Origin of the sequence: Acinetobacter sp. YH12235 (assembly GCF_013417705.1) — a bacterium.
Classification (GTDB): Bacteria; Pseudomonadota; Gammaproteobacteria; order Pseudomonadales; family Moraxellaceae; genus Acinetobacter.
In genome coordinates this window covers 1-57,671 of the sequence record NZ_VPDL01000002.1, presented here as the reverse complement: position 1 = coordinate 57,671, position 57,671 = coordinate 1, and the positions used below count along the sequence as shown (strand labels likewise).

The following is a 57,671-nucleotide window of genomic DNA, read 5'->3' as shown; positions in this document are numbered from 1 at the left end:
TTTAATGATAGCTACACTACTATTTTTCTCAAAAACTGCTTTTTTTAATCCTGTACTTTTAATCTTAGGTTACCGTTTCTATCATATTACCAATACCAAGGGATTGAAAATCTTACTGATTATAAAATATGATATTAAGAATAAAGATGATTTAAGAAACCAAGATAAAACTCATTCGATCAATGTAAAAAAGATCAATGAATATACTTACATTCAATTCTAAAAATGGGGTGTCAATATACCAATGGATATTTTGCTAGCAAAAGTTAGTAGATCTTTAAAAAAAGTTCTTTGTCAAAATGATATCGAAATCTTTCAAGATTTCAGAGAATTCAGTTTTTCTAGCATCATTGAATATTCTCCCACCTCTACTTTAGATGAGGATCAATGGTTCTATATTAATTTACCTTCTACTACAGAAATTAAGAATCCGATTGAAGTTTGTATAAACGCAAACAGCAATGATTGGGTTCAAATAGGGCCAAATGAATATGACAAAATACGGTATTTAGCCTTAATAGATAAAGTTACAGGGAGAACTTTTTATCAAAGAGTTCCTGAATCTTTATTAATAAAAAAACCTATACTTAATTTATGGGGACTAAATGATCAACCTAATATCACATTCAATCCAGTTATTCTTTTAAACACTATTCCTGATGCTGTTTTTGAAGAAAACACCGGAAGACTCTATTTCAAAGATCTTTCTAAGTTAACGAAAATTTTTCTAGGAATTGATCAATTATTTAAAGAAGCCACTGAGGTAGATGTAAGTAATTTTGTTAATTCTAATATTTTCTCAACTAATTCAGGGTTTGAAATAAAAAAAGTAACAGCTCCCGTACGCAAAAAAATTACCAATGTTTTAAACAGATTTGAAAGTTTCACTGCTGAACAAAAAATAGAGTTTATTGCGAATACTCAAAAATATTTAGGTCACATCCCCTTCCAAAATGGAAAATTCATTATTAGTGGAAATGAAGACGTTAGAGATTTAGCTGATGCTCTTGATCAGAGATTTCACGAAACTCCAATTACTAAAGAGCCGAGAAGAACTCAATCTTACCAAGTACTCTCATAAAGAACTGCTTTTGACAGTTCCTTTATGAGAAAAGCTTAAACAACCTCAATCTTTATACTCTCTTACCATCCGATCACTTACATCTTCCAGATAGCAAAGTGGTGCATATCCGCCAGCACGATTATAAGCACTTCGTTTACCGCAACGACTACCATTACGCGCTGTATTGTATGGACAAGGACAATTTCCCGGATAGCTTTCAATCGACTGTTGAATAATCTTCTGTTTAATTGCTTCTACACTTTGACTGCTCTGCTTGGCTTCAGCTCCAAAAGTTGCACACAAGCCAACCAGCAATAATAATTTTTTCATACATCACCCCACCTGCGGAGCATTGTATAAAGCTTCAACTAAATTGAAAGATCACATTTTAATAAATCGGATAATTTTCCACCAATCAAAATTCAGGCAATAAAAAACCCGCCTTACAGCGGGTTTTTCTTAAAATCAGTTCAGTCTTATAGACGAACCAATTCCACAATTTTCTCAGCCAGTTCTTCAACTGCATCGGCTGTGTAAGTCACATCTGTACCTTCTGCAAGGTCAGTAATCACCACCACACCAGTTTCACGTACAAGCGCAACCTGTTCAGCAGTCAGACCCGCTTTCGCAATCGCAACCACACCTTGTTGGATCAACAGGCTTTCAAGCGCTTGAGTATTTTCCAGTGCTTTTGCAGTTACTGTCACCGCAGCAGGTTTTTGTCCTAAACGTGCAGCACGTGCTTCAGCAGTTACAGGCTCGTTGTGGGCAGTCCATTCTACTGCAGCTTCAACCATACCCGCACCAACAGTCACGTTGCTTAGACGGTCGATGAAAATGAATGAACCTGTGTAACGGCTATCTTGATAACGGTCAAATACCACTGGCGCATCAAATTCGATGGTCACATCAGCAATTGCATTCAGATCCAGCTGCTCTACTTGTAGTTTTTCCAATGTATTGACATTGGTACGGTAGTTAATTTTCGCAACTTTTGCAGGAATCGTTTGAGTACCAAACTTCACATTATAAAGTTTACCAACCACCAGCGGCTGGTCGTTCATCCATACCACAGATGCGCGAGCAGAACGTGAAATCAGTGGTTGTTGGCCAGCTTTCACCAACACGTTACCACGTGAAATATCAATTTCATCATTTAGCGTTAAAGTAACAGCTTGACCAGCTACAGCATGATCCAGATTACCGTCAAAAGTGACAATTTCTTTCACTGTTGATTTCTTGCCAGATGGCAGCGCAACAATTTCATCACCAACTTTTACTTCACCCAGTGCGATCGTACCGCAGAAACCACGGAAGTCGAGGTTAGGACGGTTAACGTACTGAACTGGGAAACGGAATTCGTCTTTGCTGGTATTACGTGTAATTTCTACAGTTTCCAAAGTCTCCATTAAGGTCTGACCTTGGTACCACGGCGTATTTGGTGATTTGTTTACAACATTATCACCGTTCAATGCAGAAATTGGCGTGAATACAATATTTTCAGGTTTACGATCGCTCAGCTGATCCACGAACTTGTTGTACTCAGCCTGAATTTCATTGAAGCGTGCTTCAGAGAATTCAACCAAGTCCATTTTGTTCACTGCAACCACGATATTACGAATACCTAAAAGGCTCGCAATAAATGAGTGACGACGTGTTTGAGTCTGAACACCATAACGCGCATCGATCAGGATAATCGCAAGGTCGGCAGTAGAAGCACCAGTTGCCATGTTACGGGTGTACTGTTCGTGTCCCGGAGTATCGGCAATGATGAACTTACGTTTTTCAGTTGAAAAATAACGGTAAGCCACATCAATGGTAATACCCTGCTCACGTTCAGCTTGCAGACCATCAACTAGTAATGCCAAGTCAGGTGCATCGCCAGTGGTACCCACTTTTTTAGAGTCACGGGTAACGGCTTGCAGCTGATCTTCATAAATCAGTTTTGAATCATAAAGCAGACGGCCGATCAGGGTTGATTTACCATCATCCACGTTACCGCAAGTCAGGAAACGCAATAAGTCTTTATTTTCGTGCTGTTTCAAATAAGCCAAAATGTCTTGGCTAATAAGTTCTGATTGGTGAGACATCGCTCATAGCTCCACAAATACGTTGAAATCGGTTTCTTTTAATCCCTCTAAATCTCCCTTTGTTAAGGGAGACTTTTTTCTCCCCTCTTTGAAAAAGAGGGTGAGCAGCACTGCTGCGCAAGGAGATTCTTAGGAGGAGATTTCTTAAGATTCTTAGAAGTAACCTTCCTGCTTTTTCTTTTCCATCGAACCTGCTTCATCATGGTCGATCATACGGCCTTGACGTTCAGATGTGGTTGCTAAAAGCATTTCCTGGATAATTTCCGGTAAAGTTGTTGCAGTTGATTCAACCGCACCCGTTAATGGGTAACAACCTAAAGTACGGAAACGAACCGATTTCATTTGTGGCACTTCGCCTGGATTCAGGCGCATACGCTCATCATCAACCATGATCAGTGTACCATTACGCTCAACGACTGGACGTTCAGCAGCTAAGTACAATGGAACAAGTTTGATATTTTCTAGGTAGATATATTGCCAGATGTCCAGCTCAGTCCAGTTAGACAGCGGGAATACACGAATACTTTCGCCTTTGTTCACTTTACCATTGTAAAGGTTCCAAAGTTCTGGACGCTGGTTTTTAGGGTCCCAACGGTGTTTAGAATCACGGAATGAATAAACACGTTCTTTGGCACGTGATTTTTCTTCGTCACGACGTGCACCACCGAAAGCAGCATCAAACTGATATTTATCCAGAGCCTGTTTCAAGCCTTGGGTTTTCATAATGTCAGTATATTTAGAGCTACCATAGTCGAATGGGTTTACGCCCGCATCACGACCTTCTTTGTTCTGATGCACGATCAGATCAAAGCCATGTTCTTTGGCCATGTTATCACGGAACTTGATCATGTCTTTGAATTTCCAGCCGGTATCTACATGAAGTAGCGGGAATGGAAGTTTTGCAGGATAAAACGCTTTCAGTGCTAAATGCAGCATAACTGCTGAATCTTTACCGATTGAATAAAGCATAACCGGATTTTCAAACTCGGCAGCAACTTCGCGAATGATGTGAATACTCTCAGCTTCAAGCTGTTTAAGATGAGTAAGTCTTTCCTCATTTAATGACATGGACAACCTGCGTATTACACGTGTACTTATTACACTTTATAAAATTTATATTCATTATAGTGATTAACTTTTCATAACGATTGCTTGTTTTGTGATATTCATATATTAAAACGTCATATAAAAATTCACTAATATCAACTATCAGTTTTTATGAATCTGATAGCTTAGCTAAATAAAGACAATTGATTGTTTAGTCAAAGCACTCTGGAAGATTACTTTTAGCAATGAAATGATATATTAATCATCTAAACGGACAGTTCACATCGTGGTGAAAAAAAATTAGAGTAGGATTAGTTCTTCCAATTTATAAACTATGTATGCCTTATAACGAATTTGATTTAGATACTTTAAAATCCCGTCTAGAACAAGCAAAACTTGCCGGTTTTATTTACCAGCACCAGCAACATATTCTTGTTCTTCAGGAACCCTATACTGAAGATGGCAGTCCTTTAAACATTTATATCCAGCATGAATTGACCGCGGATCAGATTGGCATGCAGTTTGGCCTGCGTAAGCTGAACGGTCAATGGGAATACCTGCTCGGTATGACTTATAGCAACCACCAGGCAGGTTACGAAATAGGTGCCGGCAATCTGAGAAGTGATCAAAAAGCTTTCAATCTGCTTTATGCTTTCTATAACTATCCTAAAGCCTTTTTCTTGGTGGCCCTTCCTTTGTCTGCAAATACTCAGGCATTGGAACAGGCTCTCGATGAACAACTATTTAATCAGCCTGAACTTAAATTTCTGGAGACTGCAGTAAAAACCAATCCAATGGGCGAACAGGTGCAATGGATGAAGAACTATATCCTGCAACAAGCCCTAGAAATGAAAGTCCGTATCCAGACCGCCATCCTTTAATGCTTTTATACATCTACATAGGAATAGAAAAGCAGACGTATATCAATTGCTTTTCTATTCTTGAGATAAAACCTCAGATTCGCCCACCTATAAAATAGTCGACATTTATTTGCAGCTAAGAAAAACGCATCACATATTGTTAAATTTTGGATTTTATCAAGCTATCCCGATTGGGATTTTTGTTGTTTTTTGCTTACAATTTTATTAATAACTGTTATCTTTAACAGGGTCATAAAATTTCTATAAAACCATAATTAGAGACAGAAACTCATGTGGGAACTGTTCATTCATCCTTCCAACATTGTATTTAGTATCAGTTTAAGCCTGATGCTGATGTTTGCTGCCTTGGAATGTGTCTTGCTGATGCTGGGAGGTGGTTCCCAGAATATGTTCGAACAATTTCTGCCTGAAGAACCGCTTCATCCGGAAGTAGGTATTGATCAGCAGACCGGCCTGTTCAATAAAGTATTCGACTGGCTTTATCTGGGTCGCCTGCCTCTCTTTATCTGGCTCATTATTTTCCTGACCAGTTATGGTCTGAGCGGTTTATTGATCCAAGGCCTGTTCGAACGATTTACCAGTCAGCTTTTAAATGCATGGATTATTTCCCCTGCCTGTTTATTTTTATGCATGCCGATTGTACGTGGGCTGTCCGTGCTTGCTGCCAAAATTCTGCCTCAGGATGAAACCATCGCGATCTATAGCGATGAACTGATCGGACGAACCGCCACGATTATTCTGGGAGATGCCAAAGCTAACTCCCCTGCTCAGGCCAAAGTTCAGGATCAGCATGGTAAGACCCATTATGTGCTGGTCGAACCTGAACGCAATGAAATATTTAATCAAGGTCAGACAGTGGTTTTGACTCAAAAAACTAAAAATGGCTTTCAGGCTATTGAACTTTAATTAAACCAATTTCCTATAAAAATTAAGCTTGCCCAAAGAGACTTTATAACAATGCTAAATTTTGATTTATATAATGTTTTGATTATTGCGGGGATTATATTCGTTGGCCTAGTCACCTTCGGATTAATCATTGCGCGTTTATACCGTCGTTCCAGTAAAGAGATTTCCTTTGTACGTACCGGTTGGGGTGGTGAAAAAGTGATTTTAGGCGGCGGGGCTTTGGTGCTACCGGTGCTACATGAAATCATTCCAGTCAATATGAATACCTTGCGTCTGGAAGTCCGTCGTGCCGATGATCAGGCGCTGATTACCCGTGATCGCATGCGTGTCGATGTCATGGCTGAATTCTATGTACGTGTGAAACCAACGGCTGATTCGATTGCTACGGCAGCACAAACTCTTGGTCAAAAGACCATGTCGCCAAATGAATTAAAGAATCTGGTTGAAGGGAAATTTGTCGACTCTTTACGCGCCGTTGCCGCTGAAATGGCCATGGAAGAATTACATGAAAAACGGGTCGACTTCGTACAAAAAGTACAGCAAGTGGTATCTGAAGATCTGCACAAAAATGGTCTGGAACTGGAAACTGTTTCTTTAACTGGCTTAGATCAAACTGGCTTTAAATATTTCAATCCACAAAATGCGTTCGATGCTGAAGGTTTGACCAAACTCACTGAAACGATTGAAGATCGTCGCCGTAAGCGTAATCATATTGAACAGGATACAGATCTGGCCATTAAAGCCAAAAATCTGGAAGCCGAGCAAGCACGTCTACAAATTATCCGTGAAGAAGAATATGCCAAGCTGCAACAGGAACGTGAAATTTCGATTCGCCGCGCTGAACAGTTAGCTGAAATTGCAGCTCAGGAAGCTGCAAAAAAACGTGAAGCGGAAGAAGCTCGTATTGCTGCTGAACGTGAAGTAGAACTGAAACGCATTTTGGCGGCTCGTGATGTTGAAAATGAAAACATTCAGAAAGCCCAGCTTATTCAAAAAGCCCAAGTTGAACAGAAGAAAACGATTGAACTGGCTGAACAGGATCGTGCAATTGCGATTGCAGAAAAATCACGTGCTGAATCTGAAGCCAAAGCTTTAGCTGATCAGGCACGTGCTCAAGCGGTTAAAGCGGAAGAAGAAGTCGTTACCGTCCGTCAGATCCAGCAAGCTGAACGTCAAAAAGCAGTTGAACTGGTTGCAGCCAAAGAACAGGCTGAGAAAGATGCAATTGCCATTACCGTTGCAGCTGAAGCTGGCAAACAGGCAGCAGCTGATGATGCAGAAGCGGTTCGTATTGCCGCTGAAGCCGAAGCTGAAAAAGTTCGCCTGAAAGCTAAAGGTGAAGCGGATGCCAAAGTATTACTTGCTCAAGCGATGGAGAAACAGTATCAAGTCGATGCTGAAGGTACTCGCGCAGTGAATGAAGCAAATAATGTACTGTCATCTGAACAGGTGGAAATGCAAATCCGGCTAGCCATGCTGAAATACTTACCTGAAATCATTCGTGAAAGTGTTAAGCCGATGGAAAACATTGATGACATCAAGATTCTGCAAGTGAATGGTTTACATGGCACACATGCGGGCTCTTGTCAGGCAGATGCCCATCATGAAGGTAGCAATGTTGCCCTCTCCGATCAGGTGGTGAATAGTGCTTTGCGTTATCGTAGCCAGGCACCTTTGATTGATAGCCTGATGAATGAATTAGGCATTCAGGGTGGTGACATCAATGGGATGACTCAAAGCCTGAAAGCTAAAGCTGGTATAGATAACTAAATACTCAATTTTCGAATTATCATTTAGTTAGACTTTAATCTCCTTTTGCAGCAATTATAAAAAAGCCCTCAATATTGAGGGCTTTTTATCAGCTTAATAAATTAAGCCAAACCTTTTTCTTTCAAAACCTCAAGCATGGTTGAACCCAACTCTGCAGGACTACGTGTATACGCCATTCCCGCGCGTTCAAAAGCTGCAAACTTCTCTTCAGCAGTTCCTTTACCGCCAGAAATGATGGCACCTGCGTGACCCATACGCTTACCTTTCGGCGCTGTTACACCAGCGATATAACCTACCACCGGCTTGGTCACATGCGACTGGATATACTCAGCTGCTTCTTCTTCCGCAGTACCGCCAATTTCACCAATCATGATAATGGCTTCAGTTTGCGGGTCTTCCTGGAACAGTTTCAAGCAATCAATCTGGTTCATGCCTGGAATCGGATCACCACCGATTCCGATACAGGTTGACTGTCCAAGACCTAATTTAGTGGTTTGTGCAACCGCTTCATAAGTCAAAGTACCTGAACGTGAGATAATGCCGATCTTACCTGGCTGATGAATATGACCCGGCATAATCCCGATCTTACACTCGCCTGGCGTAATGATACCCGGACAGTTTGGACCGATCAGACGCGTACCATTACCATTGGTTTCCAGATAACGTTTAGCTTTTAGCATATCCAGTGTTGGTACGCCTTCAGTAATCACAACAATCAGCTCAATACCTGAGTCAACAGCTTCTACAATAGAATCGAGGACAAAAGGTGCAGGCACATAAATCACAGAAGCATCAGCTTGAGTTTCTTGCACCGCTTCACGCATAGTATTAAATACTGGCAGATCCAGATGTGATTGACCACCTTTACCCGGTGTTACTCCACCAACAACTTTAGTGCCGTAGGCAATAGCCTGTTCAGAGTGGAATGTACCGTTCTTGCCTGTAAAGCCTTGGACTAAAACTTTGGTGTCTTTATTAATTAATACGCTCATTGTGATACTCCTTAAGCTTTTACTGCAGCAACAATTTTTTCTGCAGCATCGGCCAAGCCATTTGCAGAAATCAATTTCAAACCAGATTCATCCAGTAACTTGGCACCAAGCTCTGCATTGTTCCCTTCAAGACGAACGACTACAGGTACAGTGACATTTACCTCCTGAACCGCTGCAATAATTGCCTCAGCAATCATGTCACAACGTACAATTCCACCAAAAATATTAATCAAGACACCTTGTACAGAAGAATCTGCCAAGATAATTTTAAATGCTTCGATGACACGCTCTTTGGTTGCACCACCACCTACATCCAGGAAGTTAGCTGGTTGACCACCATAAAGCTTGATAATGTCCATAGTTGCCATCGCAAGACCGGCACCATTGACCATACAACCAATATTGCCCTCTAAAGCAACGTAGTTCAGGTCAAATTCAGATGCTTTCAGTTCACGCTCATTTTCTTGTGATTTATCACGTAAAGCAGCAACTTCAGGCAGGCGGTACAGTGCATTCGAATCAATACCGACTTTGGCATCGACACAGAGAATGTCACCATTTTCACGTACAGAGAGTGGGTTAATTTCAAATAAAGCAAAATCATTTTCAACAAAAGCTTGATAAGCAGCTGTCATGACTTTAACAAATTGATTGATCTGGCTATCTTTTAACTTAAGTGCAAATGCCACTTCACGTGCTTGGAATGGCAATAAACCCACCAAAGGATCAACTTCTACTTTAATGATTTTTTCAGGATTTTCTTCTGCAACTTTTTCAATTTCGACACCGCCTTCTGTGGATGCCATAAAGGTAATACGACGGCTAGAACGGTCAACCACCGCACCCAAATACAATTCACGCTCAACCGGATACACATCTTCAGACACCAGAATGCTATTGACTGGCTGACCGTTTGCATCGGTTTGATAGGTCACTAAACGTGAACCAATAATCTGATTGGCATATTCAGCTGCTTCTTCAGCCGACTTTACCACTTTTACCCCACCCGCTTTGCCACGACCACCTGCGTGAACCTGCGCTTTTAATACCGCAAACTTCCCACCAAGCTGCTCAAAAGCATGTACTGTTTCCTCAGCATTGGTAGCAAGAATACCTTCTTGTACAGGCATCCCATATTTTTTTAATAACGCTTTTGCTTGATACTCATGTAAATTCATTGATTAACCTTTTACTACTTATTTGACTTTGTTATTACACGTATTCCCAATATTTCTTGGTTCACATCAATCAATATTGGTATTTTTGGATCTTAAATTTTACTTATCTTTATTTTTAGATGATTATTCATTCAAAAACAACCACCAAATGTAAAAAGAGCGGCCGGAGCCGCTCTTCGAAGAATTACTTACGCTTACGTTGGATCGCGTGAATCGCACGACCATCAACTGCAAGAGCAGCTTCATGTACGACTTCAGAGAACGTTGGGTGACCGAAAGTCATCAACTGTAGGTCCTCTACTGAAGAAACAAATTCAAGAGCGATCATACCTTGGTGTACGATATCAGACGCAGCAGGTCCAATCACGTGCATACCCAGTAGACGGTCAGTTTTTGCATCAGCAACAAACTTCACGAAACCAGCATTTTCGCCCGCAGCCATTGCACGACCATTCGCAGCGAAACCGAATTGACCCGTTTTAACTTCGTGGCCTTTTTCTTTCGCCTGCTCTTCTGTTAAACCTACCCACGCCGCTTCTGGGTGTGTGTAAATTACAGAAATGATCGTATCGTAGTTGACTTGTGCAGCATGACCGTGAATACGTTCAACTGCCATTACACCTTCTTCCATTGCTTTATGGGCAAGCATTGGACCACGTACCAAGTCACCAATTGCGTATACGCCTTCAACAGAAGTTGCACACCAATCGTTTACTTCAACCAGACCACGTTCAGTGAGTTTAATGCCTGAATCTTCAGCCAATAGGCCTTCAGCATAAGCACGACGACCAACACAAACGATCAACTTGTCGAAAGTTTGAGTTTTGTCTTCACCACCTTGAGTGTACTGAACAGTAACTTCACGACCGTTCACTTCAGTACCAGATACTTTCGCACCAACGCGGATATCCAGACCTTGTTTAGTCAATACTTTTTGGTAGTCTTTCGCCAATGCCTTATCAGCCATTGGTAAGAATGCGTCCATTGCTTCAAATACAACAACTTCAGCACCAAGACGACGCCATACTGAACCAAGTTCAAGACCGATGACACCTGCACCGATGACACCAAGACGTTTAGGTACTTCCTGGAATTCAAGCGCGCCAGTAGAGTCAACAATGATGTCTTGATCTACAGGAGCAACAGGAATATTTACAGGTACAGAACCAGTCGCAAGAATCACGTATTTAGGTTCTAAAACTTGAGTTTCGCCTTCGTGTGAAACGAACTCAACTTTTTTACCAGCAAGCAATTTACCAGTACCTTTTAACCATTCAACGCCATTACCTTTCAGCAGGCCGTCGATACCCATGGTCAATTGGTTTACGATTTTGTCTTTACGTGCAAGAAGTTTTGCAAGATCAAACTTCACTTCACCAGTCGTAATACCGTGATCATCTAAGTGATGAACAGTATCTTCATAACGGTGAGAAGAATCTAGAAGTGCTTTAGAAGGGATACAACCCACGTTTAGGCAAGTACCGCCTAAAGATGGTTTACCTTTATGAATAAGTTTTTCGATACAAGCAACTTTGAAACCAAGTTGCGCAGCACGAATTGCAGCTTCGTAGCCACCTGGGCCACCACCAATTACAACTAAATCGAATTGAGACATTTTTATCTCCAAAGAATCCCCCTACATCCCCCTTTAACACAGGGGGACAGCCCCTCTTTAGAAAGAGGGGTTTGGGGAGATTTTAAATGTATAAATTATAGGTCAAGGATCAGACGAGCTGGTTCTTCTAACAATTCTTTGATTGTTACCAGGAAGCCAACTGCTTCTTTACCATCGATTAAACGGTGGTCATAAGAAAGCGCTAAGTACATCATTGGTAAGATTTCTACTTGACCATTCACTGCCATAGGACGTTCTTGGATTTTGTGCATACCCAGAATCGCAGTTTGTGGTGTGTTTAGAATTGGCGTTGAAAGTAATGAACCGAAAGTACCACCGTTGGTAATTGTGAAAGTACCACCAGTCATGTCTTCAATCGCAAGTTTACCTTCACGCGCTTTACCAGCGTATGCACGGATACCGTTTTCAACTTCAGCATAGTTCATGCGGTCTGTATCACGAAGAACAGGAACCACCAGACCACGGTCAGAAGAAACCGCTACACCGATGTCATAGTAACCATGGTAAACGATATCGTCGCCATCGATAGACGCATTCACTGCTGGATAGCGTTTCAGCGCTTCAGTCGCCGCTTTAACAAAGAATGACATGAAGCCTAGACGCGCACCATGACGTTTTTCAAACGCCTCTTTGTACTGGTTACGCATTTCCATGATCGGTTTCATGTTTACTTCGTTGAACGTCGTCAACATTGCTGTTTCTTGAGTTGCAGCAAGTAGACGTTCAGCAACACGTTTACGCAGACGAGTCATTGGAACGCGTTTTTCGATACGTTCACCGACTGCAACGCTAAGCGGTGCAGCAGCAGGCGCTGCAGGTTTAGATTGATGGTTCGCAACATCTTCTTTAGTGATGCGACCGCCACGGCCTGTACCGGATACGTCAGCAGCATTAATTCCAGATTCAGTCAATGCTTTACGTACTGCTGGAGCCTGGTCTTGAACCTGGCTACGCTCAACGATTGGTGAATTGCCCGCTTCAGTTTGTGCAGCTGCTTGTTCAACTTTCTCTTCAGATTGAACTGCTTGAGTTTGGCTCGCGCCAGATACTGCACCTTCTTCGAATTGAGCAATCACTTCAGCAGAAAGCACTGTATCGCCTTCATTTTTAACGATTGATGCAATTGTACCGTCTGCAGGAGCAACAACTTCTAAAACAACTTTATCAGTTTCAATATCACAGATCACTTCATCACGTGATACTGCTTCACCTGGTTGTTTGTGCCAAGTTGCGATCGTACCGTCCGCAACTGACTCTGGAAATACCGGTGCTTTAATTTCGGTTGCCATTATTTAGAATCTCCTGGATTATTCAGCATCGATCGCTAGAGCGTCGTTAACGAGCTGAGCTTGTTGTTTTGCATGCAAGTATGGTGAACCACACGCCGGTGCAGCTGAAGCTTCACGGCCTGCGTAACTAATACGGATTTGTTTGCCCGCTTTCATCACATCGTCATATAAACGAGGCGCGATGAACAACCAAGCACCTTGGTTTTTCGGCTCTTCTTGTGCCCAAACTAGTTCTTTCACGTTTGGATACTGAGCAAGAACTTCTGCAAGACGTGCTTCTGGGTACGGATACAATTGTTCAATACGTACAATTGCAGTGTTGTTCAATTCTTTTTCACGACGTTTTTCAACCAGATCGTAGTAAACCTTACCACCACACAGTACCAGACGGGTTACGTCTGCTTTGTTGATGTTATCTACTTCGTCGATCACAGTCTGGAATGTACCGTTAGCCAGTTCTTCCAGATTAGACACCGCTAATTTGTGACGAAGCAATGATTTAGGTGACATAATGATCATTGGCTTACGGATCGGGCGGATTGCCTGACGACGTAACGCGTGGAAGATCTGTGCAGGTGTAGTTGGAGTCATTACTTGCATGTTGTCTTCAGCACATAGTTGCAAGAAACGTTCCAGACGTGCAGATGAGTGCTCAGGACCTTGACCTTCAAAACCGTGTGGCAGAAGCATAGTCAGACCACATACACGTTCCCATTTGGTTTCACCAGATGAGATGAACTGGTCGATCACCACCTGTGCACAGTTTGCAAAGTCACCAAACTGAGCTTCCCAAATGATCAGGCTCTTAGGAAGAGTAGTCGCATAACCGTATTCAAATGCCAGTACTGCCATTTCAGACAATAAAGAGTCATAGATCGCAACACGCGGTTGGTTTTCTTTGATATGGCAAAGTGGAATATAAGTTGAGCCATCTACCTGGTTATGCAGTTTTGCATGACGGTGTGAGAATGTACCACGACCCACGTCTTCACCAGTTAAACGAACCAGATAACCATCATCTAGCAGTGATGCATAGGCTAGAGTTTCAGCAGCACCCCAGTTCAGCGGCATTTCACCAGTTTGCATTTTCAGACGGTCGTCAATCACTTTAGATACCTGACGCTGCATCACGAAGCCTTCTGGAAGCTCACGCATTTTGCGGCCAAGCTCTTTAAGACGTTCTAGATCACAAGTAGTATCCCACTCATCTGTGTATTCATGACCCAGGTACGGTGTCCAGTCTACGAACATTTTTTTGTTCGGCTCTAGAACCAATGCATTGGCAACATGTTTACCTGCTTCAAGATCAGAACGGTATTGTTCAACCATTTGATCTGCAGTTGCACGATCAAGTACACCCTCTTGAACCAATTTGTCAGCATAAAGCGTACGAGTGGTCGCTTTTTTGTTGATCACTTGGTACATCATTGGCTGAGTTGCAGCAGGCTCGTCCGCTTCGTTATGACCACGACGACGGTAACAGAACATATCGATCACGACGTCTTTACGGAAAGTATGACGGAAATCGTGGGCAAGCTGAGCAACAAATAATACAGCTTCCGGATCATCACCATTTACATGAAAGATCGGTGCTTGGATCATTTTTGCGATATCAGTACAGTATTCTGTAGAACGCGCATCACGTGGATCAGATGTGGTGAAACCAACCTGGTTGTTCACTACGATATGAACTGTACCACCTACTGTGTAACCACGAGTCTGTGACATCTGGAAGGTTTCTTGGTTTACGCCCTGACCTGCAAATGCAGCATCACCGTGAACAATTACTGGCAATACATCATCGCCACCAATGTCTTTACGACGTACTTGACGTGCACGTACAGAACCTTCAACTACAGGTCCAACGATTTCAAGGTGAGATGGGTTAAACGCCAATGCCAAGTGAACTTCACCACCTGGAGTCATTACGTTAGAAGAGAAACCTTGGTGATACTTAACGTCACCAGAACCTTTCTTGTGTAGTGATTTGCCTTCGAACTCACCAAACAGGTCAGCCGGGTTTTTACCCATGATGTTAACCAGAAGGTTCAGACGACCACGGTGTGGCATACCGATCACGACTTCTTTACAGCCTACAGAACCGGCACGCTGGATCAATTCATTCACCATAGGAATGAAAGACTCACCGCCTTCAACACCAAAACGTTTTGCACCTACGAATTTATTACCGAGGTATTTTTCCAAACCTTCAGCCGCAGTTAAACGTTCAAGAACATGTTTTTTCTGATCAGCACTCAGACCATATTGACCACTTGCGCTTTCAAGACGTTGCTGGATCCAGCGTTTTTCTTTGGTATCCACGATATGCATGTATTCAGCACCGATCGAGCTACAGTAAGTCGCTTCCATCGCTTGGACCATTTCGCCCAAAGTCGCTGCTTCCTTACCAATCGCAAGGTTACCTGTATTGAATATAGTGTCCAGATCAGACTGAGTTAAACCGTGCGCAGAAAGATCAAGATCTGGCACAACTTCACGTTTAGCCAGACCTAATGGATCCAATTTTGCTTTTTGGTGGCCACGGTTACGGTACGCAGCAATCAGCTGTAAAACGCCAATTTGACGACGTTCATGCTCTGAACTTACTGTCGATTGGATAACAGGCTGAATACGGCTTGAATTGCGACCTAAAAGTAGGAATTGCTCACGTACATTGCTGTGTGGTTGATCACCTTTTGGGAATTTATCGAAGTACGCTCTCCAGTCAGCACCCACTGAGTCTGGAGCAGTGAGGTACTGCTCATAAAGTTCTTCAATATACGCTGCACTATCAGCGGAAAGTTCAGTGTCAAGACGCAGAGCGTCAGCAACTTCTTGCATTTGTGGACCCATTTCCTATTGCAAAAACATTTTCAGGATGCTTTTTAAGCAAAACCCAGGATTAGTAATGTCAAATTGATAATTCAACATTAGTCCCCCATAAGGCATAAGCCATGAGGCGTTATCACCACACCAAGAAAATTCTTGATATGTTTAATGAACAATAACGCCCCTCAGCGGCATCATCACTCATTGAATACCCGATCGTGACCGAGCAATTTTTTTGCAAATCGACTTAGAAAAAACAAAGATTTAAACTACATTTTTTCTAAAGCGACTTTGACTTACATTTATATACCAGTCTCAACTTCTTCCGTGTTTAAAAAATGTACATCGGCCCACACATTTTTTAAATATAGTCTTGTGCTAAATGCTATCACGATCTCGACTAATCAATTGATTTTTTTGACGAGGAACGCATGTTTTTTAGTCAAATACTTCCGTCAGAAATTACTCTAACATAGGGAGCTTTAAATGAAAAACACATTCAGCGTAGACTAAAGTCCTACATTTTTTTGATAAACAAAAAGAGAGTAAATCTTCCAATCCACTCCCTTTGCAACTTTGCGTTATATGATAACATTATTGAAAACCTTTTTCAGTCCAGAATTACATCTAAAAATCATAAATACCTCAAACAACATCATAATAGTGCATAAAGCCGACCAGAATGCTCTGCAATGATTCATCACCCGATTTGATCATATGAGATACAGCACCAATAACAGCAGTTTTCACTACCACTGTTCATTTATGGAGCGCTATAAAGCAAAAAGCACACCAAGTAGTGTGCTTTTTGAAAAACTGTTGATTGCAGTCTAAATTAGCCAGCCATATCTAGAAGCATGTTACGGATGTGACCGATGGCTTTAGTAGGGTTCAAGCCTTTAGGACATACAGATACACAGTTCATGATACCTTTACAACGGAACAGAGAGAACGGATCGTCAAGACGAGCCAGACGCTCTTGAGTACCTGTATCACGCGAATCGATGATGAAACGGTATGCATTCAATAATGCTGAAGGACCCAAGAACTTGTCTGGGTTCCACCAGAATGATGGGCATGAAGTTGAACAACATGCACAAAGAATACATTCATACAGACCATTCAAGTGTTCACGTTCTTCAGGAGACTGCAGACGCTCTTTAGGAGGTGCAGGCTGGTTGTTGATCAAGAACGGATGAATCTTGTTGTACTGGTCGTAGAACTGGTTCATGTCAACTACAAGGTCTTTGATTACTGGAAGACCAGGTAGTGGACGAATCGTGATTTCATTTGGTAAATCGTTCAGGTTCCAAAGACACGCCAAACCGTTTTTACCATTAATGTTAACACCATCAGAACCACAGATCCCTTCACGGCATGAACGACGGAATGTCAAAGATTCGTCCTGTACTTTTAATGCAAGAAGCGCATCAAGCAACATACGGTGCTTATCAGTCAGTTCAAGCTTAAAAGTTTGCATATACGGTGCTTTATCCTTATCAGGATCGTAGCGGTAGATATGAAATGTACGAGTACCTCTACTCATCTTTAATCTCCTGATTAGAATGTACGTGGTTTCGGTGGAATTGCATCAACCGAAAGTGGTTTGTAACGCACTGGCTTGTACTCAAGACGGTTATCAGCAGAGAACCACAAGGTGTGTTTCATCCACTCGTCGTCACGACGGCCATATGGATACTCTGGGTGATCTGGTGGTAATTCGAAATCTACCACAGTGTGAGCACCACGACATTCTTTACGTGCAGCAGCTGAAATCAAGGTCGCTTTAGCAACTTCATACAGGTTTTCAACTTCTAGAGCTTCAATACGTGCAGTATTGAATACTTTAGATTTGTCTTTCAAGTGAATGTTGCGAACACGCGGCTCAATTGCAAGAATTTGTTTTACACCTTCTTCAAGCAGCGCAGTTGTACGGAATACACCCGCGTGGTCTTGAACGATGTCACGGATTGCATCAGCAACTTCTTGAGCATTCTCACCAGTTGTTGATTCATCCAGCTTACGAACACGCTTAATTGTGTTTTCAAGCACAGTTGTAGGAAGCGGTTCATACTCATCACCGTGGTGTTTAGTCACGTAGTCGATGATGTGCTGGCCAGCAGCCTTACCAAATACAACCAAATCAAGCAGTGAGTTTGTACCTAAACGGTTTGCACCGTGTACAGATACACATGAACATTCACCGATCGCATAGAAGCCTTTCACTGGTTTCGTGAAGTTGCGACCTTCTTGGTTAGTAGAATAGGTATCAGTATTCTTGTCGTAGTTCGTTACTAGAGCTTCAGATTCTGGAGACTCAGGAACAACTACCTGACCATGAATATTTGTAGGAATACCACCCATTTGGTAATGGATTGTAGGTACTACAGGAATTGGCTCTTTAGTAATGTCAACGTTCGCGAATTTCTTACCAATCTCGAATACAGATGGCAGACGTTTCATGATGGTGTCAGCACCCAAGTGAGTCATATCAAGAAGGATATAATCACCTTTAGGACCACAACCACGACCTTCTTTGATTTCCTGGTCCATAGAACGTGATACGAAGTCACGAGGAGCCAAGTCTTTCAGAGTCGGTGCATAACGTTCCATGAACGGTTCGCCGTCTTTATTACGAAGGATTGCACCTTCACCACGACAACCTTCAGTCAACAGTACGCCTGCGCCCGCAACACCTGTAGGGTGGAATTGCCAGAATTCCATATCTTGTAATGGAATACCTGCACGAGCTGCCATACCAAGACCGTCACCAGTGTTGATATATGCGTTAGTAGATGCACGATAAACACGACCAGCACCACCTGTAGCGAACAATGTAGCTTTCGCCTGGAATACGGCAATTTTACCAGTTTCCTGATCGATTGCTGTCACACCCAGTACATCACCAGCTTCGTTACGGATCAGGTCAAGCGCGATCCATTCAACGAAGAACTGAGTACCCATTTTCACATTGCTTTGATAAAGCGTATGAAGAAGCGCGTGACCTGTACGGTCGGCTGCAGCACATGCACGTGGAACTGCTTTTTCACCGTAGTTTGCAGAGTGACCACCAAATGGACGTTGGTAAATCGTACCGTCTGCGTTACGGTCAAATGGCATACCTAAATGTTCTAATTCGTATACCACTTGCGGTGCTTCGCGAGTCATGAACTCGATCGCGTCTTGGTCACCTAACCAGTCAGAACCTTTAACTGTGTCGTAGAAGTGGTAATGCCAGTTATCTTCTTGCATGTTACCAAGAGATGCACCGATACCACCCTGCGCTGCTACAGTGTGAGAACGTGTTGGGAATACTTTAGTCAGTACCGCAACTTTCAAACCTGCTTGAGCAAGTTGGTAAGAAGCGCGCATACCAGAACCACCACCACCAACGATAACTGCATCGAAAGTTTCGTGTGGAATATTTGTGTAATCTTCTTTAGGGGTTATAGCGCCCATGATTGTTTCCTATCAATTCGCCCAAAAAATCTGGATTGCCCAGATCGCATATGCAAATACAGCAATAATCACTGCTGAAGTCAGTACAAGGCGTAAACCTGATGCTGATGGACCCATTTGACGAGTAGTCACATAGTCAGTGAATACCTGCCACATACCGATCCATGCATGCGCAACAAGAGATAAGACTGCCAACAAAGACATGATCTTCATTGGAACTGTCATCATAAAGCCGTACCATTGCTCGTAGTTGAAGCCACCATTCAGTAGGATCCAACCAAACACCACAACGGTATAAACAGCTAGAACTACAGCACTGATGCGTTGGACAAACCAATCACGAGAACCTGAACCTGTTAAACCAGTAGCACTTTTCATTAGAGTACGATCCATACAAATGCTGCAACAATACCGATTGCAGACAAGATTAATGAAATAGTAGCTGCAGTACGACCGCTTTGCAGTTCTTCTGCAACGCCGATATCTGCAAGTAAGTGCTTAATACCAGTGAACAAATGATAAATTAAGCCGGCTACAAATACCCATACGATAAAGCGGACAAAGAAACCGTTAAAGATTTCCTGCACTTCAGCAAAACCTTCTGCTGAAGACAATGATTTATCCAACAGCCACAAAAGGACCGGTACGAGTAAAAATACGATGACACCTGAAAGACGGTGTAGAATTGATGCAATAGCCACGGGTGATTTTAAGTTTACTTCTAAAACTTGACCCATGGACAAATTGACAGGTCTGTTGCTTTTCACAGCGGGCATCCTGTAGTTAAAAACTCCATCCGGAGTTTGTTGGAATTAATTCGAAGGAAAGCTGGCATTATCAGGCAAATACATGCCTAAACATAAAACGACACTGAATTATAAAACGTGAACTATTAAAATACAAACAACTGTATTTGGCTTTTTGAACAAAAAACCTTTAAATAAGAATCATTAACAATAACTTTAAGTTCTCCCCCACTTACTTTATCTTCATATTCTCATTCTAGATATTTGTTTTTTAATAATTAACTTGATTAATTTAGTCTGTTATCTAGCCAAGCTTCGACTAAGTAGATTTAGACTAAAGATGAACAGCAAAAATATAATTTCGATCCTAAATCCTTATTAATCCCAAGTAAAATCATAAGGATATATTTCACAAATAAATAATGACTATTTATATAAAGGCATCTCAATTTAGAATTTTTATACTAAAACCTACTTATCTCTTTGTAGATCATAGTTTTTTTGATGTTTTTAGACATTTTATATTCAAAAAAACACTTATTTATTTTTGTTTAAGTTGTATTAAACAAAGTGAAGTAAATTTACGAGCTATTTTTTAGCCGATTAAACAGAGCCAAAAAGAAAATTTATTGCTTTTATTTATAATTCAAGTTTGAAGTAAAAACTTAAGGAAATCGATGTAAGTTACGAGATTTATATAATTTTAAGTTGCAGTCTTAGAATATTTTCTCAATTTCTCCTTTATTTTTTGCTAGGAAAAAACGCTTACAAATACGGCAAAGACTATATTTTTTTCTGCACCTTCTGTTCAATTTGACTTATTATAGAGGTTTGGTACTGTGATTTTATTAAACTTTTTATACCAAGATAAATGACTAAACCACTGTGAGAATGTCATTTTTCATCCATAAGTATAATTGACAAAATTTCAGTAGCCACTAATCTTATAGCAAATTTTTGATCCGTCCGTTTTGTGCATTAAAAGATTGATAGGCAACTCGGATATACATTCACCAGGACAGGAGATCTATTGAATGTCTGAAGCAACTGGCAAGAAAGCCGTTTTACAGCTTGATGGCAAAGAAATTGAATTACCAATTTACAGCGGCACATTGGGCCCAGATGTAATCGACGTTAAAGATGTGTTGGCTGCAGGTCACTTTACTTTTGATCCTGGTTTTATGGCAACAGCTGCATGCGAGTCTAAAATCACTTTCATCGATGGTAATAAAGGTGTTCTTTTACACCGTGGCTACCCAATTGACCAGTTAGCAACTAAAGCTGATTACCTAGAAACTTGCTACTTACTTCTTAATGGCGAGCTTCCAACAGCTGAGCAAAAAGAAGAATTCGACGCTAAAGTTCGTAACCACACTATGGTTCACGATCAAGTAAGCCGCTTCTATAACGGTTTCCGTCGTGATGCTCACCCTATGGCAATCATGGTTGGTGTTGTTGGTGCGTTGTCTGCGTTCTATCACAACAATCTGGACATCGAAGATGTTAACCATCGTGAAATCACTGCGATTCGTTTAATCGCTAAGATTCCTACTTTGGCAGCTTGGAGCTACAAATACACTGTTGGTCAACCATTCGTTTACCCACGTAACGATTTGACTTACGCTGAAAACTTCCTGTACATGATGTTTGCAACTCCTGCAGACCGTGACTACAAAGTAGATCCAATCCTTGCGAAAGCAATGGACCGTATCTTCACGCTTCACGCTGACCACGAACAAAATGCTTCTACGTCTACAGTACGTTTAGCTGGTTCTACTGGCGCTAACCCATATGCATGTATCGCTGCTGGTATCTCTGCACTTTGGGGTCCTGCTCACGGTGGTGCGAACGAAGCTGTTCTTAAGATGCTTGATGAAATCGGCACTGTAGAAAACGTTGCTGGCTTCATGGAAAAAGTGAAAACTAAAGAAGTTAAACTCATGGGCTTCGGTCACCGTGTGTACAAAAACTTCGATCCACGTGCGAAAGTAATGAAAGAAACTTGTGACGAAGTTCTTGGTGCTCTTGGCATCAACGATCCACAGCTTGCTCTTGCTATGGAACTTGAACGTATCGCGCTTTCTGACGAATACTTCATCAAACGTAACCTTTACCCTAACGTAGACTTCTACTCAGGTATCATCCTTAAAGCGATTGGTATCCCAACAGAAATGTTTACTGTGATCTTCGCGCTTGCACGTACAGTTGGTTGGATCAGCCACTGGTTAGAAATGCACAGCGGTCCTTACAAGATCGGTCGTCCTCGTCAGCTTTACACTGGTGAAGTTCAACGCGACATCAACCGTTAATTCGGTTAGCGTTGAAAGACGTAAAAACCACCCTTCTGGGTGGTTTTTTTATGACTGACAAAAACCAACACAACCAAGATGTGAAAAACTTAAAATAGTAAACCTGAAGAATTTTCAATTTCTACAAATTTCTAGAAATTACTCTTATATCGTTAAGGATTGAGTTTTAATGCTGTTTTACCTGCTTCCCTTCATCCTGAGAATGATTCGTTTTGATCAGTTTAAAAGCCGGAACTTAACTTCAGGGGAAATCAAGCTTTGCCAGCAAGTCTTTGCTGACCTGATTGACTATTCAGCAGTCCGTGTCATGAATCACCCTTTCCTGCCTTGGCAATCCAAGCATGTGATTATGGCACCAAGTGGTTATATTCACGTCCGCAACTTGAATTATCGGGACGATTATTCTAAAGAAAGCCGTTCTTATCAGGCGCTTTTCATTCATGAAATGGCGCATATTTATCAATATCAGCAGAATATTAATGTGTTGTTTAAGGGCGCTTTTTTACAAGCCGCTTATTTTTTAAGTATGGGAAAATATAATCCTTACAAATATCAATTTAATCCCAACAAATCCTTTTTAGACTATAACATTGAACAACAGGGAGATATTGCACGCGATATTTTTCTAAAAAAAATTCCCAATATTATTTTAAAAAATCAGATAAGCAGATGATATTGAATACTTTTCACTCAAGTATTCTGTTGATTTCTATTTATGAAAAATAAACTTATTTAAATCCAATTGAGTATTTTTGTGCATTTACCAGAATAAAAAAGCACCATAATAAGTCATTTTTGACCATAACTTTGTGCATCTGTTTCAATTCTCCTGAAACAGCTCTAGCATCTGCCTCAAATTTCGATAAAATAAGCCAAGTATGATATTTTTAGCTCGCAAATCAAGATTTAATGATCATGCTGTCATGACTTTTTTAATTTTGGCCATTTGGCATTTTGTTCGTATCAAACTGCACTCAGCTGGATAATTAGAATTTTAAAAATCAGTGATTTAGTGTATTCACCTATAGGAATAGGACTTAATTGGAATGAAAAGTTTTAAAATTGCGATTGCTCAATTCTCTCCACATGTGGGCAATTTAGATGCAAACACGCAGACAATGATAGATTTGGCAAATCAGGCCAAAAAAGATAATGCTGATCTTATTATTTTCCCTGAACTTTCAACTTTAGGTTATCCGGCTGAAGATTTATTAATTCGTCCAAGTCTGGCTAAACGCACAAAGCTGGCGTTTGAAAAACTGACTGAAGTAAAAGATATCGTCATGGTCTTTGGTTTTGTCAATCAAACCGAAGATGGTGAACGCTATAACTCAGCCGCCGTTATGAAAGATGGCGAAGTTTTAGGGGTTTATAATAAACAGACATTGCCAAACTATGGTGTATTTGATGAGAAACGCTATTTTGGTGAAGGACATCAGCATCTGGTCTTCGAATATCTGGGACACAAGTTTGGTGTCCTGATCTGTGAAGATGTCTGGTCATTATCTACGGTTCAACAGCTGGCTCAATTGAATATTGATACTGCACTGGTTCTGAATGCTTCTCCATATGAAGTTGGCAAACCGCAACACCGTATCGATACCATGGCTGCGCTGGTCAAACAGTTGAATATCAATCTGGTGTACTGTAACCAGGTAGGTGGCCAAGATGATCTGATCTTTGACGGCACCAGCTTTGTACTCAATAAATCAGGCGAAGTGGCTCTGCAAGCACCTAGCTTTGAAAAAGGCCTGTATATCGCTGAATATGATGCAGAAAAATTAGAGTTCAGCAAAGGCACGATTACTCCAGCCCTAGAAACTATGGCCGAGATTTATCAAAGTCTGGTGATGGCAACCCGTGATTATGTACAGCGTTCAGGTTTTCCAGGTGTAATTCTGGGTCTGTCTGGTGGTATTGACTCTGCCCTGACTCTTGCCATCGCAGCAGATGCGATTGGCCCTGACAAAGTCCAAGCAGTGATGATGCCTTATACCTATACTGCTCAGATCAGTGTAGAAGATGCTACTGAACAGGCAAAAACCATGGGTGTAACTTTCGGTATTGCCGAGATTAACCCGATTGTAAGTGGCTTCTTGCAAACCCTGTATCCCTTCTTTGGCAATGCCCCTGTAGATGCCACTGAAGAAAACCTGCAAGCACGTGCACGCGGTACGCTATTAATGGCGCTGTCTAACAAGTTCGGCAATCTGGTTCTGGCAACCGGTAATAAATCTGAACTTGCCGTTGGTTACTGCACACTATATGGCGATATGGTCGGTGGTTTTGCGGTATTAAAAGATGTTTATAAAACCATTGTGTTTGAACTGGCGAAATACCGTAACAGCATCGCAGAAACTCCTGTGATTCCTGAGCGTGTCATTACTCGCCCACCATCTGCAGAACTTCGTCCAGATCAGGTCGATCAGGATTCATTACCGGCTTATGAAGTACTTGATGCGATTCTTTATGCTTATATTGAAGAAGATCTGAGCCAGGATGACATCATTGCCAAAGGTTTTGAAGCTGAAGTCGTGAAAAAAGTGATTCGTCTGGTTGATATTAACGAATACAAACGTCGTCAGGGTGCGATTGGTCCACGTATTAGCTCGCGTTCTTATGGTCGTGAACGTCGCTATCCGATCGTTAATGGTTGGAAAGCAGGTATCTAAGTTTTAACTAAACCAGATCAGCCATAATGCCCAAGTAAATGCTTGGGCATTTTTTATCTTTAAAAAATGATTCGGGTTAAAAAATAAAAAAGATTCAAAAATTTAAACAGACAGATATTTAGAAGAACTTTCTCTTAATTTTTTATTGATATTTTTATGGCACAAAAAAAGAGACCAAGCTGAGAGCTTGGTCTTTAAAAATGGTGGCTATGACGGGACTTGAACCTGTGACCCCCGCATTATGAGTGCGGTGCTCTAACCAACTGAGCTACATAGCCGTAAACTGTGTGCGCATTATCGTAATTTCAGGTTGTATCGTCAAGCATTTTAAACCACAAATGTTCAGTCTTTATGCAAATTAATCATAAACTCTTAAACTTTGTACAAATCATGCTTTAATTCGAAACCTATTAGCAAATACTATGAAAATTAGTATCTTTTTTTAAAGCCAAATCTGAATCAAAGTCGTATCACATAATATTTAATTTTAAGAATAACTTGCTGAAGAAAAAAAATAAAAAGTGAATCTAGGACCTTTTCCTATCGCTATAATGCTTTTCCAAATATGACCAATAGTATCTCTGGATTAAAGCAAAACTGAAGATGACGAAATTCAAAATATACCTAAGCCTGCTCCTATTGAGTTTTATAAGTTTAGCCAATGCAACTGTTATTCATCCAAGCAGCAGATTTTCAGGATTTGATGATGTGAAAAGTTTGGCTCAAGAAGTCATGCTCTTTAGACTGAAAGGTGCACCACAGAAATGGATGATTCAGCAAATAAAACAGCACTACGGTACAGCGAATGATCTCCATACTCTGATTGGTATAAAACTTACTGAAAAAGCGTTTAAATATGAAATACCCTAAGATCAGTCTGGACGTTCCGCCTTAATTAAAAACTTTGCAATTGATCACTATAATGAATGTGAGAAATCCATTACAGATCGTGCTCAATTTAAAAAAGAAAATAACGGTATTAACCCACCCTTGGAAAGGGAAGTTTTAGAACACTAAAATTATGCTGATAGAAGGTTACTATTAGAAATAGCAGTCTATCTTTATGCAGTTTGATAGATTTTTCATTATTAAAATCTCAATTTTAAACCTGTTCCTATAGTTTTATATAACAGGGATTTTTTGAATCTAAAATTACAGGTAATAACGCAGTATTAAAATCAGATGGCTTTTTTAAGTGAGTTCATTAATATTCTAAAATCATATTATTTTAATCTCAAAATATAAATATAAATCAAAAACTTATAAAATATACCAACCATTAAAAATTATTGCTTTGTTAAACATAATACTGAGGTATTTACTTGGTTTTATTTTTATAAAATACGCGTTATGATCAAAGTATAAACAACAATTCGTATACGATTTTAACGCGTCATATTTTTATAAAACTTATTTCCGATAAGGAGAATTCTAATGTCATTTGAACATATTTTAGTACCCGTTGACGGTTCAGAAACTTCCTACGCTGCAGTCGATAAAGCCGTCGAAATTGCCAAAGCATTTAACAGTAAAGTAACAGTGGTTCAGGTGCTGGCACTTGATCCCTATATCGCAGCTGAATACATCACAGCAGCTCAAACCAATGACCTGGTTGAACGTGCCCGTACTGCGATTCTGAAGACACTTGACGAAGCAAAAGCAAAATTTGCTGCGGCAGGTATTGATGCAGAAACTCAATTACTCGAAGGTCAGGTGATTTATAGTGAAATTGTCAAGGCGGCAGAATCCTTGAATACTGATCTGATTGTGATTGGTTCACATGGCCGCACTGGCTTCAAGAAACTGTTCCTAGGAAGTGTTGCGCAAAGCATCTTGGGACAGGCCAATGTTCCTGTAATGGTCATCCGTAAGTAATAAAAAATCCCCACTTCAATCAAGTGGGGATTTCTCTTTCAAACAAATCCATCCCATTGATACTGCTTTAAACTGACCCGATTTCCAGCACATAGAATCCCTTCTGCGCCTAACTTTTGCTGTTGAATATTATGTCCATATTCATCCAGTTTATTGAGACTGATCTTACCTTGAGCATTCAGGACACGATGCCAGGGCAAATCAGTTTCTGTATCAAGCTGACTTAAAACCCTACCCACCAGACGCGCATGTTTGGGTAAGCCAGCCAGTTTAGCGATCTGTCCATAGGTCGCTACCTTCGCATAAGGAATCTGGCTGACCACACTCAGAATCATTTGTGCCATTTCCTGGCTTGCACTTGATGTCATAGGCTTTCAGTCTTGATAGAAAATTCTAATAATTAGAAATTCTCCGGATTCTCTAAACGTTTCACTTCTTGTACTTTGTCAGGATGATGTACCGTTGCTACACCATCGGCATCTTTCTTATCAATCAGCATTTCCGGCTGGAAGATGGTGATGGTTTCATTTCCATTTGCATCCTCGCCTACAATATACTGAAAACCGCGACGGTTCATCTTGTGGCACATGCGCTGATACCAGCCTTTAAAGCCTTGGGTTTCTTCATTCGGGTTGTAATAAAAGGCATTCATTACGGCTGGCAAACCTAGGCCACAAACCACCCCGGAAAGAAGTACCACAATGAAGGTATATCCAATCAGAATACTGCTATACGCTTCCAGTTGTGGAATATTGGCCACTGCCAGAATCAGGGCTAAGGAAATCCCGCCACGTACCCCACCCCAAGACAGAATGGTTAAACTGCCGTTATAACTCTTCTTACGCATTCTAGGGAATAATGCAAAAGACAGATGGTTGGCCAGGAAGCGTGCCAAATGCAGAATTATGAAAGCGACAATCCCGCCTAGGACCAGACTGGTGCTTAGATCAATAATGAACAATTCCAGACCAATCAAGGTGAACAGGAAGGAATTGATAATCCCCTCTACCGTATGCCAGAAATGGTTTACATCACCGATGTCTGCATCAGCCAGAATTTCTTTCCATTTATTACCGACGATCAAGCCGCCAATTACACAGGCAATTGGTGCAGAAGCATGCGCCAGTAAAGCAATCAGATATGAACCACAAGCCAACAGTGCAGTAGTTAATATCAGTGATTCCATTTCATGTTTACCGCGCAGAATACGTAGAATCGCCAGACCAAAACCGATCCCGATCAAGACTGCCACGACAATTTCATAAAGCAATGTTTGCAGGACGGCGAGTACGGTAAAGTTTTCACCTTGCAGTACATTCAGTAAGGTCATAAATAATGCAATACACATCGCATCATTAAACAGCGACTCACCTTCCAGCTTCACGATCAAATGATGGGGTGCGCGTACCGAACTGAGTACACCTTTAATCCCAATTGGATCCGTTGCTCCGAGCGCAGCACCCAGCAATAGTAGGACCAATATATCGACGTGGTTACCAATCAGGAACTGATAACCGTATAGCGCAATACCAAAGAAAACTGCACAGAAAACTAATGCCAGACTGGCCAGAATACCAATCGGCCGCCAGTGATTGCGTAAATCTGAAACCTTAAACTTCAATGCGGATGATGTCAGAATGAAACAGATCACCCCATTAATCAGGAAGTCATAAAAATCGACATGGCGGACTGCTTTCTCAATATTATCAATATTGATGCTAAAAAATGGATTACCCTGTAGCAGACTTGCACACCATTGCAGGATAAAAACAAAAATAGCGGAAACAATCGGCACACCAATGGCTTGAGGAAAACTTAGAACACGTTTGTTGAACATGGTAGTGGCAATTGACAGAGCAAAGACCACTGTCAACAGTTGTAAAAAAAAGAAACTTCCCATTAGGTTTCCTAAGATTTGGCAATTTGCAGCCGTGAGCTGAAAGATTTACTTGAAATATAAATTTAAAAAAACAGTATATTTTAGCGGATCAAGTTTAGTCCCATTTTTTTTCGAATTAAGTTAAGTTTCTTTTCAATATTCACAACTGATGATTTAACATACAGCCTTAAAGCACTTTATTGCTCACCTCTTCTTTATATTTAGAAATTTTCTCCCATGCATCAAACTGTCAAAACCATATTCCGTCTGTGCCTCGCTGCTGTCATTTTTCTGGTCACACTTTCCTTGATGTTCACCTGTGTTGCCAAAGTTCAGGAAATTCTGAAAGCAGATCAACATTATCAGCAAGCCGTGAGCATTCCTTTAAAAAGCAGCGCCAAAGCGCAATATGTACTAGTGTCTAATAATCAACGTCCAGACAATGCCTTGTTTATCCTGATTGCCGGAAATGGTTATGTAGCAAAAATCAGCTGTGAGCATTATGCTGCCCTATGTACTGATGACTATAACCAGTCACATACCCGGCAGATTCAAAATGTTAATTTATTAAAAGCGAGAAATTATTTTTATATTGAAAATATTCAGTTCCAAGATAGTCGAACTGGTCAAATCACTACACTCAGCTATTCCAAAAATGAATTGAAGCAATTTTATAATAATGACATCAGCAATTTAAAATATATTCTCTTTGCGATTTCGCTATTTGCCCTGGCTGCCTTGTTTGTCAGTATCAAGATTTTGAAAAACTTCCGTCGTTTTCTGGAAAAATAACTATTCAATCATGAGGGGAGCATTTGCTCCCCTTTTTTGATCTTTAGTTTTAGATATTTTGATTAAAAGTATCACAAGCAGACATTTGACCTGATTTCAGACCGGTATTAAACCATTTTACCCGCTGTGCACTGGTACCATGCGTAAAGCTGTCCGGCACGACATGGCCTTGTGCCTTTTTCTGCAGATAGTCATCACCGATCTTGTGTGCCGCATCCATAGCTTCTTGTACATCACCCTGCTCCAGGAACTGCGTACGCTCATGGTTATGATAAGCCCATACCCCAGCCAGACAATCCGCCTGTAGTTCTTGACGTACAGAAAGCTGATTACCCTGCGCTTGAGTGGCTTGTTGACGTGCCTGCTGTACCTGTGAAGAAATACCTAAAATGGTCTGGATATGATGACCCACCTCATGTGCTACCACATAGGCTTGAGCAAAATCGCCTGCCTGATCATTGCGAGATAACTCGGTTGAGTTCTGTTCCCCGCTAATTCCCATCTGAGTACGCATATCTTTAAAGAATGCCGTATCAATATAAACTTTCTGGTCTGCCGGACAGTAGAAAGGCCCCATGGCCGATTGCGCTGTACCACAACCAGAATTTACTACCCCACTAAATAGAACCAGTTTAGGCGGAGTATATTGCTGGTTCAGCTGCTGCTGAAATACTTGAGACCAGGTATCTTCTGTATCGGCAAGCACAGTTCCTACAAAATCGATCGCTTCTTGCTGTTCTGGCGTTGGATTTTCCAGACCCCGTGTTTCTGCACTAGAAACCCCTTGCGTGACCTGCTTGGTGGTTTGATAGGCTTGCTGTGGATCAACGCCAAAAAACTTCCAGGCCACGAAAGCAATAATCAACCCGAGAATACTGATTCCACCGGCTTTGGCACCACCGCCACGACGGTCTTCTACATTGCTACTAACACGACGTCCTTTCCAGCGCATAGTGAGATTCCTTATAGTTTAAAGTCAGCTTATTTTAACGGGCCTGATTTATGCCTGCTTTGATTTCGATCTGATTTTTTGAATAAAGCCAATCAAGATAAATACGATTAACCCTGCCACAAAACCAATCACCAGATTAATAAGTGTAGGCGTAACAGCCCCTACGATACTGCCCAGACTAGGCATATGCTCTACATACTCAACCGAATCTTCAGTGAAATGATGAAACCATGGAATGGTATGAGCAATAATCCCGCCACCGACCAGGAACATTGCAATCGTACCTACAATCGTCAGGGTTTTCATCAATTTAGGAGCAAAAGCCAGCAATCCACAGCCTATACTTTGTTTGAAGCTGGATGCCTGCTTAGTCAGGTACAAACCTAAATCATCAATTTTAACAATCATGGCGACGAAGCCGTACACCCCGACTGTCATTAATATGGCAATTCCTGCCAGTACGATGACCTTGGTGGTAAAAGCTGCGGCTGCCACCGTACCCAAAGAAATCACTACAATTTCCGCAGATAAAATAAAGTCAGTTCGGATCGCACCCTTAATTTTCTCTTTTTCAAATGTGGCCAAATCGGTTTCGATCGTAGTGAATTCAGCCTCAGCATCTTCTTCAGTCTTGGCTTTCTTATGCTTTAAACTATGTAGAACTTTCTCTACGCCTTCATAACAGAGAAATAAACCGCCAATCATCAGTAAAGGATTGATTAACCAAGGCGCAACCACACTAATAAGTAAAGCCAAAGGAACAAGAATCAGCTTATTAATAAAAGAACCTTTCGCTACTCCCCACACCACAGGAAGTTCACGTTCTGCCCGTACACCGCTGACTTGCTGGGCATTTAACGCCAAGTCATCCCCCAAGACACCTGCCGTCTTTTTTGCAGCCATCTTGCTCATCACGGCAACATCGTCTAAAACAGTCGCAATATCATCCAATAATATTAATAAGCTGCTCGCCATTCTTGTTATCCTTATCATCTTTAGACATATTTTAATGAAAATATTTAAAAAATATTGTATTCACTTGTTTAATTAATAAGATTTTTTTACTGCGGCTTTTTTTCTGGCTGACATTCAAAAACAGAATGCCGTACAATGTGGCCATTCGTTAAAATATAGATGTAGTACAGACTACTTTTTGGAATAGATAATGAGTAATCAAGATAATCGTCCAGTAATCTTGACTGGCGACCGTCCTACCGGACAGCTTCACCTTGGCCATTTTGTCGGTTCATTACGCTCTCGCGTAGGTTTACAAGATTCTCACCATCAACATTTGTTACTCGCTGATGCTCAAGCCCTGACAGATAATGCAGACAACTTTGAAAAAGTACGTCGCAATATTATTGAAGTAGCAACAGATTATCTGGCTGTCGGTATTGATCCAACCAAAACTACTATCTGTGTTCAGTCTTGCCTGCCAGCCTTAAACGAACTGACGATGCTCTATCTGAACTTTGTGACAGTTTCACGTCTAGAGCGCAACCCGACCATTAAATCAGAAATTCAGATGCGTGGTTTTGAGCGTGATATTCCTGCAGGTTTCTTATGCTATCCAGTGGCTCAAGCAGCAGATATCACAGCCTTTAAAGCAACTGTAGTTCCGGTGGGCGAAGACCAGATTCCAATGATCGAACAGACCAATGAGATTGTACGTCGCCTTAACCGTCAGATTGGCCGTGAATTACTGCCTGAATGTAAAGCGCTGCTTTCTAATGTGGGACGCTTACCAGGTTTTGACGGTAAAGCGAAAATGTCTAAATCATTAGGTAATACTATTGTTCTAGATGCCTCTGACAAAGACATCAAAAAAGCTGTCAATGCGATGTATACCGATCCGAATCACCTTCGCATCGAAGATCCAGGCCAGGTTGAAGGCAATGTGGTATTTACTTACCTGGATGCATTCGACACCAATAAAGAAGAACTGGAAGAACTGAAAGCACATTATCGCCGTGGTGGTTTAGGTGATGGTACGGTGAAAAAACGTCTGGAAGGTATTCTGAAAGAGCTGATCGGTCCGATTCGTGAACGTCGTATGGAACTGGCTAAAGACCCGGATTACATCATGGATATTTTGAAAACGGGTACAGATAAATGCCGTGACATTACACAGGCCACTTTAGATGAAGTGAAAACAGGCTTAGGTGTTTTCCATTTCTAAGCTAGACAATATTTAAAAAAGCCCTTCATAAAGGGCTTTTTTTATTTAAGGCCAAAATGCGCAAAAATAAGGCAAGTTTCCACACAGATTCTTCATAGTTTTAACCTTACTTAACATCTATTAACATGAATACTGATGAGTCACATGAGAATGAGTCCTAATATACTTACATACAGTAAGGAATCAAATTTAACTCTCTCCACAGTTAATCTTGATTTAGTTTTGAAAGAAACTTCCTTTTTCTACGCAATGACAACCCCAATCATTGCGTTTTTTTTGTCTGTAATTTTTGAAAATATAAAAAAATCCTGCCAGATGAGCAGGATTTTGTTGTGTCTTGAATATTAATATTTGAACAAGCCTTTTTCTAATGGAATTTCAATTCCAATAGAGGCACCGCCATCCTGACCATTTACATCTGAGTCACTTATCCAGGCATTAATTTTAAGTGGCATTTCTGGACGAATATAATGCGACCAGGTGACATCTAGTGCTTTAATTTCATCATCAAAAGCAAAAGCAGCATTATTTACACTTGCACGCTCAGACTGATTGACTTCAGCAAACAATACCCGCCCAGATAAACGGTTCATCGGATCAAAACGGATATCACCACCTACTGAAACCATCTGGGCATCACCACCTAAAGCATGTGCCAGCGGATAACCATGCTGATAAAAACCATCAGTATAATTGGTATGGTTATAAGAAATACCTCGCACCTTGCCGTTAGTACGTGTATCTGCCCATTCTGTATAAAGTTGATATGGCATATTTCTTACAGTCGAAGAATAGTCTATTCCAGCCAGATACATTTTCTTCGCAGGCAGACCACCCGCTTCATCTTCACCTACATATTGCCCATAGAAGCCCATAGGTACCTGTGTCAAAGGAAACAGGTTCAGGCGTGCATCGAAACCAGCAATCTGGTTTGATGGGTCAGGTTCACCCGTACCACCATTATCTTTATTCCCGACAAAAGCATCCCATAATGAACTTAAGCTTTCAGGACGTCCTTCCCCACCCCATTGAATCGCACGAGAAGCACCTAGCTCCAAGTAAGATAAAGGTTGTGCTGTTACACGAAGACCAATTAGTTTGGCATCTGGAACGGCAGTATAATCATCCAATTGTCCTGCAAAAGCCTGATATTGCCACGGTCCAATCCAGGACAGCCATTTAGTTTCAAAAGCTGTTTGTTCTGCACGTTGTGCCATAAATCCATATACTGGGCGGCTAGCATCGCCGCGAATCAAGCTGCCATCATGTCCCGGACCCCAATAGGTCGGAATTTGGCCGGCAATCAGCCATTGATTCCAGAGTTTCCCTGCTAGATAAGATCCTTCCAGATTTACATCCTGATCATTCTCAATTTGTCGATCTTTTTCGGCATTAACCCGGAGTTTGGCATCCCAGTTTTCGCCACCTGCATTAAACTCTAAAGCTGCCTGAAATTGTGCCTTTTGCTGATCGCCAAAGGCTTGAGGAATATCTTTTGGATCACTTTCCGCAAATAAGCCTACTTTGAGCTGCTGATTGTCTGCTGTTAATTTTGCCAGAACTGAACCAATAACACGTTGTTGTACTTTGTTACTCACTTGTGCATTGGATAGAGCACGTTGAATTTCATCACCACTGAGCGGCCAGGTCGAGGTACTGATCTGGATCACCCCTTGCTGGTTTAACCAGTTCAAGTCAGTACGAAGATTTGCATCATTCAGAACCAGCCCTTGAGCAAAAACAGGAAGTGAAAGTGTCGTAAGAAGTACACTTAATAATGGTTTTTTTAGAAACATGGGATCAATATTCTCAAGTTTATTTTTGCCTAACCATAGATATTTCAAAAACAATATTCAATGGCGAAACTGTATCAGTATAATATGAAACCCTAGATTTAATTGACTTTCAAAATAATAAATCGCTTCGAGAAATGAGATAGAAATACAAAAATGAAATTACAAATGTAAAAAATAGAATTAAATAATGCTGGGTTTTAATTTTATTTAAAATAAATACTGAACACATAAAAAAGGCAGTTTTAAAAACTGCCTTTTTTCGAATAAGTCATTAGTGTTTATGACGCATATGCGGGAATAAGATTACATCACGGATACTTGGTGCATTCGCAAAGATCATCACCAGACGGTCAATACCGATCCCTTCACCTGCTGTAGGAGGCAGACCATATTCCAGAGCTTCAATGAAGTCAGCATCATAGTGCATTGCTTCATCATCACCCGCATCTTTCTCAGCAACCTGTGCCTGGAAGCGTTCAGCCTGATCAATCGGGTCATTTAATTCTGAGAAGCCATTTGCCAGTTCACGACCACCGATAAAGAATTCAAAACGGTCTGTAATATGCGGATTTTGATCATTACGGCGAGCTAGTGGAGAAGTTTCCGCTGGATATTCAGTCACGAATGTAGGCTGACGTAGTTGAGTTTCTACCGTTTCTTCAAATACGATGGTTTGCAGTTTACCCAGACCAAAACCTGGTTTTACCTGTTCTTTCAGTTCTTCCTGAATGAATTTCGCCAGGAACTCACGGTCATTGACATTTTCTGGAGTGAACTGTGGATTGTGCTCAAGAATGGCGTCAAACATTGAGATCTTTTTAAATGGTCCTTTGAAGCTAAAGACTTCATCGCCATAAGGCACATCAGTGGTACCCAGAATATCAATTGCCAGTTTTTCCAGCATTTGCTCTGTCAATTCCATCAGGTCTTTGTAATCTGCATACGCCTGGTAGAATTCGATCATAGTGAATTCAGGGTTATGACGAGTAGAAACACCTTCATTACGGAAGTTACGGTTAATTTCGAATACGCGCTCGAAACCACCCACAACCAGACGTTTCAAATAAAGCTCAGGTGCAATACGCAGGAACAACGACATATCCAGTGCATTATGATGCGTTTCAAATGGACGCGCAGATGCTCCACCAGGAATTACGTGCATCATCGGGGTTTCAACTTCCATAAAACGTTTGTCGTTCAGGAAGCTACGAATACCGGCAACAACTTTGGCACGAACTTCAAAAGTTTTACGGGTTTCTTCATTTACGATCAGATCAAGATAACGTTTACGATACTTCACTTCAGTATCAGTTAAACCGTGGAACTTGTCTGGAAGTGGACGTAATGATTTAGTCAGTAATTCAAAATGTTCGATATGAACATACAGATCACCTTTACCAGAACGACCGATATAACCTTCAACTGCAATGATATCGCCCAGATCCAGGCCTTTGATCGTTGCAAGTACTTCTGGCTCAAGTTCTTTACGTGGAACATAAAGCTGAATACGACCGGTCATATCCTGAATCACGATGAATGAACCGCGGTTCAACATCACACGACCTGCTACTTTTACATGAACGTGTTCGCCAGCTTCAATTTCTTCTTTAGATTTATCAGCAAACTGGTCTTGTAAGTCTTGCGCATAATGTTCACGTTTAAATGTGTTTGGCCATGGGCTAACACCAGTTTCTTTTGCGTGGTCTTGAATCTGCTTTAACTTGGCATGACGCTGTGCAATTAAATCGTTTTCGGAAATGATTTGTTCAGAAGTCGATTGAGCGTTATTTTGCGTCATCTCTGCCTCGGATAAGATTAGTTAAAAAATAGAAGTTGCATAGAATAGCAGAAATCTGCATCAAATCGTAGCGTAAAGACTTCCTACACGTGGCTTTTCTTGAGAAAAATTTCTGGATATATGAAATTCTTAAAGGCAAATGTTTTTCAGTTTCGAATTTTATGATTGGTTTTTTTAGAATATTGCCCAACTTTTGTTAGATGAAAGTCCAAGACCTCAATCCTCTGCACAAATTCTGCCTTTATATCCCATATCAGCTTAGACCAATAGCTAACTGCTTCCTCGAAATAGACGTTTTACAATAATGACCATATTAGAAGGTGGTGTCTTAACACCCTGACCACGACTTTGCCATGTCCGATAAAAATGAGTAAAAATATGTCTAAAATATTGTTTTTTCATGGCTTGGATTCGTCAAAACAGTCCACGAAATTTCATGCAATTGATGCAATGCATAAATATTGTATAGATGTGGATTATCGCAATCTGAGCTACCAGTCGGTAGCCGATTTCTACCACGAAATGGTTGAAACCATTAAACCGGATATTCTGGTCGGACACAGTCTGGGCGGTTATTGGGCGCTAAAAATGTCACAAGCTCATCAGATCCCTTGTGTGATCGCGAATCCTAGCTTGCAACCGAATTTCCGCGATGATTATCCTGCGATTTGTGACAGTGATTTGCAGCATGATATTCCGCAAATGGCCTATCTGGAATTAGGCGATGAAATTCTGGATATGCATGCAGCACAGGCACAGCTTGAAGATTATATGCAAATTCATGCCATTGAAGGTGGTCATCATCGTCTGGAACATCCCGAACAGATTAACGACCTGATTCAGGAAATTGAATATCATTTTATCCGGCAATAAAAAAGCCCCAATAGTTGGGGCTTTTTTGATCATTCAGACTTAAGCAACTGCAGCTTCAGGCTGGGATTTATCGTCAAGTACTGACCAGATGTCCAAGCCTAATTCACCGTGTAAATCTGGCAGATCAAGGAAGATGCTCGCACCTAGAACCTGATGCTGACATTTCTCAGCCAATTCATGAACTGCTTTCAATGTACCACCAGTTGCCAGTACATCATCCACGATAATCACTTTTTGTCCCTGAACCTCTGCAGACATTTCCAGACGGTCCAGACCATATTCAAGGCTATAACCTACACCTACGACTGGAGGCGGCAATTTACCTGCTTTACGAACCAGTAATAAGCCTTTGCCCGTACGCTGCGCCAACAGACTTGCCAGCACGAAACCACGTGCTTCCACTGCCACAAAGCTGTCTACTTCAGCTAGCTTTTCTTCAGGAATGCTGGCAATCAAAGCATCAGTTAATGGACCCAGATTATTCATGAATAATGGAGTCAAATCGAAGAAACAAATGCCTGGTTTTGGGAAATTCTGGACAGTACGAATGTGAGACCACAGAGAAGTAGACAAATTGCTCATGGGAGATCTTTAAACAAGGAAAGGAATAGGTGAATTTTAAACTAAATTAACAATGTGTAACAACAACGACTGTGCAACATTAAAGCAGAAAATAATACTAACCAGCTGATTTAAATATATAAATTTATTTTAAAAAATATTTAATAAAGACTTTGCTGAGTCTAAGTTAACTGATTTTAATCATTTTTTCTGCCCGACTTTGGTCTACAGCTTAATCTAAGTCAGAAGAGTATTTTATAAAACTAAAAATACAACTCTTTGCCTAACCTTAAATATATTTCTAGTAGTGAAATATCTAGGGACTGACCTTTCTGCTGTTAATTTCACTGATTAAACTTTTATTCGCTTTACTTTATGAATAGAACTGCGTAAAAATTTAGCCAAATATGTTTACTATTAAAAGTCATATTCTTTAGGGTCTTGCCATTTGTGGATTTTAAGCTGACAGCTACAGTTGGTCAGTTTTGGAGAGTTATATGAAAAAATATCAATGCATCGTTTGTGGATGGATTTATGACGAGGCAGAAGGTTGGCCTCAGGACGGAATCGTTCCTGGAACCAAATGGGAAGATATTCCTGATGACTGGACTTGTCCGGATTGTGGTGTTTCTAAAGTCGATTTTGAAATGATTGAAATCTAATCATGTTCTTTTAAAGACCATATTGAATGGTCTTTTTTATGTCCTTTATACCTGAAAAAAACTAATTTAAAAAAGCATGGAGAATCGTATGCATCCTATCGTCATCATTGGTTCGGGCATGGCGGGTTATGCTGTTGCCCGTGAGTTTCGCAAACTCAACCCAGACCATGAACTTGTCATGATTTGTGCTGATGATGCGACTAATTATGCAAAACCTACGCTTTCTAATGCTTTAGCAGGAAACAAAGCGCCAGAACACATCCCTTTGGGTGATGCAGAAAAAATGTCAGCACAGCTGAAAATGCGCATCGAAAAAAACACCTGGGTCAAAGTGATTCATCCTGAACAACATCAGCTAACTTTAGAAAAAGACGGTCAGGAAAGCACACAGGATTATTCTAAACTGGTGCTAGCTGTAGGTGCCAATCCAGTACGCCTAGCCATTGCCGGTGATGCCAGCGACGATATTCATATGGTCAATAACCTGACTGACTATAAAGCTTTCCGTCATAATCTGGCAGCACGTGAGGATAAACGCGTGGTGATTCTAGGCGCAGGCCTGATCGGCTGTGAATTTGCCAATGACTTGCAGCATACCAATCATCAGGTCACTGTGATTGATCTGGCACCCCAGCCTTTAGGTCGCTTATTACCAGCTCATGTCGCAGATGCTTTTCAGCAAAATCTTGAAGAGACGGGCATTCATTTTGTATTAGGAACAACAGTTGAAAAAGTCTCTAAAGTTGAAAATGGTGACTATCTGGTAACACTTGCCAATGGCCAATCAGTAGTTGCTGACGTGGTGCTCTCTGCTGTGGGCTTACAACCGAATATTTCTGTCGCAAAAGAAGCCGATATTCATACCAGTCGCGGGATTCTGACCAATACAAAACTAGAAACCAATCAACCGGACATTTATGCAGTAGGCGACTGTGCGGAAGTAAATGGAATGCTTTTGCCATATGTCATGCCAATCATGCAGCAGGCCCGCGCCCTGTCTAAAACATTGAATGGCGAACATACTGCAGTCCATTATCCAGCAATGCCTGTTGCGGTAAAAACGCCAGCTGCGCCATTGACTGTCCTTCCTGCTCCGGTTGATGTCGAAGTAACTTGGGAAAATGAAGAGTTTGATGACGGTATGCTGGCCAAAGCCTTTGATGCCAGCGGTACTTTGCGTGGATTTGTCCTGCTTGGTGCCACTGCTGCCAAACAACGCCTGGCATTGACCAAGCAGGTTCCTGACTTGATTCCAGCTACAGTTTAGATGTTTAATACAAAGGACATTTTTTAAGCGAAATGTCCTTTAATCAGGAAATACATCATGCACAGTGCCCTGCAGTTCAATCATTCTCCGTATACAGCTTTCATGCGTGAAACCAAGGCCGATCTTGGCAATGGCATCGAATTGCACGTGGAAGTCGGAGGAAATCCTGAACACCCGACCATTCTGCTGATTATGGGACTTGGGGCACAGATGCTATACTGGCCCGATTTCTTCTGTAAATCACTCATTGATCAGGGCTATCATCTGGTGCGTTTTGACAACCGGGATATTGGTTTATCTTCCAAGATTCACCATAAAGGACCTCGCTTAAACACCTTAAAAATGATGAGCCGTTTTGTACTGGGTTTAGGCAATCAGGGCGCGCCTTATACGCTGTATGATATGGCAGATGATGTACATCTTCTGATTGAAAAAATGGGACTGGGTCAGGTCTATGTGCTCGGTGCCTCTATGGGCGGCATGATTGCCCAGATTCTGGCCGCACGTTATCCTGACAAAGTTAAAAAAATGGGTTTACTGTTTACCAGTAATAACCAGCCACTGTTACCTCCGCCTTTTCCAAAGCAACTCTTTAGTTTAATTGACAAACCCGCTTCCACAGATGAAGATGGCATTGTCGATCATAGCTTGAAGCTGTTTAATATTATTGGCTCGCCGGGTTATGTGAATCATCTGGAAGCGATTCAGACCGCCCGTAAGTTATATAAGCGAAGTTACCATCCAGCGGGTGTACTTCAACAGTTTTTAGCAATATTATGTACGGGTTCATTGCTGCAACTGGACAAGCAAATCCAACAAGAGACCCTGGTGGTTCATGGTGCTCGTGACAGATTGCTGCCTCCTAGTCATGGTAAGGCTGTTGCAAAAGCAATTTCAGGGGCTAAATTTGAATTAATTGATGGAATGGGGCATGATATCCCTCCGCATTTTATTCCATATCTTAGCGAATTATTTGCTGATCATTTTAAATCATAAACATTAGGACACTATGGCTGCATTACCATCCCTAAGACAGCTGTCATACCTCGTAACACTGTCTGAGACGCTGCATTTTACAGAAGCTGCTCGCCGCTCATTTGTTACCCAGTCAACTTTGTCTGGCGGTATTATGGAGCTGGAGCGTTTACTCGGTGGCGTTCTTGTTGAACGCGATCGCCAGAATGTACGTTTAACGCCGCTTGGTGAACAAGTGGTTGCACGTGCCCGTGTTCTACTGGCTGATGCTCAGGACTTAATGCGTTTAAGTCGTGAAATGAGTGAACCATTAACCGGTGATCTGCATCTTGGCGTTATTCCAACCATTGCCCCTTTCATCCTGTCGCAATTTCTGGATGAAGTGCATCAGCAGCTACCGAAAATCCAGCTACATTTACATGAAGCTCAAAGTGAGAAAATTGTAGAGAAACTGGAGCATGGTAATCTGGATATGGTGGTGCTCGCTCTACCTTTCGATACCCGTAGCTTGAAAGTTGCTGAAATTGCCAAAGAGAATCTGTATCTGGTACATCACAAATCTGACCAGAATGCGGCTCAAGCCAAATCTCTGGAAGATCTGGATCTGTCTCGCCTGATGCTGTTGGAAGAAGGCCATTGCTTGCGTGATCATGCATTGAGTGCCTGCCCGATTGGTGAGCGTAAAAATGATCATCGCCTGAAAGCAAGTTCATTACCGACGTTGATCGAAATGGTGTCTGCTGATCTTGGTTTTACCTTGTTGCCTGAAATCGCGCTGCATACCAATATGATCAAAGCCAATCCGGATCTGCGCATCAATCCAATCAATGCTGCACCAAGCCGTACTCTGGCGCTGGTCACTCGTAAGAGCACACCGTTACAAAGCGAATTTGATGTGTTATTACAAATTTTGCAAAAAATTACTGCCCATGATGCAACTTAATTAAGCCCTAAGAAAAAAGGAGCACTTAGATTGCTCCTTTTTTATTGCCTGTGTCTTCTGATAAATTTAATTTTTATAAATTCAGTCAATTAAAATGATTCAAAACCAATTTTTAAACTTTAACTATTTATAATATATAAAAATTAAATCCCTATTTCTGGGGATTGGCATTGATAATAATTCAAGCCAAAATACATCTGTATATTAATTACTCTCAGGATAAGATTTCTTTGGCCTCATTTTTGCCTGCACCCGTATTATTGGTGCAACCTTATCCACCCCCGCTCTCTTCCAATCTTGATCTTGCATTGCTACAGCTCGGTTATCAACCGGATATGCTGTCCTATACCAATCATCTGTCTGCTCAATCGCATATTGAACAGTATCTTCCCAATCTCGTGTTATATGAGATTCATGAGAAAACGCAACTTAAGAATCTTAATGTAATTCAAGCACGAATCCAGATTCCTCATCTGATTATAGTTTTAGCTGATGATTCACTTGAAATGATTAATTTATTCTTGTCATCTGGCGTGGATCGATATCTGATTGCTTCGCATCCTGTTTCAAAAGTAGTAGCAGGCCTGAAAATCATCCTACGAGGTGGTGCCGACCTACATCCTGAATTAGCCCGTTATTTAGTGAGCCAGGAAACAAAGATACATCTTTTAAATCAGACTGAAGTACAAATTTTAAAGTATTTTAGCCAAGACCTGGCTTTGGCCGAAATTCAAAACAGATTAAGTCTGCACGATTACCAGATTTATGCTGCTATTCGCAGAATCTATCAAAAACTCGCGAATCCTTTAACTGATTTCTAAATCAAATAGGGCATAAAAAAGGCTGAATCATCAACCTTTTTTAGTTTGTTTGAGTTATTTAAAGGTTTCCAATAAAGTACGCTGTGCATTATGTGGTTGTTCACCTTCAGCGACTTGAGCACGCACCCAGGTTCCATCTCCCTGTAACAACCAGGCCTGTTGATTGTCTTTCAGGTAATTTAATAAGCCTTGCTGGTAAATGCGTTTCTTTAATGCTTCATCTTCAATCGGAAAACAGGCTTCTACACGATTAAACAGGTTACGATCCATCCAGTCTGCGCTTGAGCAATAAATGCGGGAATTGCCATTATTGCTAAAATAAAATACGCGCGTATGTTCCAGGAAACGGCCGACGATTGAACGTACCCGAATATTCTCTGAAAGTCCCGGCAAGCCTGGACGTAGACAACAAATCGAGCGGATAATCAGATCAATCTGTACACCTGCTTGAGAAGCTTCATAAAGTTTGTTGATGAGTTGCAGTTCAGTTAAAGCATTGACCTTCACGATAATCTGGGCTTTCTTGCCCGCTTTGGCATTGGCAATTTCATTATCAATATAGTTGATGAGCTGGGCATGCAAGGTAAATGGTGCATGGAGCAGCTTTTTCAGCTTGGCCATTTTCCCCATTCCAGTCAATTCCTGGAAGATACGATGCACATCTTCACATAGATCTTTGTCCGTGGTTAAGAGACCATAGTCGGTATAAATTCGCGCATTGCCGGCATGATAATTTCCGGTACCCAGATGTACATAACGCACCAACTTGTTATTTTCTCGGCGTACCACCAGAATCATTTTGGCATGGGTTTTATAGCCAACAATGCCATAGACCACGACAGCACCCGCTTCTTGCAGCACATTGGCAACTGCAATATTAGATTCTTCATCAAAACGTGCACGCAGCTCGATGACTGCAGTCACTTCCTTACCGTTACGGGCCGCTTCTGCCAGCACCTGCACGATCTCGGAATCTGGACCACTACGATACAATGTCTGCTTGATTGCCAGTACCTGAGGGTCACGTGCCGCTTCACGTAACAGCGTAATCACTGGTGCAAAAGATTCAAATGGATGATGTAGCAAAATATCCTGCTTCTGCATGGCACTGAAAACATTTTCAGATTTCTTCAGTACTTTAGGCAGAATTGGCGTATGTGAATCATAACGTAGATGTGGACGTTTGAAGTTGGACAGTAACCGCGCCAGATTAACCGGTCCTGCCACTTTATAGAGCTGTTCTTCATCCAGATCAAATTCTTCCAGCAGATATTCATAAATATGCTGTGGACAATTTTCAGTGACTTCCAGACGGACTGCACGGCCAAAACGGCGCGAACTCAGCTCGCCTTTTAAGGCTTTGGCCAGATCTTCAACATCTTCATTTAAGGCCAGATCGGCATTCCGGGTAACACGGAACTGATAGCAGCCAGTCGCGGTCATGCCCGGGAACAGGTCAGACACATGTTCATGAATGATGGCGGATAACATCACATGATGTTCTTTACCATCAGTCAGTTCATCCGGTAAACGCACAACACGTGGCAATGAACGTGGCGCAGGAACAACCGCAAGATCGATCTGACGGCCAAAGGCATCTTTCCCTTCGAGCGTCACAATAAAGTTTAAGGATTTGTTGACCAATCGTGGGAATGGATGTGCCGGATCAAGGCTAATGGGCGTTAAAACTGGCGCAACCTGCTCCTGAAAATATTTTTTCACCCAGGCCGATTGTGCCGGTGTTAGCTCTCCACGGCGCAGGAAGCAGATATCTTCCTCACGCAGTTTAGGCAAAATCTCTTCATTTAAAATACGGTACTGGCGTTCAATGGCGGCATGCGCTGTTTCGGCAATCTGTTCTAATACTTGTTTTGGTGTTAAACCATCCGGACTGCGGCTTTCATTACCCAAATCCAGTTGTTCCATGACGCCAGCCACACGAATTTCAAAAAACTCATCTAAATTACGTGAAAAGATCAGTAGAAAATTCATGCGTTCCAGCAAAGGATGCAATGGATCAACCGCCTGTTCCAGCACTCGCAAATGGAAATCCAGAATAGACAGTTCACGATTAATGTAACGATCATTATAAGTATATTCGGTTGGTGCCGAAGTCGTACTGGCTGCCGTATTCATATCAAACCTACGCTATTTTCAAGTCTTGCTTATTGCTTTTAGTATGCTTCAAATTAATGACATTTTCATAAAAAAAGCCCAAATATTTGGGCTTTATCTTGATATTTTTATTTAAGGGATTTCAGCATAGCGCATATAACGCTGAATCATACGTTTACGTGCTTTTAGGGCTGATGCATTACGATGATCTTCAAAATATTTTGGATTGGTGAGAATCGCTGCCAGGAAGATGGCCTGATCACGAGTCAGGCTCTCTGCAGTCTTACCAAAATAATGTTTGGCTGCCGCTTCTGCTCCATAGATATTGTCTCCAAACTCAATCGAGTTTAAATACACTTCCAGAATACGCTCTTTAGACCACATGCGCTCCATCATCCAGGTCGCAACAGCTTCCTGACCTTTACGCAGGAATGAACGCTTGTTGACAAGGAACAGGTTTTTAGCCAGCTGCTGGGAAATGGTTGACCCCCCTGCCACGACACGGCCTTCATTCTTGTTACGGCTGAGCGCAGTCTGAATACCATCCCAGTCAAAGCCATGATGGTGCATGAATTTTCCATCTTCTGCCGTCACTACCGCCCGCTTGAGATTGGTACTGATTTCATCATAAGGGCGCCACTGATGTTGAATGGGCTTGGAGGGTTCAGTCCAATAATCGATCCGCATCATCATGGTGGTATTCACCGGATTGGTTCGCCACCAGGCTAAACTTGCAAAAATCCACAGTTGAACAAGTAGAATCACACTGACAATCACGAGAAGGGTGCGGGTCAGAAAGGCTTTCATGTCAGTGCGTTACTCCTGAAAATTCAATTTTTCGTGTTAAGCTTATTCGAAATATACAATCACAGCAAAAAAATAGCATGCCTGAATATTCTCCCCCAACAACACATCGCAAACTGGAAATGCAGCTCTGGTGGATGACCGCACTCCTGATCTGTATCAATGTCGGCCTGTTTGGCTGGCAGGTTCTGAATGGAATGGACATCACACAGCCAAGTTCTCCAGATGCCATTCGCTGGGGAGCAGATTATGCACCTTTAACGTATTTAGCGGAACCCATACGCCTGTTTAGTAGCATGTTTTTTCATTTTGGCTTAATTCACCTGATGTTGAATATGTGGGCACTGTATATTTTTGGTAGTGTCGCTGAACAAATTTTTGGCCGGGTCTATTTTACAGGTCTTTATATTTGTGCCGGCCTGATGGGTAGCTTGCTCAGTGGCTATATGAGTATCCAGGACAGTTATGCCTTAATCGAAGGCGGTGTAGCCAATCCTGGCTTATTGCCGGGTGTTAGTGCGGGTGCTTCGGGTGCAGTCATGGGTCTCGGTGCCTCCCTGACTGTTCTATCTTTACTACCAATGTTGCCCCGTCAGCCTTTTATTCTGGATAAAAAAACGCTCGTAATGATCATGGGCCTTAACCTGGCGATGGGCTTTATGATCAGCGGAATTAACAATGCCGCACATATTGGCGGCATGATCATGGGGGCCGGACTAACAGCGCTCTGGTATCTTGGTCAGAAAATGCAGCGTGGCCGTTTGGTCAGTCTGGTTGCCTTACTGCTCGGCGTCGCTGCCTGTATCGTGCTGTATCAATATAATCTGGCTTTACTTGAACCGATCCGCCCACTCTGGCAAGAGATTTTACAAATGCTACAACAGCAGTTGGCCGATCAACCTGCGAAATGAATCTTATTGATTCATCTCACGCAGGCTTTGTAAAGGTGGAATCTCGGAAAGATAACTCAGACGATAACGCCCGATCAGGGTACATAATACAGTCATAAACACAGGTAAGATAACCCAGATTTCCCAATGAGGCTGGATGATCAGATCCATCTTATAGCTGGCAATGGCGCTGATCACTTCTGCAAACAGACATGAAACAATACCGGCGAATAGTCCGATAAAACCGATTTCCAGACTCATCATGGTTTTCAGCTTTTGTTTGGAACTACCAAAAGACCGGAGCAAAGCCACTTCACGTTTACGTTCATCCATGAGCAGGTTTAGACAGGCCATCAGTACCAGAAAACCGGATACACTGACCAGCACAGCCAGAATGGTAATGATCTGTACCAGCACATTCACAATTCGTTTGATTTCTTCCAGAATCAGGCTGACATCAATAAATACCGTATTCGAAAAACGCTGAACCAGATTCACCAGTTTATCTTTGTCTGTTTCCGGTACATAGAAGCTGCCCAGATAACTGCCCGCATTGGCATCCATAGTATTCGGTGCAAAGATAAAGAAGAAGTTTGGACTAAAACTCTCCCACTCTACCGTTCTGAGATTCACCACTTTGGCTTCGAGTATGCCTTCAGGCAGGCTAAAGCTGAGCTTATCTCCCAGTTTGATGCCCAGCTCTTGTGCAGTATTGGCTTCGACCGAAACCTCACCCGGCTGTTTCAATCCTGCCTCCCCCTGAACAATCACATTATCCTGAGGATAGCGATCCGACTGGGTCAGATTCAGTTCACGTCTTAAGGTATTACTCTTTTTGACCAGTTCAGCAGCAAAAGGATGATCATTTTTCGCTACCAGGCGCCCGCGAATATTGGGATAAAGCGGCGTGCTTTTCCAGCCATTCTGTTCTAACTGAGCTTTTAAGTCAGGCATATCAAAAGGCGGCAGACCATAGACAAACTGGTTGGGTGTCCCTTCCGGCAACTGTTGCTGCCATCGATCAAGTAAATCTGTACGCAGTACAGCCAGCACACTAATCAAACTGAGTCCTAAAGCTAAGGCAGTAATCTGTAAAGCGGTCTGATACGGTGTCCGTACATAGGCAGACAGATTGAATTTCAGATTACGCAGCAGTTTTAAAATACTCCAGACCGTAAAATACAGAACAGCACAAAGCAGAATAATGGCCCCAATCACCCAAGCTGTCAGCACGATATTTTCCGTTAAAATCACACTGAAAATAATCAGACTTAAGGTTCCGGTCAGTAACATCCACAACATCGAATGGACGGATTTTTCCTGCTGACGAATGACCCGAATCGGAGGAGTATTTAAGAGTTGAAACAGACTGGGCATGACAAAGCCCAGTAACACCACTGCACTGGTCAGCATGGCAATTGGCAAGGGCCCCAGCAGCATCGCCGTAGCAGAGAACTCAAGCTGCAAGTTTGGAATCAGCTGTAGCATGAGCTGCAGCAAGCCATAACCCAATGCAACACCTATCACGCTACCAATCAACATGGCGATTAAAAGCACTAAACCCAGCAAAGCCAGATAAGCGGCTAGAATCTGATTTTTGGTCGCGCCAATACAACGCATCAGGGCAATATGATCCTGGTTCTGCTGTACATAACGTTGTGCGGTTAAAGCAATGGCAATCCCGCATAATAAAATGGTGAGAATATTCGCCAGTTGCAGAAAAGTATCCAGATTGGCAATTGGTTTCATTAAACGGGTATTGCCTTCGCTGGCATTACGCAAGCGTAGACTGCCCTGCTGTTCCAGTTCTTGTCCCTCAACCTCAGCATCTGCTTCATCTGAAGTCCCATTTTCAGATTTTATCTTCTGCTTGAACCAGGTTTCATATTGCCGGGTATCGGCTGGATGACCCGCCATTAGTAAGCGGTAATCAATCCGGCTACCGACCTGAATCGCATTGGTGCGCGCCACTTCTGACTGAGCAATAATCACAGTCGGCGAAAAGCCAGAAAAACCCAGCTCCTGATTAGAATCCTGCTCAATTTTTGCAGTAACCTTAAATTTGGCATCGGCGATATTCAGTTCATCACCCAGTTTGACCTTGAGCAGATCCATGGCCCGTGAACTCAGCCAGATTTCCCCCGCTTGGATTTTATCTGCTGCAGGCTGAACCCGTAGCTCTCCTCGTAAAGGAAAAGCCTGATCAATAGCCTTAACATTGACCATGACAAACTGATCATTGGTATAAGCCATCGTACTGAAAAATGTGACTTCAGATTGCTGTAAATCGAGCTGCCTGGCCTGATCACGCCATTCCTGAGCTAGCGGCTCATTATCAGAAAGTACCAAATCTCCCGCCAGCATTTCAGCTGCCTGTAAAGCAACGGCGTTCTGAATCTGTTCATTACTGAACTTTAGTGCCGTTGTGGCACTAATCGCTAAGGTCAGCGCGATGATTAGCAGATAAATCCCTGTCGTATTAAAACTTTGTCTGAGTAAAGGATGAAAAAGATGCTGCATATCAGCCTCCACTCGCATGTTCAATCAGCTGACCATTGACCAGTTCAAAATGACGCTGGCATTGTCGGGCCAGATCAGGATCATGGGTAACCAGAACCAGCGTGGTGCCTAATTCGCGATTTAACTGAAAGAGCAGCTGTTCAATTTCCTGAGCGGTTTCCCCATCCAGATTACCTGTCGGTTCATCAGCAAATATGATTTTGGGTTCACTGACCAATGCGCGGGCAATAGCGACACGTTGCTGCTCCCCACCAGACAGTACTTTTGGTGTTTGCTGAGCCTGACGGTCTAATCCGACCTTTTGTAGCAATGCCAGCGCCTTTTGTTCGGCATCACTATATTTAAAATCTAGCTGTAAACGTAAAGGCAGCATGACATTTTCAAGCGCAGTAAGATGAGGTAAAAGCTGGAAAGACTGAAATACAAAGCCAATATTTTTTAGCCGGACTAAAGCACGCTGTTCTTCATTCAAGTTCGATACCAGCTCTCTACAAACCGTTAACTGCCCGGAACTAGCCTGATCCAAAGTGGCCAAAATGCCCAGTAAAGTCGACTTTCCTGAACCGGAACGCCCAGTAATGGCGACCTGTTCTCCAGTCAAAATTTCCAGCGAAAGATCTTCAAAAATAGTCAGTTGTTTTTGTGAAAGTTGTATCTTTTGTGTCAATTTCTGGGCAGAAATAATCGCTTGTGGCATGATGGTCGAATCGTTGCTGCTTTGAATCATACGTGTCCTATATGAAAGATCTAAATCAGAAAAATCGTGTATTGCCTTGCCTGGTATTCTTTGGACTATGCCTGATTCCTTTTAGTCTGTCGGCAAAGACCATTATGATTGTGGGTGACAGTATAAGTGCTGGTTATGGCATGCAACCACAGCAAGGTTGGGTACATTTATTACAAAAGCGTTTGGACCAACACTATCCGAAACAGCATAAAGTGGTCAATGCAAGTGTGAGCGGTGAAACCACCAGTGGTGCCTTGGCAAGGCTGCCGAAACTGCTACAGACGCACCGTCCAGATATTGTGGTGATTGAGCTTGGCGGGAATGATGGCCTGCGTGGACAGCCACCCCAAATGATTCAAAAAAATTTAGCAGCTCTGGTACAACAAAGTCAGAAAGCCAAGGCGAATGTGGTTGTTTTTGGAATGAAAATGCCACCAAATTATGGCCAAGCATATAGTAAGGCTTTTGAAAATAACTATAAGGTGGTCAGTCAGCAGTATAAGGTCAAACTACTACCCTTCTTTATGCAAGGCGTCGCTGGCAATAAAAGTCTGATGCAACAGGATCAGATTCATCCCAACACCAAAGCCCAGACTATTTTATTAAATAATGCTTATCCTTATATTAAAGGCGCCCTCTAAGGCGCCTTTAACTGAATCAAATCTTAAAATTTTCTTAGAAGTCAAAGAAAGTTACTTCACCGGTTTCAAGTGAATATTCTGCACCAATCACCTGTAACTTACCTTTAGCAATCAGGCTTTCCAGAACCGCAGAACCATGACGTAATTGATTTACTGAAGCAAATACATTGGAACGGACTGCATGTTTAGACAGTTTATTCAGGTCATCTTTCAGTTCAGTCTGCATTAGAATTTCAACTGATGGACGTACACGGTTCACGATTGACATCAGATTTGCAGATGGCGGTGTTGCCGGATTGGTTAATGCTTCAATTGTTGAATGAATAGCGCCACAATGCGTATGACCCAAGACAATCACAATCGGACAGCCAAAGCTTTCTGCTGCGAACTCGACACTGCCGACCTGAGACGGTGCAACAATATTACCTGCTACCCGAATGACAAACAGATCACCCAGACCCTGGTCAAAGACCATTTCTGCAGGTACACGTGAATCTGAACATCCTAAAACAATAGCAAATGGTTCCTGACTTTCTGCCATCTCAGCACGTTGCTGATGCGATAATAATTTTAAATGCTGCGTTTCACCATTGACAAAGCGCTGGTTACCCTTTTTAAGACGATCTATAGCTTCCTGAGCTGTGAGCATTCTTTTTTACCATCGATGTTTTTAGTGGGAATATCTTACTGCTAGATTTTTTGAATGTCACTTGCAAAAAAAATTAGCTGTAAAATTTTTAGCGCTTTGATGATTTCTTGTTCTGGGAATTTTTCTGTGAAATTCATCACGTTTTTTGAGCAGTTTTTCTGCTCAAGCTAATAATTAACAGATGTACAATATTAAGGAATGCTTTAAAATAAGTGAAAGATTACGATTTGATTCATCTATAAATTGCAAATCGATAACACGGAAGTATTTTGAGCGTTTTTGCTCAGTTTTTTCAGGGGACAGTGCTAATGAAGAAAATAATAAAATTGCGCTCAAAAATTATCTATTCCACTTTAGTCGCTCTGGGTCTTAGCCTATCTAGCCTGAGCCATAGCCAATATCTGTTTACGCCGCCGAAAGCCAAATCTGCCGAAGTTTTACAGCTTTACCTGAGCCAGCAACGCATCCAGGCGGGTCTACAATCCAAAACCTTGAAAGTCGGGGATGTGACTTGGAGTTATAGCGAAGGCGGTGCAAAAAACAAACCCTCGATTATCCTGATTCATGGCCTAGCAGGCACACGCGACAATTGGAATCGTGTCGCCCAGTTTTTGACTCCGTATTATCATGTCATCATTCCGGATTTGCCGAGCAATGGCGATACCCGGGTTCCAGCAGATTTTGATTTGTCTGTACCCAATGTCACTTCGCAATTACGTACTTTTGTCGAAACCTTGAAGATTGAAAAAAATCTGCATGTCGCTGGCCATTCTCTAGGCGGTTCAATTGCGACAGTTTATGCATCCCAATACCCTTTCGATACCCAAAGCCTGTTTCTAGTAAATAGTGCCGGCATCTATAAAATGGGCAATACGCCTTATACCAAAGACCCACATGCGCTCAAAGATCTGATTGTCAGTAAACCGGGCGATCTGGAAGATGTCTCCAAACAGCTAATGCAGAATCCGCCAGCGATGCCTTATCAGCTTAGACATGCACAAGAAAAATTGCTGATTTCCCGTTCTGAGCAAACTAGCAAATCGATTGATCAAGTAGTAATGCTTAACCGGCTGTATACGCCTGATACCTTTGCTCGTCTGACCCGTACAGTGGAAGCCCCGACTTTGATTTTATGGGGAAAACAGGACCGAATTATTAATGTCGAAGTGGTGAAAGAGCTATATTCTTTATTGAAACGTGCTGAAACTCCGGTAATTTTAAATAATGTTGGTCATATGCCGATTCTGGAAGCAGAGAAACAGGTTGCCCAACATTATTTGCCTTTCCTGGCCAAGACACAGACCCTAAAAAATCCACTTGCTGATAAACTCATTCCTTTCAATTAAGTTTCAGAGAAGTTATGCAGAAACACCCGATGATTGAGCAGTTGATTGATGCTCAACTTGATTTTCTTGATCAGGTATTTTCTCAATCTGAAACCATTCAAAGCGAGTTTCATGAGTTTTATCTCTGGTTGCGCAAGCAGACCCTAAAAGATCTGTGGAGCTGTGAACTGATCAATCAGCTGCTACAAAAGCAGATTCTGGATACTGCTGCCAGTTCTTTTCTAATTGAGCAGATTGCCGAACATATCCGTTTTGCACTGGTCCATCCGGCCAATGATACAACTAAAATCGCTGATGTCATTCCGGTACTGACCATTGATAAAATTGCACAATATGTGGCCAGCAAAAGTGGTCATCGTCAGCGCCTGATCAAAGCGGTGGTGAATAATCCTGCTTTTTCAGCCATGATTACGCAACTGATCCAACATTCGATTCAGGATTATCTGGATAATTCTGTGATTGCCAAGAGTGTTCCGGGCGTTTCCCGTTTTATGAAAATGGGCAAATCTGTTCTAGAAAATGTCACGGATTCCAGTCTGGACAACACGGTCTCCCGTTATCTGCAAAAAAATATTTTAAAACTCAGCCAAATGAGTGAACATGTCCTGAACCAGCACTTTGATGATGACAAGCTATACCATTTTCAGGCCAATCTCTGGCATAAGATCAAAGACATGCCGCTGTCCGTGCTCAAGAACTATATTGAAACCCAGGATCTGAACCAGACGGTAAGTTTGGGGCACGAAATCTGGGATCATATGCGCCAGACGGAATATATGCAGCAGCAACTGCATGACGGGATTTATACCTGGTATGTACGCAATCAGGAACATACCTTTGACCAGTTATTGCGTGATCTAAATATTGATGAAGCATTGATTCAACATGAATTGAATGAATTGCTGACACCGATTATTCAGCAGATGATTCATCAGGGCTATTTGCGTGAACGTGCCCGTGCCTATCTGGAAAAATTCTATTATGCTGAAAATACCTTAAAAATTTTAAAGATTGAAGACTAAAAAAAGCCGCTCGAGAGCGGCTTTTTCATATCTATGAATTAGAATTTGATATTCATACCCACGGTGTATCTACGACCATCAAGTACAATGTCATAATCGCCATTGGTAATTTCTTTATTGGCAATGTTATAAATACCAGCAGTCAACCTTAAGTTATCTGTCGCTTTAAAGACTGCACCGGCATCAAAAGTACCATATCCCGGTGTCCCATTATCCATAGAAGTACGGCTTAAATAATCACTGGTTTTGCCACGGTAATTATAGTCCATCCAGGTCGTCCAGGTATCTGAAACATCATAATCCAGACCGACATTCAGCATATGTTTTGGCATTTTATTTAAAGGCTGGCCTTTAAATTCGCCACTTTTTTGCTCAGTTTTTGTATAAGTATAACTTGTACTCGCGTGAAGATTATCCAGTACATCATAGTCTAATGTGAATTCAGCACCTTTCATTTCTGCATCGGAAACGTTTTTCATTTGGCTAACAAATCGATATGGCTTGCCATTTGCCGAACATTTCCATTCTTCTACAGGAGAACTATTTGTTGTTCCTGGCGTGTCACATAAACGATCTTCAACAATTTTATCTTTAAAATCAGATTTAAAGACCATTAAACTGCTTGTTAAACCAAGTTCAGGAGCCGAATAGTTAAATCCGAATTCATAGCTCATACTTTTTTCTGGAGACAAATCAGGGTTACCAATGATGACAGCACTGCCTTTTCCTGTTCTGCTACCAAAACCTTCTGAAATTTGGCTAATCGTTGGTTGTTTATAGCCTGTACTTACACCACCTTTCAAAGTTAAAGCATCAGTTAAATGATAAACACCATAGACGCGCGGTGTAATTTCACCACCAAAGTATTCATCTTTATTGTAGCGGGCGCCCACAGTTAAAGCGAAATCATCGGTAATGCTCCACTCATTTTCTGCATATAAGGCAAATAACCAACGGTCGAGTGAAGTGACCCCAGTAATATCGGCTAGACCATTTGTGGTATCAGTGATTTTTTCTTTTTGATATTGACCACCCACTGTTAATGCATGGTTACCCAAAAAGAATGAGCCTTGTGTATTAAAGACTTTTAATTCTTCATTTTTTTCGTCAGCAACGACACCACTATAAACTTTTTTAGTTGTCTCATCTTGATAGTATGAATCAAGGGTAAAATTATCGTAACGTGCTTTATGCGTTAAGGTATATAGATTTTTCTCATTTTCATTGATAGAGGCTTGAGTGGCAACATCCACACTTTTACCCAGTGTTGTAGTGTACTGCTGCCCTGTAAAATCATATCTCAAACCAATATCGTTATGTTCATCGACATTCCAAACCAGTTCAGTACCGAGCTTTCTCACTTTCTTCTCAGACTCACTTGAACCAGATTTTTGCCCTTCTCCACCGACAAAGTCACTTTCGTCATTCCCCTGGAAGTTACCATCTATACTTAAAGATAATTTATCTTGAATTAATGGGCCTGTGACATACATGCTGACGCCATAACTATCATTTGCATAATCATTATCAGACTTCGTATATTCAGGAGAAATACTTCCATACCAATTACTAGCAGACGCTTTTTTAGTAATAATATTAATTACACCACCCATAGCATCTGAACCATAAAGTGATGACATTGGACCACGTACGACTTCGATACGTTCAATCATGTTAATTGGTGGTAAATATGCACCAATTTTCCCACCGTCTGTACCATTACCATTCACTGCCCTACCGGCGCTAATTGGTCTGCCATCAACAAGGTATTTCGTATAGGTTGCACCCATACCTCGGATTGTAATCTCTTTATTATTGCCGCCACCTTGCACAGAGACGCCTGGCATATTTTTTACAGCATCAATTACATCTGTATATGATTTTTTTTGTAATTCTTCCGCGGTAATGACTGAAATAGAAGCGGGTGCATCTGCAATATTTTGTTCAAAACCGCCCGCTGTGGTTACCACAATGGTCTGCAATTTAGTAGTTTCAGTCTGTAATGTTGCTTTTTGTTCTTCAGTTACCTGGTCTTGTGCTTGTACTGAAACAGCTAATGCTGAAAGCACTGCAAAGGCCAAAGTCGATTTCATAAACGGCTTGCTCATTTCGAAGGTGCCCCACAGGTAATTTATGAATAAAAGTGATGAATTTTTGAAGCATTGTAACGAAAAAACATCCAAATGCAATTGTTATTAATAATTATTATCATTAACTTTAGTATTGTTAAAAAAACCTCGAATATTCGAGGTCTTTTTTAAGTTAAACTTAAATAGCTTAAAGACTTATTTGAAATAAGCACCTTCAGCTTGGGTATGGTCAGTCTGGTCAACGACACGTGCCAACTCAGGAATGTGCTGTTTCAAGGTTGTTTCAACGCCTTGTTTTAAAGTCACATCAATTGCTGAACAGCCCTGGCAACCACCACCAAACTTAAGAACTGCAGTTAAGCCATGCTCAGGATCTTCAATCACTTCAACCAGTGCACAGTTACCACCGTGACCTGCCAGACCCGGGTTAATTTCTGACTGAAGCACATAGGTAATACGCTCTTCTACAGAGGCATCAGGACCGACGCGTGGCACTTTAGAGTTTGGTGCACGGAAAGTCAGCTGACCACCAAAACGGTCTTTATTGTAGTCAATAACTGCATCTAGCAAGTATGGAATTGACGGAGAGTCAATATAGGCCGGAAAATCTGGATATTCCTGCTTATAGTCTGTAGGTACAACCTCATCAGGTGCACTATAAGCCATGCAACATTCAGCGCGCGGTGTACCCGGATTTTCTACAAACACACGTACGCCAATACCTGGTGTATTCTGTTTGTCCAATAGATCCTTTAAATACTCTTGTGCTGTCGGTGTAATCAAAAGATTTGGAATTTCTTCTGCAACCGGAGTGTTGCTGTTCTCAGTCGACATAACAATAATTTCCTCAAGCTGAAGCTGCTATTTTAACTGAAGATGCGGGGTAATTATAAAAATTCAACCAAAATTGTCGGATTTATTATAAAAGTCGCACTTTAGATTTGTTTTAATGGCATGATCATTGTCAAATAGATAGAACCAGAATTACTTATATGCTTGATTTACCTTTTAATCATACCGTCACTATTATTCTGATCACCTGTATTGTTTCTTTTATTGCTTTTTCAAAAGAAACAGTAATGAATCGTCTGATTTTCTGGCCGCCTGCCATGCAACGTGGTCAATATGACCGTTTCATTACCCATGGGTTTATTCATGCAGATGGCACGCATTTACTGTTCAATATGATCACGCTGTTCTTTTTCGGCAGCATTATTGAAAGTTTTTATCGCCAGTATTTATATGATCTGGGCTTTATCCTGTTTTATCTCGGTGGTCTGGTTGCAGCAATTTTGCCAAGTTATCTGAAACATAAAAATGATGCGCGCTGGGCCAGCTTGGGTGCTTCCGGTGCAGTATCCGCCGTTCTGTTCGCTTACATTCTATTTGAGCCATGGAAGCTGATTTTCGTATTCTTTATTCCAGTCCCTGCGATTATTTTTGCTGTTTTATATGTGGCCTATAGTATCTGGTCGGGCAAACGCGGCAACAGTAATATCAATCACAGTGCCCATCTGTGGGGTGCAGCTTATGGTGTGGTGATGACGATTATTCTGGAGCCGCGACTTATTCCACATTTCCTGAATAAACTAACCCAAATCCCTTTCTAAAGTCTTGGATGATTAAGAAGGGATAGCCAGTATCCCTTTTTTAATCATTCACATATGAAAATGATTTTCATTTCCAAAAATTATGCTAATCTTGTCGCGAATTTAGAGGAATAAACATGAAATTTAAGACTTTAGCACTTGCCACAATATTAGGACTGACAACTTCCTTTACAGTTTCTGCACAGGTCACTTTCGACTATAAAAACCAAAATATTCAACTCAAAAAAGCCCCGAAAAAGATCGCAGTATATGACCTTTCGGCACTGGATACCTTGAATGCACTAGGGCTTGAAGCTTAACTGGTGCCTGCAGCAAACTTTGTAGGCAACTTAAGCAAATACCAGCAGGACAAATTCACCAAAGCTGGTTCACTGTTCGAACCGGATCTCAATGTACTAAAAACTGCAAAACCTGATCTGATTATTGTCGGTGGCCGTTCGGCTTCTAAAGCCGAGGCAGTTAAAGGTATTGCTCCGACTTTAGATCTTTCTCCAGATACTAGCCAATATATTGCCAATCTGACGGAACGTACCCATGTCTTGGCTCGTGCATTTGGTAAAGAGAAAATTGCTACTGAAAAGCTCGGTAAAATCGCAACGCTGCAGCAACAGCTTAAAAAACCCGAATCCTGCTTAAGCCGATGACTTCATAATTTGAATTGTTGGCTTATTTTTATGGATCAGTTGATATGCACACAAGGACGCGTAAATCCCTCCTAGAAATCCATGAACACTACGTGCTTTGCTTGTCACTAAATTGTACTGACCTTTCAATAAACTGAATAAAGTCTCTATCTTATTGCGCTGTTTTAAGTGATATTTATCTGACTCAGAAAGTTGTATAGCCTGCATATTTTTTCGATGATAGGTAATTAAATCAATACCTTGCTTTTTCAACCTACTCTTCAGTTCTTGACTAATATAGCCACGATCTCCATACAACTTTGCTTCCATCTCTTTAACGAGTCTCTCAACCATTTTGATATCAGCCAAATGTCCATTGGATAAAGCAGAACAA

Annotated in this window: 52 protein-coding genes and 1 tRNA gene (1 of these 53 running past the window's edge); 25 read left to right on the top strand and 28 right to left on the bottom strand. The window is 41.6% G+C overall.

The window, feature by feature from the left end:
• Both FTV13_RS01510 and FTV13_RS01505 read left to right on the top strand, forming a co-directional pair.
• Positions 1-223, top strand: the 3' portion of a protein-coding gene (locus FTV13_RS01510) for a hypothetical protein (RefSeq protein WP_179992108.1). It extends 392 nt beyond the left edge of the window; only the last 223 of its 615 coding nucleotides appear in the window; its start codon lies off the left edge, out of view; the stop codon is at positions 221-223.
• 21 nt (positions 224-244) lie between these two features.
• The gene (locus FTV13_RS01505) at positions 245-1,081 is read left to right on the top strand and encodes a hypothetical protein (protein WP_004782954.1); all 837 of its coding nucleotides are present in this window, start codon (positions 245-247) and stop codon (positions 1,079-1,081) included.
• A 45-nt stretch (positions 1,082-1,126) separates the two neighbouring features.
• Here the strand turns inward: FTV13_RS01505 and FTV13_RS01500 are convergent, their stop codons facing one another.
• The 3 genes from FTV13_RS01500 to cysD form a co-directional block, all read right to left on the bottom strand.
• The gene (locus FTV13_RS01500; RefSeq protein ID WP_179992109.1) at positions 1,127-1,393 is read right to left on the bottom strand and encodes a hypothetical protein; all 267 of its coding nucleotides are present in this window, start codon (positions 1,391-1,393) and stop codon (positions 1,127-1,129) included.
• A gap of 146 nt (positions 1,394-1,539) precedes the next feature.
• Positions 1,540-3,153: a sulfate adenylyltransferase subunit CysN gene (gene cysN, locus FTV13_RS01495; RefSeq protein ID WP_179992110.1), complete on the bottom strand. Its 1,614-nt coding sequence runs from the start codon at positions 3,151-3,153 to the stop codon at positions 1,540-1,542.
• A gap of 153 nt (positions 3,154-3,306) precedes the next feature.
• A complete protein-coding gene (cysD, locus tag FTV13_RS01490; RefSeq protein WP_034170514.1) occupies positions 3,307-4,221 on the bottom strand; it encodes a sulfate adenylyltransferase subunit CysD in 915 nt (304 codons plus the stop codon).
• Between the two features lie 317 nt (positions 4,222-4,538).
• Here cysD and FTV13_RS01485 point away from each other — a divergent pair, with 317 nt between their 5' ends.
• The 3 genes from FTV13_RS01485 (at position 4,539) to FTV13_RS01475 (ending at position 7,757) form a co-directional block, all read left to right on the top strand.
• The gene (locus FTV13_RS01485) at positions 4,539-5,081 is read left to right on the top strand and encodes a hypothetical protein (protein WP_180010760.1); all 543 of its coding nucleotides are present in this window, start codon (positions 4,539-4,541) and stop codon (positions 5,079-5,081) included.
• A 270-nt stretch (positions 5,082-5,351) separates the two neighbouring features.
• Complete coding sequence (locus FTV13_RS01480; protein WP_004782965.1) at positions 5,352-5,987, top strand: YqiJ family protein; 636 nt, start codon at positions 5,352-5,354, stop codon at positions 5,985-5,987.
• A gap of 51 nt (positions 5,988-6,038) precedes the next feature.
• Positions 6,039-7,757 carry a flotillin family protein gene (locus FTV13_RS01475; RefSeq protein ID WP_179992111.1) on the top strand — a complete coding sequence of 573 codons (1,719 nt, stop codon included), beginning with the start codon at positions 6,039-6,041 and terminating at the stop codon, positions 7,755-7,757.
• A 101-nt stretch (positions 7,758-7,858) separates the two neighbouring features.
• Here the strand turns inward: FTV13_RS01475 and sucD are convergent, their stop codons facing one another.
• The 9 genes from sucD to sdhC form a co-directional block, all read right to left on the bottom strand.
• Positions 7,859-8,749, bottom strand: a complete 891-nt coding sequence (sucD, locus tag FTV13_RS01470) for a succinate--CoA ligase subunit alpha (protein WP_004782969.1) — start codon at positions 8,747-8,749, stop codon at positions 7,859-7,861.
• An 11-nt stretch (positions 8,750-8,760) separates the two neighbouring features.
• Positions 8,761-9,927 (bottom strand): ADP-forming succinate--CoA ligase subunit beta, encoded by a 1,167-nt coding sequence (sucC, locus tag FTV13_RS01465; protein ID WP_004782971.1) that lies wholly within the window; start codon positions 9,925-9,927, stop codon positions 8,761-8,763.
• A gap of 184 nt (positions 9,928-10,111) precedes the next feature.
• Positions 10,112-11,542, bottom strand: coding sequence for a dihydrolipoyl dehydrogenase (gene lpdA / locus FTV13_RS01460; protein WP_180010758.1), 1,431 nt, complete (start codon positions 11,540-11,542; stop codon positions 10,112-10,114).
• 95 nt (positions 11,543-11,637) lie between these two features.
• On the bottom strand, positions 11,638-12,852 hold the full coding sequence (gene odhB / locus FTV13_RS01455; protein ID WP_179992113.1) for a 2-oxoglutarate dehydrogenase complex dihydrolipoyllysine-residue succinyltransferase: 1,215 nt from the start codon (positions 12,850-12,852) through the stop codon (positions 11,638-11,640).
• 18 nt (positions 12,853-12,870) lie between these two features.
• A complete protein-coding gene (locus tag FTV13_RS01450) occupies positions 12,871-15,693 on the bottom strand; it encodes a 2-oxoglutarate dehydrogenase E1 component (RefSeq protein WP_180010755.1) in 2,823 nt (940 codons plus the stop codon).
• Between the two features lie 823 nt (positions 15,694-16,516).
• The gene (locus FTV13_RS01445; protein ID WP_004782977.1) at positions 16,517-17,227 is read right to left on the bottom strand and encodes a succinate dehydrogenase iron-sulfur subunit; all 711 of its coding nucleotides are present in this window, start codon (positions 17,225-17,227) and stop codon (positions 16,517-16,519) included.
• A gap of 14 nt (positions 17,228-17,241) precedes the next feature.
• On the bottom strand, positions 17,242-19,140 hold the full coding sequence (locus FTV13_RS01440) for an FAD-binding protein (RefSeq protein ID WP_004782979.1): 1,899 nt from the start codon (positions 19,138-19,140) through the stop codon (positions 17,242-17,244).
• A gap of 12 nt (positions 19,141-19,152) precedes the next feature.
• Positions 19,153-19,518, bottom strand: a complete 366-nt coding sequence (sdhD, locus tag FTV13_RS01435; RefSeq protein WP_004782980.1) for a succinate dehydrogenase, hydrophobic membrane anchor protein — start codon at positions 19,516-19,518, stop codon at positions 19,153-19,155.
• On the bottom strand, positions 19,518-19,916 hold the full coding sequence (gene sdhC / locus FTV13_RS01430) for a succinate dehydrogenase, cytochrome b556 subunit (protein ID WP_034705238.1): 399 nt from the start codon (positions 19,914-19,916) through the stop codon (positions 19,518-19,520). Before sdhC ends, sdhD begins: the two co-directional genes overlap by 1 nt.
• 1,004 nt (positions 19,917-20,920) lie before the next feature.
• Here sdhC and gltA point away from each other — a divergent pair.
• From gltA to FTV13_RS01415, 3 genes are all read left to right on the top strand, one after another.
• A complete protein-coding gene (gltA, locus tag FTV13_RS01425; RefSeq protein ID WP_004782984.1) occupies positions 20,921-22,195 on the top strand; it encodes a citrate synthase in 1,275 nt (424 codons plus the stop codon).
• A gap of 169 nt (positions 22,196-22,364) precedes the next feature.
• Positions 22,365-22,868, top strand: a complete 504-nt coding sequence (locus FTV13_RS01420; RefSeq protein ID WP_179992114.1) for a hypothetical protein — start codon at positions 22,365-22,367, stop codon at positions 22,866-22,868.
• A 373-nt stretch (positions 22,869-23,241) separates the two neighbouring features.
• The gene (locus tag FTV13_RS01415; RefSeq protein ID WP_159122816.1) at positions 23,242-24,867 is read left to right on the top strand and encodes an NAD+ synthase; all 1,626 of its coding nucleotides are present in this window, start codon (positions 23,242-23,244) and stop codon (positions 24,865-24,867) included.
• A gap of 201 nt (positions 24,868-25,068) precedes the next feature.
• Here the strand turns inward: FTV13_RS01415 and FTV13_RS01410 are convergent.
• Positions 25,069-25,145 (bottom strand) — tRNA-Met (locus FTV13_RS01410).
• Between the two features lie 325 nt (positions 25,146-25,470).
• On the opposite strand from FTV13_RS01410, the gene FTV13_RS15670 reads away from it, so the two are divergent.
• Both FTV13_RS15670 and FTV13_RS01400 read left to right on the top strand, forming a co-directional pair.
• Complete coding sequence (locus FTV13_RS15670) at positions 25,471-25,737, top strand: hypothetical protein (RefSeq protein WP_257218389.1); 267 nt, start codon at positions 25,471-25,473, stop codon at positions 25,735-25,737.
• Between the two features lie 564 nt (positions 25,738-26,301).
• Positions 26,302-26,742 carry a universal stress protein gene (locus tag FTV13_RS01400; RefSeq protein ID WP_004782991.1) on the top strand — a complete coding sequence of 147 codons (441 nt, stop codon included), beginning with the start codon at positions 26,302-26,304 and terminating at the stop codon, positions 26,740-26,742.
• A 38-nt stretch (positions 26,743-26,780) separates the two neighbouring features.
• On the opposite strand, the gene FTV13_RS01395 is transcribed toward FTV13_RS01400, so the two are convergent.
• Positions 26,781-27,077, bottom strand: coding sequence for an MGMT family protein (locus tag FTV13_RS01395; protein ID WP_125278749.1), 297 nt, complete (start codon positions 27,075-27,077; stop codon positions 26,781-26,783).
• Positions 27,078-27,142: 65 nt separating this feature from the next.
• Entirely contained in the window at positions 27,143-28,642 is a 1,500-nt protein-coding gene (locus FTV13_RS01390) for a sodium:proton antiporter (RefSeq protein WP_179992115.1), read from the bottom strand.
• Positions 28,643-28,858: 216 nt separating this feature from the next.
• Here FTV13_RS01390 and FTV13_RS01385 point away from each other — a divergent pair, with 216 nt between their 5' ends.
• Positions 28,859-29,413: a hypothetical protein gene (locus FTV13_RS01385; RefSeq protein WP_179992116.1), complete on the top strand. Its 555-nt coding sequence runs from the start codon at positions 28,859-28,861 to the stop codon at positions 29,411-29,413.
• 49 nt (positions 29,414-29,462) lie between these two features.
• Here FTV13_RS01385 and FTV13_RS01380 read toward each other — a convergent pair whose 3' ends face one another.
• On the bottom strand, positions 29,463-30,365 hold the full coding sequence (locus FTV13_RS01380) for a neutral zinc metallopeptidase (protein WP_179992117.1): 903 nt from the start codon (positions 30,363-30,365) through the stop codon (positions 29,463-29,465).
• A 48-nt stretch (positions 30,366-30,413) separates the two neighbouring features.
• Entirely contained in the window at positions 30,414-31,340 is a 927-nt protein-coding gene (locus tag FTV13_RS01375; RefSeq protein WP_166137010.1) for a DUF808 domain-containing protein, read from the bottom strand.
• 190 nt (positions 31,341-31,530) lie between these two features.
• Here FTV13_RS01375 and trpS point away from each other — a divergent pair, with 190 nt between their 5' ends.
• Positions 31,531-32,544: a tryptophan--tRNA ligase gene (trpS, locus tag FTV13_RS01370; RefSeq protein WP_005234596.1), complete on the top strand. Its 1,014-nt coding sequence runs from the start codon at positions 31,531-31,533 to the stop codon at positions 32,542-32,544.
• 344 nt (positions 32,545-32,888) lie between these two features.
• Here trpS and FTV13_RS01365 read toward each other — a convergent pair whose 3' ends face one another.
• Positions 32,889-34,340 (bottom strand): capsule assembly Wzi family protein, encoded by a 1,452-nt coding sequence (locus FTV13_RS01365; RefSeq protein WP_179992118.1) that lies wholly within the window; start codon positions 34,338-34,340, stop codon positions 32,889-32,891.
• Between the two features lie 271 nt (positions 34,341-34,611).
• Positions 34,612-36,138, bottom strand: a complete 1,527-nt coding sequence (lysS, locus tag FTV13_RS01360) for a lysine--tRNA ligase (protein WP_180010754.1) — start codon at positions 36,136-36,138, stop codon at positions 34,612-34,614.
• Positions 36,139-36,516: 378 nt separating this feature from the next.
• Here lysS and FTV13_RS01355 point away from each other — a divergent pair, with 378 nt between their 5' ends.
• Positions 36,517-37,011, top strand: coding sequence for a YqiA/YcfP family alpha/beta fold hydrolase (locus FTV13_RS01355; protein ID WP_034704192.1), 495 nt, complete (start codon positions 36,517-36,519; stop codon positions 37,009-37,011).
• A gap of 39 nt (positions 37,012-37,050) precedes the next feature.
• Here FTV13_RS01355 and FTV13_RS01350 read toward each other — a convergent pair whose 3' ends face one another.
• The gene (locus tag FTV13_RS01350; RefSeq protein WP_004783009.1) at positions 37,051-37,593 is read right to left on the bottom strand and encodes an adenine phosphoribosyltransferase; all 543 of its coding nucleotides are present in this window, start codon (positions 37,591-37,593) and stop codon (positions 37,051-37,053) included.
• A gap of 476 nt (positions 37,594-38,069) precedes the next feature.
• On the opposite strand from FTV13_RS01350, the gene rubA reads away from it, so the two are divergent.
• The 5 genes from rubA (at position 38,070) to FTV13_RS01325 (ending at position 42,240) form a co-directional block, all read left to right on the top strand.
• On the top strand, positions 38,070-38,234 hold the full coding sequence (gene rubA / locus FTV13_RS01345) for a rubredoxin RubA (protein ID WP_004783011.1): 165 nt from the start codon (positions 38,070-38,072) through the stop codon (positions 38,232-38,234).
• An 88-nt stretch (positions 38,235-38,322) separates the two neighbouring features.
• Positions 38,323-39,501: a rubredoxin reductase RubB gene (rubB, locus tag FTV13_RS01340; protein ID WP_175967056.1), complete on the top strand. Its 1,179-nt coding sequence runs from the start codon at positions 38,323-38,325 to the stop codon at positions 39,499-39,501.
• Positions 39,502-39,558: 57 nt separating this feature from the next.
• Positions 39,559-40,497, top strand: a complete 939-nt coding sequence (gene estB, locus FTV13_RS01335) for an esterase EstB (protein WP_218945715.1) — start codon at positions 39,559-39,561, stop codon at positions 40,495-40,497.
• A 13-nt stretch (positions 40,498-40,510) separates the two neighbouring features.
• Complete coding sequence (gene oxyR, locus FTV13_RS01330) at positions 40,511-41,419, top strand: LysR family transcriptional regulator OxyR (RefSeq protein WP_180010752.1); 909 nt, start codon at positions 40,511-40,513, stop codon at positions 41,417-41,419.
• A gap of 230 nt (positions 41,420-41,649) precedes the next feature.
• On the top strand, positions 41,650-42,240 hold the full coding sequence (locus FTV13_RS01325) for a response regulator transcription factor (protein ID WP_180010750.1): 591 nt from the start codon (positions 41,650-41,652) through the stop codon (positions 42,238-42,240).
• Between the two features lie 54 nt (positions 42,241-42,294).
• On the opposite strand, the gene ppk1 is transcribed toward FTV13_RS01325, so the two are convergent.
• Complete coding sequence (gene ppk1 / locus FTV13_RS01320) at positions 42,295-44,376, bottom strand: polyphosphate kinase 1 (protein ID WP_034704182.1); 2,082 nt, start codon at positions 44,374-44,376, stop codon at positions 42,295-42,297.
• A gap of 111 nt (positions 44,377-44,487) precedes the next feature.
• Positions 44,488-45,162, bottom strand: coding sequence for a monofunctional biosynthetic peptidoglycan transglycosylase (gene mtgA / locus FTV13_RS01315; RefSeq protein WP_004783023.1), 675 nt, complete (start codon positions 45,160-45,162; stop codon positions 44,488-44,490).
• Positions 45,163-45,239: 77 nt separating this feature from the next.
• Here mtgA and FTV13_RS01310 point away from each other — a divergent pair, with 77 nt between their 5' ends.
• Complete coding sequence (locus FTV13_RS01310) at positions 45,240-46,070, top strand: rhomboid family intramembrane serine protease (protein ID WP_180010748.1); 831 nt, start codon at positions 45,240-45,242, stop codon at positions 46,068-46,070.
• Positions 46,071-46,073: 3 nt separating this feature from the next.
• On the opposite strand, the gene FTV13_RS01305 is transcribed toward FTV13_RS01310, so the two are convergent.
• Entirely contained in the window at positions 46,074-48,569 is a 2,496-nt protein-coding gene (locus tag FTV13_RS01305; protein WP_180010746.1) for an ABC transporter permease, read from the bottom strand.
• 1 nt (position 48,570) lies between these two features.
• A complete protein-coding gene (locus FTV13_RS01300; RefSeq protein WP_180010744.1) occupies positions 48,571-49,296 on the bottom strand; it encodes an ABC transporter ATP-binding protein in 726 nt (241 codons plus the stop codon).
• An 11-nt stretch (positions 49,297-49,307) separates the two neighbouring features.
• Between FTV13_RS01300 and FTV13_RS01295 the strand changes: the two genes are divergently transcribed.
• Positions 49,308-49,937 (top strand): arylesterase, encoded by a 630-nt coding sequence (locus FTV13_RS01295; protein ID WP_179992124.1) that lies wholly within the window; start codon positions 49,308-49,310, stop codon positions 49,935-49,937.
• A 34-nt stretch (positions 49,938-49,971) separates the two neighbouring features.
• Here the strand turns inward: FTV13_RS01295 and FTV13_RS01290 are convergent, their stop codons facing one another.
• Entirely contained in the window at positions 49,972-50,586 is a 615-nt protein-coding gene (locus FTV13_RS01290; protein WP_004783034.1) for a carbonic anhydrase, read from the bottom strand.
• Positions 50,587-50,894: 308 nt separating this feature from the next.
• Here FTV13_RS01290 and FTV13_RS01285 point away from each other — a divergent pair, with 308 nt between their 5' ends.
• Complete coding sequence (locus FTV13_RS01285; protein ID WP_034170432.1) at positions 50,895-51,932, top strand: alpha/beta fold hydrolase; 1,038 nt, start codon at positions 50,895-50,897, stop codon at positions 51,930-51,932.
• Positions 51,933-51,946: 14 nt separating this feature from the next.
• The gene (locus FTV13_RS01280) at positions 51,947-52,954 is read left to right on the top strand and encodes a hypothetical protein (RefSeq protein WP_125279206.1); all 1,008 of its coding nucleotides are present in this window, start codon (positions 51,947-51,949) and stop codon (positions 52,952-52,954) included.
• Positions 52,955-52,992: 38 nt separating this feature from the next.
• On the opposite strand, the gene FTV13_RS01275 is transcribed toward FTV13_RS01280, so the two are convergent.
• Positions 52,993-55,062 (bottom strand): TonB-dependent receptor domain-containing protein, encoded by a 2,070-nt coding sequence (locus tag FTV13_RS01275; RefSeq protein ID WP_180010742.1) that lies wholly within the window; start codon positions 55,060-55,062, stop codon positions 52,993-52,995.
• A gap of 177 nt (positions 55,063-55,239) precedes the next feature.
• Positions 55,240-55,878 carry a Fe-S biogenesis protein NfuA gene (gene nfuA / locus FTV13_RS01270; RefSeq protein ID WP_034705129.1) on the bottom strand — a complete coding sequence of 213 codons (639 nt, stop codon included), beginning with the start codon at positions 55,876-55,878 and terminating at the stop codon, positions 55,240-55,242.
• A gap of 158 nt (positions 55,879-56,036) precedes the next feature.
• On the opposite strand from nfuA, the gene FTV13_RS01265 reads away from it, so the two are divergent.
• The 3 genes from FTV13_RS01265 (at position 56,037) to FTV13_RS01255 (ending at position 57,298) form a co-directional block, all read left to right on the top strand.
• Complete coding sequence (locus FTV13_RS01265; RefSeq protein ID WP_004783040.1) at positions 56,037-56,654, top strand: rhomboid family intramembrane serine protease; 618 nt, start codon at positions 56,037-56,039, stop codon at positions 56,652-56,654.
• A gap of 116 nt (positions 56,655-56,770) precedes the next feature.
• Positions 56,771-56,953, top strand: a complete 183-nt coding sequence (locus FTV13_RS15665; protein WP_179991998.1) for a hypothetical protein — start codon at positions 56,771-56,773, stop codon at positions 56,951-56,953.
• A 3-nt stretch (positions 56,954-56,956) separates the two neighbouring features.
• Positions 56,957-57,298: a hypothetical protein gene (locus FTV13_RS01255; protein ID WP_257218387.1), complete on the top strand. Its 342-nt coding sequence runs from the start codon at positions 56,957-56,959 to the stop codon at positions 57,296-57,298.
• On the opposite strand, the gene FTV13_RS01250 is transcribed toward FTV13_RS01255, so the two are convergent.
• On the bottom strand, positions 57,287-57,671 hold a 385-nt coding region (locus tag FTV13_RS01250), incomplete at its 5' end, for a transposase (protein WP_180010740.1). The genes FTV13_RS01255 and FTV13_RS01250 overlap by 12 nt on opposite strands.

What these genes read in the sequence shown, in the direction of transcription:
- FTV13_RS01480 (WP_004782965.1), top strand. Translation starts at nt 5,352, where the DNA reads ATGTGGGAACTGTTCATTCATCCTTCCAACATTGTATTTAGTATCAGT.
- gltA (WP_004782984.1), top strand. Translation starts at nt 20,921, where the DNA reads ATGTCTGAAGCAACTGGCAAGAAAGCCGTTTTACAGCTTGATGGCAAA.
- FTV13_RS01450 (WP_180010755.1), bottom strand. Translation starts at nt 15,693, where the DNA reads ATGCAAGAAGTTGCTGACGCTCTGCGTCTTGACACTGAACTTTCCGCT.
- FTV13_RS01305 (WP_180010746.1), bottom strand. Translation starts at nt 48,569, where the DNA reads ATGCAGCATCTTTTTCATCCTTTACTCAGACAAAGTTTTAATACGACA.
- sucC (WP_004782971.1), bottom strand. Translation starts at nt 9,927, where the DNA reads ATGAATTTACATGAGTATCAAGCAAAAGCGTTATTAAAAAAATATGGG.
- FTV13_RS01445 (WP_004782977.1), bottom strand. Translation starts at nt 17,227, where the DNA reads ATGAGTAGAGGTACTCGTACATTTCATATCTACCGCTACGATCCTGAT.
- FTV13_RS01440 (WP_004782979.1), bottom strand. Translation starts at nt 19,140, where the DNA reads ATGGGCGCTATAACCCCTAAAGAAGATTACACAAATATTCCACACGAA.
- FTV13_RS01420 (WP_179992114.1), top strand. Translation starts at nt 22,365, where the DNA reads ATGCTGTTTTACCTGCTTCCCTTCATCCTGAGAATGATTCGTTTTGAT.
- FTV13_RS01395 (WP_125278749.1), bottom strand. Translation starts at nt 27,077, where the DNA reads ATGATTCTGAGTGTGGTCAGCCAGATTCCTTATGCGAAGGTAGCGACC.
- FTV13_RS01505 (WP_004782954.1), top strand. Translation starts at nt 245, where the DNA reads ATGGATATTTTGCTAGCAAAAGTTAGTAGATCTTTAAAAAAAGTTCTT.
- nfuA (WP_034705129.1), bottom strand. Translation starts at nt 55,878, where the DNA reads ATGTCGACTGAGAACAGCAACACTCCGGTTGCAGAAGAAATTCCAAAT.
- trpS (WP_005234596.1), top strand. Translation starts at nt 31,531, where the DNA reads ATGAGTAATCAAGATAATCGTCCAGTAATCTTGACTGGCGACCGTCCT.
- FTV13_RS01295 (WP_179992124.1), top strand. Translation starts at nt 49,308, where the DNA reads ATGAAAGATCTAAATCAGAAAAATCGTGTATTGCCTTGCCTGGTATTC.
- FTV13_RS01415 (WP_159122816.1), top strand. Translation starts at nt 23,242, where the DNA reads ATGAAAAGTTTTAAAATTGCGATTGCTCAATTCTCTCCACATGTGGGC.
- FTV13_RS01355 (WP_034704192.1), top strand. Translation starts at nt 36,517, where the DNA reads ATGTCTAAAATATTGTTTTTTCATGGCTTGGATTCGTCAAAACAGTCC.
- FTV13_RS01500 (WP_179992109.1), bottom strand. Translation starts at nt 1,393, where the DNA reads ATGAAAAAATTATTATTGCTGGTTGGCTTGTGTGCAACTTTTGGAGCT.
- sdhC (WP_034705238.1), bottom strand. Translation starts at nt 19,916, where the DNA reads ATGCCCGCTGTGAAAAGCAACAGACCTGTCAATTTGTCCATGGGTCAA.
- FTV13_RS01365 (WP_179992118.1), bottom strand. Translation starts at nt 34,340, where the DNA reads ATGTTTCTAAAAAAACCATTATTAAGTGTACTTCTTACGACACTTTCA.
- FTV13_RS01475 (WP_179992111.1), top strand. Translation starts at nt 6,039, where the DNA reads ATGCTAAATTTTGATTTATATAATGTTTTGATTATTGCGGGGATTATA.
- FTV13_RS01300 (WP_180010744.1), bottom strand. Translation starts at nt 49,296, where the DNA reads ATGATTCAAAGCAGCAACGATTCGACCATCATGCCACAAGCGATTATT.
- FTV13_RS01265 (WP_004783040.1), top strand. Translation starts at nt 56,037, where the DNA reads ATGCTTGATTTACCTTTTAATCATACCGTCACTATTATTCTGATCACC.
- FTV13_RS01375 (WP_166137010.1), bottom strand. Translation starts at nt 31,340, where the DNA reads ATGGCGAGCAGCTTATTAATATTATTGGATGATATTGCGACTGTTTTA.
- lysS (WP_180010754.1), bottom strand. Translation starts at nt 36,138, where the DNA reads ATGACGCAAAATAACGCTCAATCGACTTCTGAACAAATCATTTCCGAA.
- FTV13_RS01390 (WP_179992115.1), bottom strand. Translation starts at nt 28,642, where the DNA reads ATGGGAAGTTTCTTTTTTTTACAACTGTTGACAGTGGTCTTTGCTCTG.
- FTV13_RS01280 (WP_125279206.1), top strand. Translation starts at nt 51,947, where the DNA reads ATGCAGAAACACCCGATGATTGAGCAGTTGATTGATGCTCAACTTGAT.
- FTV13_RS15665 (WP_179991998.1), top strand. Translation starts at nt 56,771, where the DNA reads ATGAAATTTAAGACTTTAGCACTTGCCACAATATTAGGACTGACAACT.
- oxyR (WP_180010752.1), top strand. Translation starts at nt 40,511, where the DNA reads ATGGCTGCATTACCATCCCTAAGACAGCTGTCATACCTCGTAACACTG.
- mtgA (WP_004783023.1), bottom strand. Translation starts at nt 45,162, where the DNA reads ATGAAAGCCTTTCTGACCCGCACCCTTCTCGTGATTGTCAGTGTGATT.
- FTV13_RS01290 (WP_004783034.1), bottom strand. Translation starts at nt 50,586, where the DNA reads ATGCTCACAGCTCAGGAAGCTATAGATCGTCTTAAAAAGGGTAACCAG.
- odhB (WP_179992113.1), bottom strand. Translation starts at nt 12,852, where the DNA reads ATGGCAACCGAAATTAAAGCACCGGTATTTCCAGAGTCAGTTGCGGAC.
- FTV13_RS01275 (WP_180010742.1), bottom strand. Translation starts at nt 55,062, where the DNA reads ATGAGCAAGCCGTTTATGAAATCGACTTTGGCCTTTGCAGTGCTTTCA.
- sucD (WP_004782969.1), bottom strand. Translation starts at nt 8,749, where the DNA reads ATGAGCGTATTAATTAATAAAGACACCAAAGTTTTAGTCCAAGGCTTT.
- FTV13_RS15670 (WP_257218389.1), top strand. Translation starts at nt 25,471, where the DNA reads ATGACGAAATTCAAAATATACCTAAGCCTGCTCCTATTGAGTTTTATA.
- rubA (WP_004783011.1), top strand. Translation starts at nt 38,070, where the DNA reads ATGAAAAAATATCAATGCATCGTTTGTGGATGGATTTATGACGAGGCA.
- lpdA (WP_180010758.1), bottom strand. Translation starts at nt 11,542, where the DNA reads ATGTCTCAATTCGATTTAGTTGTAATTGGTGGTGGCCCAGGTGGCTAC.
- cysN (WP_179992110.1), bottom strand. Translation starts at nt 3,153, where the DNA reads ATGTCTCACCAATCAGAACTTATTAGCCAAGACATTTTGGCTTATTTG.
- FTV13_RS01310 (WP_180010748.1), top strand. Translation starts at nt 45,240, where the DNA reads ATGCCTGAATATTCTCCCCCAACAACACATCGCAAACTGGAAATGCAG.
- FTV13_RS01350 (WP_004783009.1), bottom strand. Translation starts at nt 37,593, where the DNA reads ATGAGCAATTTGTCTACTTCTCTGTGGTCTCACATTCGTACTGTCCAG.
- FTV13_RS01400 (WP_004782991.1), top strand. Translation starts at nt 26,302, where the DNA reads ATGTCATTTGAACATATTTTAGTACCCGTTGACGGTTCAGAAACTTCC.
- FTV13_RS01485 (WP_180010760.1), top strand. Translation starts at nt 4,539, where the DNA reads ATGCCTTATAACGAATTTGATTTAGATACTTTAAAATCCCGTCTAGAA.
- FTV13_RS01380 (WP_179992117.1), bottom strand. Translation starts at nt 30,365, where the DNA reads ATGCGCTGGAAAGGACGTCGTGTTAGTAGCAATGTAGAAGACCGTCGT.
- FTV13_RS01385 (WP_179992116.1), top strand. Translation starts at nt 28,859, where the DNA reads ATGCATCAAACTGTCAAAACCATATTCCGTCTGTGCCTCGCTGCTGTC.
- rubB (WP_175967056.1), top strand. Translation starts at nt 38,323, where the DNA reads ATGCATCCTATCGTCATCATTGGTTCGGGCATGGCGGGTTATGCTGTT.
- estB (WP_218945715.1), top strand. Translation starts at nt 39,559, where the DNA reads ATGCACAGTGCCCTGCAGTTCAATCATTCTCCGTATACAGCTTTCATG.
- ppk1 (WP_034704182.1), bottom strand. Translation starts at nt 44,376, where the DNA reads ATGAATACGGCAGCCAGTACGACTTCGGCACCAACCGAATATACTTAT.
- cysD (WP_034170514.1), bottom strand. Translation starts at nt 4,221, where the DNA reads ATGTCATTAAATGAGGAAAGACTTACTCATCTTAAACAGCTTGAAGCT.
- sdhD (WP_004782980.1), bottom strand. Translation starts at nt 19,518, where the DNA reads ATGAAAAGTGCTACTGGTTTAACAGGTTCAGGTTCTCGTGATTGGTTT.
- FTV13_RS01285 (WP_034170432.1), top strand. Translation starts at nt 50,895, where the DNA reads ATGAAGAAAATAATAAAATTGCGCTCAAAAATTATCTATTCCACTTTA.